We start from the raw sequence: 57,671 nt of genomic DNA on the forward strand, positions 1-57,671 counted from the left end.
CTTTGAACGCAAGGGTGCGCTCAAATGGGTGCTCAATTTTATCACTTCTATCTAAGCAATGTTTTAGCACTTGATATAAAAAATCGAGATCACTAATAACCCGATGCAATGCGGCGCAAATTTCCTTACTTGCGAGCATTTGTCGCCAATCTCCGCGACTGCCATCAAGGCCAAACTGCAAGCGTAAGTCAGCAACACTGGTTTCTAACTTATTTAAGGTTTTGCCCAATTGCAGCATATCGGGTATGTCAGCACGGTAAATGGCCCGCAGATCATTAATTAAATCCACCAGCTTTTTAGTACTGACACTTTCACCAAAATAATCGCTGGCAATTTCGCTCAGTTGATGTGCTTCATCAAAAATATAGGCGTCAGCGGTTGGAATAAGCTCTGCAAATCCGGTGTCCTTCACTGCCATATCAGCAAAAAATAAATGGTGATTAACCACCACTACATCGGCATCCATAGCTTTTAGGCGCGCTTTACGAATATAGCAATCTTGAAAATCGGGGCATTCTTTACCTAAACAATTATCAGCGGTAGAGCTTACGTAAGGTAGAACTTTGGCGTCTTCTTCAATACCAATACAATCAGCTAAATCACCCGTGTGCGTTTCACTGGCAAATTTAGCCACCATCGCTAGTTGATGCATCACGTCAGAATCATCAGTCGGTACATGGGCGACGTGCTGATTTAAGCGATAAGTACACAAATAATTACTGCGCCCTTTTAATAAGGCGGTTTTTTTACTGGCGCTGAGTGCTTTTACTAATTGTGGTAAATCTCTATGGTACAACTGCTCTTGCAGCGCTTTTGTACCGGTAGAAATAATGGTTTTACCTTTCGACTTTAATGCAGGAGCAAGGTAGGCATAGGTTTTACCCGTACCCGTGCCCGCCTCGACCACTAACTGGGTGCGGTTTTTCAATGCCTCACTGACCGCCACCGCCATATCAATTTGCGGCTGCCGCGGAGTGTAACCCTCCAATGACAACGCCAATGGCCCATCTGCACTAAAAAGCTGTTTGATAATAACGATCGCTTAACTAAAAATAATGGCAAGATTTTACGCAAGCACAGTAACTAGAGCAAGTGAATACGCAAAGCAAATAGCAAAGGAGCTTACCTTTGCTATTTAGCGCTTAACATTACTGCGCATTAATAGTCAAAGTGATCCCACTTGCGCCGCTGTAGCCATGTATATCAATATACCAAGTTCCTGCCTGAGGATTGGTAATGGCACAACTTTCATTATTGCCGTTTTTATAAGGCCGACATTGATATGTTGAGGTTGTAGACGGTGCTGCAAAATTCATATACAAATCTGCATCGCCATTACCACCAGCTATTGATACATCAAGTGCTGTATAACCACTGGGCAATTGCTGAGTAAAGCGCGTCCACTCCCCCGTAGCCACACTGACATTACTCTCGACCCTATTGATAGGCGGTGTTCCCGATGTTGCTGTGTAACTACCGGTTAATGATACACCAGCAATCTGATCCCATGCTTCAACCATCACATGGTATACCCCTGCTTGTAGATTATTGATAACGCATGTTTCATTACTCGTTGCGGTGGTACTTTTACAATCAAAGTCTTGCAAAGTCGGAGGGCTTGCATACTTCACATAAAGGTCTGCATCGCCACTGCCACCGGTTGTGGTGAAACTTAAGTTACTGCTTCCCACTGGTACCGACAAAGTATAAAAAACTTGTTGTTTGGCCAGCGCATTGATATCGGTAACTGTCACTCCGTTTTCTAATTCATTGTTAGCTGGAGGGTCAATATCCCCGGCATTTTTCGCCATTTCTGCAACATAGCTAACAGCTAGTTTTGCAAACTTAGTCGCATGATCAGCATCAAAATTACTGTCGTTTGCAGTATGGATCAGCGGATTAATATCAGCCATACGAGACTCAAAAGGCATAGAGGCCGCAAACCCCTGCTGATACCAAGACGCATGATCTGAGCAGCCATAGCCACATTGATCAAAACCGTATGTGAGTGTCGGTAGGTAAGTATCAATCAGTTGTCCTAAAAACTGATTTTGGGCTGCATTCGTATAATCTGTCATCATCACAATGTCATCGCTACTACCATGGTTACCGGTCATATCAAATTGCACCATGCCCAGTACATTTTTACCTTGCGATTTATACGCAGAGGCAATGGCTTTAGAACCACGCAGACCAACTTCCTCCGCAGCAAACCCCATTATTTTAATCGTGCGTTGTGGTTTATAGTCGTTGACCACAATGGCGCGTAGTACTTCAGATAACACGGCAATACCAGAGGCATTATCATCCGCACCGGGTGCTCGGCCATTACTCGGATCCGATTGGTTAATAGAGTCTAAATGCCCACCAACAACCACTATTTCGTCCGCTTTTTCACTGCCAGCAATAGTTACAATGACCGATGACTGCGCCCAACTATGGCTAAAATAATCAACACTAATATCCGTACGGCTACTGGCTAACTGCTGCCAGTAGTTTTTTAACCACTGCGATGCATCAACGCCACTTTGTACTGAGTAATAGCGATTATGGAAATTGCTCATAGAATTAACTGTATTGGTTAAATCATTGGCACTAATCGTATTAATAAGTTGTTGAACAGTTTGCCCATTATCGATGCTGTAAGTAGCTGCAACGGTATTCATAGCCAGGCTTTGCACTGTTGCTAATTGTTCAGTATAAAGCTCTGCTTCAGCCAATGAATCATGTGCTACAAAACCACCACAGCGATGATAATTATCATGCATAAACTCACTTAAACTGGCGACTTCAGCTTGATTGATACGCATAAAATTCACGGTTTCTAAACGAGAGTCTTGTACAGTAAGACGTTCTGCATTGTGATGATGAGCTGTTTGATTCAACTTATAATGCTTAGCGGCGATAGGGTCTATCGTGACCCAAATCTTCTCAACATCTTGTGCTACGCTCAGCGGACTTACCAACAGTGACACGATGCCAAGCAATGCACTGGGTGCAAAAATATTCATAAAGGTTTCCTTTTTAAGCTGTGTTCATTAAATTTATGTTTTAAAAAACAAACAGATAAATAAGGGAGCGGATGCTCCCTTTGATGAGGAATTGATTAGTTAGCCGATATAGTTAAGGTTACGCCGCTAGCCGCGCTGTAGCCTCTTAAATCAACATACCAAGTGCCTGCTTGCGGATTTGCAATGCTGCAGCTTTCATTGTTGCCATTTTTATATGGCCGACACTGGTAAGATGAAGTTGACGATGGTGAACCAAAGTTAACATACAAGTCTGCATCACCTGAGCCACCCGAAATAGTCACATCCAGCGACGAATAACCAGCACTTAGGTCTTGGGTAAATCGTGCCCATCCGCCACTTGCCACACTAATATTGCTTTCAGTGCGATTAATAGGCGTCGGACCACTGCTGTCACTATCAAAGCTACCGGTTAATGATACGCCTGATATTTGATTCCATGCTTCGACCATTACATAATAAGTACCCGCTTGAACATTGCTGATGGCGCAGCTTTCAGTGCTCGTTGAAGTTGTACTATTGCAATCATATGTAGTTAATGTTGGTTTAGCACCAAACCTAACATAGAGATCCGCATCACCAGTGCCACCGGCAGTATTAAACTGTAGGTTAGTCGCATTTGCTGGTACATCTAAAGTGAAAAACAATTGCTGTTTTTCGCTACCACTGATGCCAGTACGCGGCACGCCATTGCTAAGCTCTTCATCTGCTGGCGGTGGGGTGGTTCCGCAACTACTGCCTGAACTAAGGCTAGAAGTAACGCCAACCGCAGCAAGTGCGCTTTGCACATCATCTGGGCTGTAATCCAAATCACATGCCGCATCCATTACGCCATTACCTGCCAAGTCCCAATTGGTACTAGCTGTCCAATATAATTGGTTTGCACGCGCCATAACCTCAAAAGCTTTTCTAGTATCCCAACCAGCTGTGGTTGCTAAGTTATAAAACGCTTTATTAAAAACACCTGAGCTGTAATGAACATCCATGCCTGAATAATAATTTGCTTGGTTATCAATCGAGCTGCCATCTTGGGTCGGATTATTCATATAACGCAATGCGCCATTGCCTTTGAAGATCTCTTGCCCGACTAACCAATCATTACTGCCTTTCATGTAAAACTCAGCGGCTTCACCAGCCATATCAGAAAATGCTTCGTTCAAGCCACCTGATTTGCCACTGTATACCAGCCCTGAGTTTTGCTCTGTGAAGCCATGACTTACTTCATGGGCAGAGACATCTAAACTAACCAAAGGGTAAAATGTATTTTGGCCGTCACCGAATGTCATTGCACTGCCATCCCAAAATGCATTTTCATAATTATTGCCGTAATGAACACGCATTTTTAATTGAAACGAAAGTGGCGCAGTGCCAAGCCAATCGTTATACATGTTATAAATCACATTACCAAAATAGTGGGCATCGTTAAGTGGCGAATACGCCCCGTTAATTTCCTTAAAAGTGTTTTCTGGGCACGTAAATGAATACGCTGTTGAGCCACTAGTACCGCCATTTAAATTAATGGTTTTCACATTGCTGCTATTCATCGTGCAGTTATTGCCAGATTGCGTGACATCTAAGCTACCAAAGTCAGTACCATAAATGTATTTACCTGTTTTTAAATTACCGCCTGGGCCAGTTGCACTAGCATGTTGAAGATTATCAAAGCTATGTAGCAACTCACCTGAATGGGCATCGATGATCTGATATGGGCGAGCAGGCTCTGCGCCATAGGTCACATAAGTTACTTCGTAGACTAAATGGGCAATATTGTCTTCATCAATCCAAATTGCCAAACGAGATTGTTCGTTGTGTTTTTTAAGACCGACAGCTTTTGCCGCAGCAGGTGAATGTTGCTGAGCACGTGCGATTGCCGTTTTTTTAGCTAGTTTCGGCTTAACAGTATCAATGTCGCTGCTAATATCATAAACCGCAGCGCCATGGGCACGCTTTAATTGTCCGTTACTATTAAAAGTTAAACTCACGGTGTCACCAATGACTGGTAACCCTTTATATTGTTGTTGATAACGACGAGTGGTATCACCATTGTTACTTTTAACTTCTTTTAAAACGACCAAATCGCTGCCATCTTCTAAGCCAATTAACTGCTTTGGGCTTGCCATAAGTACAGCCGAGGCACTCGTTTGCAATGCTTTATTTAAGCCTACTTGTTCATTTAGGTATTGTTTATTTGCAGCCAGTACACTTGATGCTTGTGTTAAAGCCAGAACACCAATAGTTGCCAATGTGATTTTAGATAAATTCACGTTTACGCTCCGTTAGATTGTTATGTATTTAATATTTTTGTATTAAACCGGCACTACCTGTTCCCGATTCAAGTTCAGCCTATACGGCTTTACCTAAAAATGAAAATGAAACATAAAATTAACAATAAAAACCAAAAACTAAAATGGAAACATTTAAAAACAATAGGTTAATAATTAAATGTTAAATAATTAAGAGGATAGCACTGAAAATTGTAAATAAATATATACATAAAATTAACATTTGGTTGCATGTCATTTGTTTTTATTATTAGTAATGTATTAATTGAGAGGTAATTGCCATTTTTACTCAGAACTATGAAGAGGTGCATTACCGTGATTATGTTAATTGGCGGTCTATCGAGCTATCGATCTCTAACAAAAACGCCTATTAAAAGTGTGATTATCAGCATTATCGCGGTGACATTTCAAAGTCTCAGGAGTAACATACCCGCGCGAAAGTACATTCCTTTTTGCTCATTTCAATATTATTATTTAAGGTCAATCAATGAATGCTTGGTACCTCATTTGTTTTTTATCTGCATTAGCTATTTTTATTGCTTTTGCTAATCAATACATACTCAAGATGCAAACAACCATTGCCATAACAACAGGGTCAGTGGTGATATCATTATTATTAATTTTAGCGGTTAAATTACAAGGGGATTCGACCGCTCTTGAGATAACCCAAATCGTCTCAAGCATTGATTTTAATCAATTATTACTCAAAGGGATGTTAGGCTTTTTGCTGTTTGCGGGAGCACTAGAAATCAACCTTGCCGCGCTTAAAAAGCAGCGCTGGGAAATAACCGCCTTAGTATTGTTTTCAACCTTGGTCTCCACATTCATTATCGGTTACTTAAGCTTTTACTTATTTGCACTACTGGGCTGGCCAGTGCCTTTTATTTATTGTTTATTATTTGGTGCATTAATTAGCCCTACCGATCCTATTGCTGTACTTGCCATTATTAAACAAATGCGCGCACCTGAAGGGATCTCGGTTCAAGTAGAAGGTGAGTCACTCTTTAATGACGGTATTGGCTTAGTTATCTTTACAACTATCTTTGCAGTGGCATTTTATGGCACTGAAGCAACAGTGCTTGATATTGGTGAGTTGTTTTTAGTTGATGCTATCGGCGGTATTGTATTTGGTCTCGCCATTGCATTAGTGGGCCACTACTTGATCATCAACAGTCGTGATGTAAATATTCGCCTTTTGCTAACCTTAACGATCCCTACGGCCGGTTTTGCTGCCGCCAACATATGGGAAATATCAGGAGCCCTTGCCATGGTAACCAGTGGCATATTGCTGGGCAATATCACCCGTAGCAAAGCAACCGAACGCACAGGGCCTGAAGATACCCGCTATGTAAAAGACTTTTGGCATGCCACCGATAGCTTTTTAAACGCGTTGTTATTTTTGATCATTGGTATGTTAATTGTCACCATGCCAATCAGCCTAGCTGAAATCGGCTTAGGTCTACTGATGGTACCTGTGGTGTTATTTGCTCGTTTTATCAGTGTTGGCGCGCCGTTTGTGTTGTTTAAGAAGTTTAGAAAATACGACAAGCATACCGTTAAAATTTTAACTTGGGGTGGCCTGCGCGGTGGCCTTGCGCTGGCAATGGCGGCTGCAATCCCTCGCGATGAAGTATTTATAGGTGGCTCAGACTTACATAATCTCCTTGTTATCGTTACTTATGTGGTGGTGATATTTTCCATCATTGTACAAGGGCTTACTATTTCGCCACTCATCCATAGCAGTATTAACTCCGCTAAATAATATTGCTTGGGCTAAAAAGGTTAACTTGCCTTTTTAGCCGCTTTCTTTTTGTACATATCTGCATCTGCTATTTGTAACAACGCTTCAAGCTCTAACGGGTGTTGGGGGTCAAACTCGGCTACACCAAACGAAAAACTAAATGTTACTAAGTTAGGTAGCGACTCACTCAGTTTACTTGCACGTTCTTCTATGCGCGATATAAGAAGCTGGCATTCACGCAACGTTGCCTGTGTCAACATCAGTACAAACTCATCACCACCAAAACGACCGAACAGATCTGATTTACGACACGACGCGCTTATTACACTTGCAAATAAATGCAGCACTCTATCGCCTTCAGCATGTCCATATTCATCATTGATTGGCTTAAATGAGTCTAGATCAATAAAAGTTACGATGGCGTTTAATTGCTGTCGATTACATAGATCTAAATAACGTTCAGCCATTAAAGTAAAGCCACGGCGGTTAGGGATATTTGTTAACTCATCACGAGTTGCTAACTGCTGAATTGATAGCTCACGCTGGATTATCAGCGCCAGATCTTTTAAGGCCTGCGTATCTTCAGTGGAAAATTCGCGAGGTTTAATGTCAATAATACACAAGGTACCAATACACATACCATCGGCTAATTTAATTGGATAGCCTGCATAAAAACGTATTTTAGGTGTATTTAGTACCAATGGATTGTCTGCAAACCGAGGGTCAGTTAGTGCATCACAAATAACCAGCGGGTTATCATCTAATATCGCATGACCACAAAAAGAAATATCGCGGGGCGTCTCTTTAACATCGAGCCCAATACATGATTTAAACCATTGTCTATCTTCATCTATTAAGCTAATTAGCGAGATCGGTACAGCAAATAAATATTTAGCAAGGCGTGTCACGCGATCAAGTGACTCTTCACTTTGCGTGTCTAAAATATTTAGCGCTCTTAATGCTGCAAGCCTGGCCTCTTCATTGTCAGGGAATAACGGTTTATCCATTAAATACCTCAACATGCATATTTATTGACTTTTTGCGTTTATTTAATATAGCAGATTAAATAAATACTATGCATGTATTGAGTTCTTTAGGCCCATGTATCAAGGTGTTTTTCGCCATTTTCATCTTCAGATATGGCAGAACCATCAGATTTAGGCTCTTTATCCAACAGTAATTCTTTCTGAAGAAGCTCACGTTTTCTACGTTTTTCACGTTCAATTCGCGACGTGTTCGAGTCTTTTAGGCCCGCAATGTAAAAAGCGCCTTTCGATTCAAGTTGCAAACGGGTGATCTGCCCTAAATACGGGATCATCATATCCATACGTTCCTCCTTTGGTTACTCTTATCATCGGCCGTTATAGCTTATTCTTTAATTTATGCAAAAAAAACTTGCCAGCTTCCCCACAACTGTGTTTTTCTATATGTGAAATTTACTTAAACAGATTAAACACTTTTGTTTACATGAAGCAATGATAAAACGAAAGTTATTTAGGATATATTATAATGCGCTTAAACCTGACAACAGTACATCATCACCACCATTCATCGGAATAACCTGTCAGGTCTTTCGCTGAGAGGTTATTCCTAAAAGGAACCTCTGGCGAGTCAACATACAATGATTCATTTTTCGCCCTGAGGTTCCCTCGGGGTTTTTAGTTTTTAAATTAAAGGAAAAATGAATAATGAGTAATAGTAACCGTCTACGTATCGCCATCCAAAAAGGTGGCCGCCTTTCTAAAGATTGCCAAGACTTACTAAAGCAGCTAGGTGTTAAACTTAACTTACGTGAGCAACGTTTGATCGCCCACTCGACCAATATGCCGATTGACGTACTGCGTGTGCGCGATGACGATATCCCAGGTCTGGTAATGGATGGTGTGTGTGATTTAGGCATAGTAGGCGAAAACGTACTCGTTGAAGTACAAGCAGAGCGTCAGCGCCAAGGCGTACCAAGTGAAGTAACTAAATTGTCTAAACTTGATTTTGGCTACTGCCGCCTTGCACTCGCATGGCCACAAGAGCTAGGCAAACAAGATAAAAGCTGGTTTGAAGGCAAACGCATTGCTACCACCTACCCTGAAATCTTAACCCAATACTTAAAGCGTGAAGGCATAAACGCCAGCACAGTAATGCTGACTGGCTCGGTAGAAGTCGCGCCACGTGCCGGACTTGCTGACGCAATTTGTGATCTAGTATCTACCGGTGCCACGCTTGAAGCTAACGGCCTTATGCAAGGCGATACTATCTTAGAATCAAATGCCTGCCTTATCCAAAATAAAGACCTGCAAGATACCGACAAATTAGCGCTGATCAACAAACTTATGCCACGTTTACGCGGCGTGAGACAAGCCAAAGAAAGTAAATACATCATGCTCCATGCACCAAAAGATAAACTGGATGAGATTTGCGATATTTTACCAGGCTCGGGGCAACCAACGGTATTAGCACTAGCTGGCTCTGATGAGTACGTAGCCCTGCACATGGTAAGCAGCGAAACTTTATTCTGGGAAACCATGGAGCAATTAAAAGCACTTGGCGCAAATTCTATCTTGGTTATGCCAATTGAAAAGATGATGGAGTAACCAAATGCTGCGCTGGAATGAGGTATCCGCAGATGCACAAGCCGCGGCGCTAATGCGCCCTGCTGTAAGTGCAAGTGCTGAAGTTGAGGAAATTTGCCAAACCATTATGGCAAATGTAAAAGAGCAAGGCGATAGTGCCCTGCTCGCCATGGCAAAGCAATTTGATAACCGCACAACACCGCGGTTATTAGTGCCAAGCGAAGAAATAAATGATGCAGTGCAGCAGCTTAGCCCTGAGCTTAAGTATGCGATTGATACTGCTTATGCCAATGTTAAACGCTTTCACCAAGCGCAATTACCTAAAGATATTAAGTTGACCACCCAACCGGGTGTGTTATGCGAGCTAAAATATCAAGCCATTGAAGCGGTTGGTATTTATGTACCCGGTGGCAGTGCCCCATTACCTTCGTCGGTTATTATGCAAGGTGTACTGGCGCAGCTAAGTGGTGCGACAACCGTAGTGTTAGCAACACCGGTGCAAGGTGACTTACCGATTAACCCAGCAATTTTATATGCGGCTAAACTATGCGGTATCAAAACAATCGTAGAAAGTGGCGGCGCAGGTGCAATCGCCGCAATGGCCTATGGTACAGACTCAGTGCCCAAGGTGAATAAAATTTTTGGCCCGGGTAACAGCTTTGTAACTATGGCAAAACAACTAGTAGCTCAGACCATCCCAGGCATGGCGATTGATATGCCAGCGGGCCCATCTGAAGTATTAGTGATTGCCGATGAACGCGCAAACCCTGAATTTATTGCCGCTGATTTATTATCTCAAGCTGAGCACGGCGCGGACTCGCAAGTTATTTTACTTAGCAACAGTGAATTGACTATCACCCGCACTGAGCAAGCTATTGAGCGTCAGTTAGCTAACCTATCGCGTCAAGATATCGCCGCAAAAGCATTGGCTAATTCATCGCTTATTTTGGTTGATTCAATCGAACAAGCATTTGCTGTATCAGCGCAATACGGCCCTGAACACTTGATACTGCAACTAGCAGATGCTAACCCATATTTAAGCAAAGTTAAAAATGCCGGATCTGTGTTTGTCGGTGACTACACGCCAGAATCGGCTGGTGACTACGCCTCGGGTACTAATCACGTATTACCAACCTATGGTTACAGTGCCACTTATTCAAGCTTAAACTTGCTGGATTTTTTTCGCACTTATACCGTACAAACCATTACTCAAAATGGTTTAAAAAACTTATCAAAAGCAATTTTACCATTGGCTGATGCAGAAGGACTTGATGCCCACGCAAATGCCGTTAAGGTGCGTTTAGAGGCGATGAACAATGAGCAATAACCCTTTGTTACCCGCTAATATTGATGCATTAGCAGCATATAGTTCGGCAAAAAGTGAGAAACTAACCGGCACAACGTGGCTTAATGCCAATGAAAGCCCGTATGTTAAAAGTATCGATATCAGCATTAATGATTTAAACCGCTACCCTGATCCGCAACCGGCAAGCGTTATAAACCGTTATGCAAGTTACGCTCAGTTAACCCCTGAACAAGTATTGATGACCCGTGGTGCTGATGAAGGTATTGAGCTACTGGTACGCACCTATTGCCAACCAGCGCAAGATTCGGTTGCCTTATTTTTACCTACGTACGGCATGTACAAAGTAACGGCAGATACCCACAACGTAGCAATAAATGGCTTAAGCCAAGCATTATTACTCGATGGTACAGTTGATGAAATAGTCACCGCTGTTGGTAATAGCAAATTAGTGTTTATTTGTAATCCAAATAACCCAACAGGCAGCTTAACACCGCTTGAAAAAGTAAAGGCCATTGCCACAGCACTTGCCGATAAAGCACTGATCGTTGTGGATGAAGCCTATATTGAATTTTGCCCAGAGCAAAGTGCAAGCAAACTCATCAATGACTTTGCCAACATAGTTGTACTTAGAACGCTCTCTAAAGCATTTGCGTTAGCGGGCCTGCGTACGGGTTTTACCCTTGCCCAAGCGTCGGTACTAGCGCCAATACGTAAAGTAATTGCGCCGTATCCGGTATCAACCGTGGTTGCCAGTATTGCTGCAAGTGCTCTGAGCCCAGATGCCATTACCTCTATGCGTCGCCAAGTAAGCATTTTAAACGCACTGAGGGCAAAGCTTAAGCAGTGGCTCGAAGCCTCCCCTGCGGTATTACAAGTACTCAGTGGTGAAGGTAACTTTGTCACTCTAAAGCTAGCCGATAAAAACAGCTTTAATATCGCACTTGAGCAAGGCTTAGTGATGCGTGCTTTTACCTTATACGGTGAAAACGATTGGCTACGTATTTCAATCGGCAGTGAGCAAGAATTAGAACAAGTTAAAATATGGTTAGATGGCCTAAGCCAATCAGCCACTTTTGAAGAGCAGGAAGTATCATGAGCAACCCGTATTTATTTATCGACCGTGACGGCACTATTATCGAAGAGCCAATCACTGACAAACAAGTAGACAGTCTTGAAAAGCTGGCGTTTTTACCTAATGTGATCCCTGCTCTATTACAATTGCAAGGTGCGGGTTATCGTTTAGTGATGGTGTCAAACCAAGATGGTTTAGGCACAGATAGTTTCCCAACCGCGGATTTTGATATTGCCCAAGATAAGATGATGGCTATTTTATCAAGCCAAGGCATTAAATTTGATGAGGTGTTAATTTGCCCACATTTTAATGAGCAAAATTGTGATTGTCGTAAGCCAAAAACGGGTTTGCTTACCGAGTTAATGCGTTCAGGCAAAGTCGATTTAGCACGCTCATTTGTGATTGGCGATCGCCAAACAGATATTGGTCTTGCCCAAAACTTATGCTGCGAAGGCATTTTGTATGACGGTGACTGGAACGCGATTGTTACTAAGCTGACCACCGCCGACCGTCAAGGCCGCATTACTCGCAATACCAAAGAAACGCAAATTGATGTCAAACTCAATTTAGATCAAAGTAAAAATGGCGAGATCAGCACAGGCCTTGGTTTTTTTGATCACATGCTTGATCAAATTCGCACCCACGCCAACATTGGCCTTGATATTCAAGCCAGTGGCGATTTACACATTGACGAGCACCACCTTGTTGAAGATATCGGTATTGCCCTTGGTTTAGCCCTTAAGCAAGCCCTTGGTACTAAATCGCAAATTGCTCGCTACGGGTTTGCCCTGCCGATGGATGAATGCAAAGCAGAAGCGCAAATCGATTTATCGGGGCGTGCCTCATTTGTATTAAACGCCAACTTTAGCCGTGAAAAAGCCGGTGATTTAGACGTACAAATGGTTGAGCATTTTTTCAAAAGTTTAAGCGACAATGCAGCAGTGAGCTTAATACTGTCGGTTAGCGACGGTAACTGTCATCACCAAGTTGAAGGTTTATTTAAAGCGTTTTCTCGCGCTTTACGTATGGCCATTGCCGCTGATGCCAGCCAACAAACCGCCAGCTCTAAGGGGTGTTTATGATTGCCATCATTAATACCGGTTGCGCCAACATAAACTCAGTGCGCTTTGCTTTTGAACGCCTTGGCCAAACGCCTGAGGTTATTACCTCACCAGAGCAACTTAAAAACTTTGAACGCGCCATTTTACCCGGAGTTGGTCATGCATCAGTTGCCATGAAGCGCTTAGTTGATGGCGGCTGGCAACAAGCGATAAATGACTACCAACGCCCGCTGATGGGGATTTGTTTAGGTATGCAGCTTTTGTGCGACAGCACTGAAGAAGGTAATGTGCAATGTTTGGGTAAAATCCCAGGGCACGTTAAAGCGCTGGATGTGGGCAGTTTAACCTCGCCGCACATGGGCTGGAACAATCTTACCGTTAACCGTGAACATGCGCTCACCAAAGGCCTTGATGCAAACGACCAAGTGTATTTTGTACACAGTTTTGCCCATACAGTAAATGACGCAACACTTGTTAGCGGCGAATACGGGCAAACATTTTCGGCGATTGTTGCCAACGATAACTACGCGGGCATGCAATTTCACCCTGAGCGTAGCGCTAAAGTCGGCACTCGGTTATTACAGAACTTTTTAGACTGGCAAGTTTAATCAAATATTTATAAAGAGAATTCAAGTGATTATTCCAGCATTAGATGTATTACAAAATCAAATCGTGCGTTTATACCAAGGTAAGTACGATACTGCGCAATTTTACCCGTTTGAGCTTGGCGCGCGCTTACAAGAGTACGCACAAAGCGGCGCAGGTAAATTGCACCTTGTTGATTTAGAAGGTGCACGCGATCCAAGTAAAAAACAATGGCAACACATTCAAGCAGCCACTAAAGCACTTAACGTGCCGTATCAAGTCGGTGGCGGTATTCGTACCGAGCAAGACGTAAGTGACTGGCTTAAAGCCGGCGCCAACCAAGTGGTGATTGGCTCTATGGCAGTTGAAAAACGTGATGAAGTGAAAGGCTGGATTGAAAAATTCGCTGCCAAGCACTTTGTTATCGCCCTCGATGTTAATAAAACCGACAATGGCTGGGCACCTGCCACTCACGGTTGGTTAAGTGAATCTGAATTTGGCTTATTTGAATTAGTCGATTTTTATGTGGCATTGGGTGTGATTGATTTTCTATGCACGGACATCAGTAAAGACGGCACCATGACCGGCCCTTCGTTTGCACTGTACCAAGATTTAGCGAACCACAATAGCGATATTAAAGTGCAAGCATCTGGTGGCGTAAGCTCACTTGATGACATTAAAAAGCTCAAAGAACTAGGCGTAGGTGGCGTTATTTTAGGTAAGTCACTACTTGATGGCGCATTTAATGTTGAGGAGGCGCTGGTATGTTATCAAAACGCATAATCCCTTGTTTAGACGTAAAAGACGGCCAAGTAGTCAAAGGCGTTAAATTTAAAGGCCACGAGATTGTTGGTGATATTTTAACGCTTGCCCAAGCTTACAGTGAAGCGGGCGCAGACGAACTGGTATTTTATGAAATTAGCGCCAGTGTTGAAAAACGCCTACTCGATGTGAATTGGGTAGAAAGCATTGCCCGCCATATTGATATTCCATTTTGTGTTGCGGGTGGTATTAAATCAGTTGCCGATGCGGCGCGCGTACTTGAACGCGGCGCGGATAAAATCAGTATCAACAGCCCTGCTATTGCCCGTCCTGAGCTTATCAAAGAACTACACGATGAGTTTGGTAAGCAATGTGTAGTGGTCGGCATTGATAGCTTTTACGATGAAGTAACTGGCGAATATTTAGTGTATCAGCTTACTGGCGATCCTAATGCGTCAAGCCGCACCCGTTATAAAACGCAAGAGTGGGTAAAACGCGTGCAAGACTTAGGCGCAGGCGAAATCGTACTCAACTGCATGAATCAAGACGGTGTACGTAATGGTTACGATAACCAGCAGTTATCTAAAATGCGTGCTTTATGTGATATACCACTGATCGCCTCAGGCGGCGCTGGCAGCATGCAAGATTTTGTCGATGTATTTCAGCAAAGCCACGTTGATGGCGCACTCGCTGCGAGTGTTTTTCACAAAAATGTGATCAACATTGGCGAACTAAAACAATATTTAATCGATAACCAAGTGGCGGCGCGACTATGCAACTAACCAAACAAAACCTGACCCAAGTTGATTTTGCAAAAAGCGAATTGATCCCAGCTATAGTGCAAGATGCCCGTACGGGTGTGATTTTAATGCAAGGTTTTATGAATCAAGAGTCGCTGGCAGTGACCTTTGATAAGCAAAAAGTGACCTTTTACTCGCGTTCAAAAAACCGTTTATGGACCAAAGGCGAAACCTCTGAGAATTACCTAGAAGTGGTGTCTGTTCATACTGATTGCGACTATGACTCAATCTTAGTGCTGGCTAACCCACTTGGGCCAACTTGTCACTTAGGCACACAAAGTTGTTTTGGTGATGCTGCAAAACCAAGCCTAAGCTTTTTAGCCCAACTTGAGCAAGTGATTGTCGCGCGTAAAAATGACGACCCGGAAACAAGCTACACCGCCTCTTTGTTTGCTAAAGATTTAAGCCGCAGCTGCCAAAAAGTCGGCGAAGAAGGCGTTGAAGTTGCACTTGCTGCGATGAAACACGACAACGAAGAGCTCACTAATGAATCAGCTGATTTGTTATATCACCTAATCGTGTTACTACAACGCCAAGGCTTAGAGCTGAAAGACGTGGTTGCGTGTTTGCAAGGAAGGCATAAGTAAAATTGCTATTAAGCGCTGAGCGTTGCTCAGCGCCCTGTTTGCAAGATCTTTGAGTAAATCAGCTATCGCTCCTGTGGGACGTACTTTAGCGCATGAATTCCGACAACTTATACTGTCGTCATAAATGACGACCTTGTATGAATAAGGAAGCCGTTCTAACTGACCGTGCGGGTCGTAGATTGGCTCAAGGCATTTGTTGCTCTCTCCTCATTTACTTCTCATTCCCTTCTCTTTGTGCAAACGATCTTTAAGTGAATTACTCACAAAGAGGCGCTGCGCTTTAGAGGCACACATAAAAGCGAGTTAACAAAATAATCCACTTCTCTTTAAACCTTTCAATCACTGTGTGCGACTAAACTTAAAACACTACAAAATAAAAGGGAATAATAATGATTAACACATTCACACGACTGACTCTGATTAGCGCTGCACTGCTATCAGCTCAAGCTTTGGCTTGGAATAACGAGATGACACTACAAGACACAAAACAGCTTACCCTTGATGCTCAATCACTATCAGTATTAAATGTTGAGGCAGGTTCGGGCTTTTTACATATCGTAGGCAGTAATACCAACACCGTAACGGTAAAGGCTGAAATTTATCAAGATGAAGCGCACGACAACTACTGCCTTGCTTTAGATAAAAGTGGCAACTCAGCAAAATTAACTGCGAATAATTGTGACAGTAATAATGACCAACCAACGCGCATTGATTTAACGGTTTCAATACCGAAAACATTTACCCTTGATATTACTGATGGCTCTGGTGATATCTCGATTGAAAATGCAGCTACAACCAAAATCAATGATGGCTCTGGCGCGATTAAAATCAATAATATTACGGGTCAATTAACCATTGAAGATGGCTCTGGCGCAATCACTGCGAGCAATATTACTGACAACGTAAATATCCATGACGGCTCTGGCAGTATTGAACTGGCAAACACTCAAGGTGATGTAATTATTCATGACGGTTCGGGCAGTATCGATGTGCAAAACATTGGCGGCAACGTTACTGTGAGTGATGGCTCCGGTGGTATTTATGTCAACAAAGCTGCTAGCTTTACATTACTTGCTGATGGCTCAGGTAGCGTAACAATAAAAAATGTACCCGTTCAAAATCGATAAGTGGCTGCGTTTAATTAAAATAAGGGCTAGTCGTCAAAAAATAGCGCTGCGGACGTTTGATATAAGTCATGCAATGATTTTATTTTCACGTCTTTAATGGCATTTTTTCAAGCCCTTAGGTATCCTTTAAGCAACTTCGAAGGATTAGCTATCACATAAGGATAGTCCACTATGAAAAAGTATTTATCGGTATTATTAACAGGCCTTATTTTATCGGGTTGTAGCAGCTTCACGACTGAGCAAAAAGCAAGTATTGATAACCTCACGCCTTGTGAAAAAATCAATGGTTTATTAGCCGCCTACGACTCACGTTTTGAGGTGTTAAAGCGCACCCGCGTAAATACAAAGTACGCAGAAACCTGGACAGCTAAATACAATCTCGTTGGTGATGCATGCCAAATCAGTGCTCTGGATGCCGATACGGTGACTTATCGTTGTCAAGATAACTACCAAGAGCAAACGCAAGCAGTGGCCATTCATCAAAAGGCGGTTGACTTCACCCGCGCTTGTTTAGCGCAAAATAACTGGCATGAACAACAAAAAGAATCTGCTGATTCATTACGTACTACCTTTGTACTTGATGAAAAAAACCCAGCGATTTCAATTCATACTGGAAAAACATTATCACGCTCAACGCCATGGTCTACCTCATTTGAAGTAGGTAAATCAGTAGCAAATAAATAGCATTAAAACCATAAAACAGGTCAGCAAATGTTGGCCTGCTTGGCTAAGGATTTATGAATTCAACACCAAAAAAAAGTTCATCGCTATTAAAAACCGACTGCATTGGTAAATGCCACCGCCTCAAGGGCTATTGCAGAGGCTGCGGCCGAACTAGCGACGAAATATTTGACTGGATCATTTTATCAGACCAAGAGAAACAAACTATTTTAGATACTCCCAGAGAGGATGTTAATAATCCATAGCTTATTAAGGTGCATTACGTTGCGACGGGTCGCGTTTAAAGTCTTTAATTAATTGCTTAGGATCAAGTCGCTCGCGTTGCTTACTTGCTGCCTCAGCCCACCACAGTAACTGATTAAACGACCGCGAAAAATATTCGCGCCATGATGCTTGCTCTGCCTCATTGTTTGTTTCACCACTTTCAATAAATACATCCTGCGCTTTTGGCACATGGATCATAGCTGACACCGGCAAACAGCCAAGCTCACTTAAAAAGCTGCGCATGCCAACAGCAGCGCGCACCCCGCCCCACTGCCCTGCAGAGTACGTAACAATAGCGCTGGGTTTATAAGCAAATAAAGAACTACCAAAGTGGTTTAACAAATTAGCCAATGCCGGACTCATTGAATGATTGTACTCAGGGCTGACCATAATAAACCCATCGCTGGCTGTAATTTTTGCCGCTAGGTCATCGAGTTTTTTAGGTAACTCGGCTTGTGAATAAGCAAAGTGCGGTTTGAATATAGGGTCAAGGTCGTAATCTAGCGGATCTATCAGTTCAATATCATGGTCACTGTATTGCTCAAGCAAACAGCGTTGGCATGCCTTGGCGACTCTTTCACCGAGACGTGCCGGCTTAGGTGGCGAACTATTTCGAACTGAACCTAAAAAAATCAATAGTCTCATGTACTAGCACTCCATTTTATTTAAATCAATATACGAATATAAACGTAAATTTGTAAGGTAGGTCGTAAATAAAACCTACCTTACAAGCAAAACACAAAATGCATGGTTAAACATTAATGTGGATCACGCTTTAACCCAATAGCTAACGTTACTAAGCTTTATCGAGCGCTTGGCTTACATCAGCAATGATATCGTCGATGTTTTCTATCCCCACTGATAAACGAATTAAATCGCGACTAACTCCTGCATTGGCAAGCTCTTCATCGTTTAATTGGCGATGTGTAGTAGATGCTGGGTGACAAGCCAGTGACTTTGCATCGCCGATATTCACTAAACGTAAAATCATCTTTAGCGCATCAATAAAGCGAGTGCCAGCTTCAAGGCCACCGGCAATACCAAAACTTAAAATACCTGACGCCTTACCATTGGTAATTTTTTGGCTCATTTCGTTATACGGACTTGATTTTAATCCCGCGTAATTAACCCAAAGCACCTTAGGATGGCTCTCTAAATATTCAGCAATTTTTTGCGCATTTTCGCAGTGGCGATCCATTCTTAGCCCTAAAGTTTCAAGGCCAATTAAAATATCAGAGGCGTTTTTAGGCGCAAGTGCCGCACCGGTATTTCTCAGTGGTACAACGCGACAGCGACCAATAAACGCCGCTTCAGCAAAGGCATCGGTATACACCACATTATGATACGACGGATCAGGCTCATTCATCATCGCAAAACGAGTGGCATTGGCTTGCCAGTCAAACTTGCCCGAATCAACAATTATGCCGCCAATCGCCGTACCATGGCCGTTAATATATTTAGTAAGCGAATGCACCACAATATCGGCGCCTAGCTCAAATGGCCGGCATAAATACGGCGTTGCTACCGTGTTATCTACAATCAGCGGCACGCCTTTTATTTTAGCTAATCGAGTGATATCAACAATATTCCCTGCAGGGTTACCAATTGATTCACAAAATACTGCGCGGGTATTCTCATCAATCGCGTTTTCAAAACCGGCAAAGTCATCCGCTTTGATCATCCGCGCTTCAATACCTTGGCGCGGTAAACTATGGGCAAATAAGTTATAGGTACCGCCATATACTTGGCTGGTACTGACAATATTAGTGCCCACTTCACATAAACATTGAATCGCGTAAGTGATGGCCGCCATACCAGAGGCCACAGCAAGCGCACCAATGCCCCCTTCCATGGCCGCAATACGCTGTTCAAGCACAGCATTGGTCGGATTCATGATGCGGGTATAAATATTCCCAGGTACTTTTAAATCAAATAAATCAGCACCATGTTGAGTATTATCAAACGTATACGATGAAGTGTTGTAAATCGGCACCGCCGCCGATTTAGTTGTCGGTTCAGACTCGTAACCGTGATGCAGCGCTAAAGACTCAAGTTTCATAATTATTTCCTTCAATTAATTTGCCACTAAGCTAGCATTTATTGGTTATAAAGTGCACATGAAATAGATTAAAAGATGTTGAAGTAATTAGATTTAAGTTAAAGTCGGCTAAGAGCGATAACCTGACATTGACAAAATATAATAGCTAATTTAGTGGTCAAACTGTTGTATGCTCACATATTTAAGGAAATGAGCGAAGCGCGTAGATTGTTCCATTTAGCTTTGCTTAAAGATAATAGAAAACTTAGTGATAGTAATATCTTAGCTAATTTGTTAAAACTGTGTAAAGTATACATATGAGTGTGGTCGGAGCAGAAATATCCGTACTTCGCGCACTATAAAATATTATGTTTTTAAGGACATCATATAGAGTGAATTTAGGGCATTACACAATGTGGGTCAGAGTCCTAGCGTATTTATTAATCTAAACGAGCTTAACCATTTATTTAGAGGAGGATTCGCTATGGTAAAACAAGTGCTTTACAAAGTCGGTGTCACAACCGCCCTAGTCACGTTAGGGTGGCTATCGTTTTTTACTTCGTTCCTAATCGACGATTTAACATTAGTAGCATGTCTACAAACGGTTGCTAGGGTTCTGCCCTAAGTTCATTTTGCTAAAGTGGTGTAAAAAACAGTCGGCTTTTGCTCCCTCGTCGCTGATTTTAACCAACTCTATTTTGCCCCTTGAGTAGGCGTTGAGGCTGTAGAGTTATTCTACAGTCTTGCTATATGCAAATACTATATCTACATTGGAGAGTTTAATTTGTATCAAGATATACCAATTAATAAGTGGCCTGCCTTTGATGTATTGTGGGATGAAAGTTTAAATAACATCCACTTTTATGATGATGGTTTCAGCGCTGAGTCCGTAGTGAAACGTCATCCTAATGGTTTGAAAATTGCAGATATTGAGTTGAATGAGTTAGATGAAAACCTCTTCCATATGTATCGACAGAGAGTCGATGAATTCTGGGATGTAGGGTTTAAAAGTAAAAAATCTGAAGCGATAGAACATTGGGTATCTAAAGGAATAATGACTCCTTGTAAATTATGCGTCCATGATAATAAAATGCAAATAAATTTAGGAGGAGGGAATCACCGTTTAGCGGTAGCAAGAGCTAAGGGCTAAGGGCTAAGGGCTCAAAATTAATTCCAATTTTGTTTGACCCAAGAGACCAAGCTGATTTAAGCAATATTATCCACTTACACAATGTTAGATCTCCTGCCTGAAATTAAATTGCAACAAGTGAATAAGTTTCACACCGTCCGCTTTTTGGCACAAAGTAGACATAAGTAATCACAAGTTATACCTATTAAAAAGGCGCTTCCTGTTAAGGTAAGCGCCCTGCTATTTCACTCATTACTTATTTTACGATTTTCATTTCGTCTAATAAGTTTTGTGCGTTGTCTACTTTATCCATTACCCACAGCATGTAGCGTGAGTCAACGTGGATAGAGCGATTAAGTGCTGGGTTGTAATCCCAGTCACCAATAATGCTTTCGTACACACCATCAAACAGTAAGCCTACCAGTTCGGCTTTGCCATTAAGCGTAGGTGAACCTGAGTTACCACCGGTAGTATCCACATTCGATAAGAAGTTAACCGGTACGGTATTCATGCCACCGGTGTAGTCACCAAATATTTTAGCCTTGATTTGCTGTTGCAGTTTTTCAGGCGCGTTAAATGGATCAACATCGGTGTTTTTTGCAAGTAGCCCTTCAAGTGTTGTAAACGGTGTTGCTACCAAACCGTCTTGTGGTGAATAACCGCCAACGGTGCCATAGGTTACCCGTAACGTACTGTTAGCATCTGCATACACAGGTTTATTCTGCGCTTTATTGTAAGCAATAATTGCCGCCATTAATTGTGGACGCGCTGCTTGTAATTTACCTGTAAGTGCTTTGTTTTCGTCTTCTTCTGCTTTCATCACCGCAAAAATTGCTTTTGCATATTGAATGAATGGGTCTTGATTTTGTTCAAGCTCAGCAAATGATTGCTGAGACAATGCAATGCGCACGTCTTCATCATTAAGTGTTGAATTAGCATACATTTTCGATAGTAATGCACTGTGCTTGGCTTTATCAAAGCCATTTTCTAGCTTAAACACTTTATCAACCTCAGCAAAACGTTCTTGCTTTGGCAGCGCAGCGTATAACTCTAAAAAGTGCAGTAAGATTGCTTTATCAACGTTTGCATCAAAACGGCGGGTCATACGTTTTAAACCAGCTTCAAAGCGAGGTAAGTCACGCTCTTGATAACCTGATTCACGCTCGCTATCAGGTTTTTGTTGCTCATACGCTAAGCGATATAAGCTACGTGCGGTGCTGATCATTTGTGAGCGGTGCACATAGCCAAGCATACGATCACGTTCGTTATGCTGTTGTGATTGTGCCACCAGCGTTGATAAATCATTTAACACCGTACCGTATTGTTGTTTACGCTTACGATCGCTGTTTATCCAGGTTGTTAAATCTTGCTCAAACTGTTTTTTACGCTCATACATAGTGCCTTTATTAAAGCTTTCTATCATTGAACCATAGTTTTTAATGTAGTTATTATAGCCCGCAATGGTGCTTTCATAAGCAATGCGCGCTTTACTGCCATCTTCTGAGTTTTCTTCAATTAAAGACACATATTTTGAATTATGCTCGCGCGACTTTGGATAACTGGTATTAAATACATAATCAACTTCAGCAGCAATGCGGTAACGGTTAGTGCGCCCAGGGTAACCTGTGACCATCACAAAGTCGCCCTCTTGCACGCCTTTGGCACTGACACTGAGATATGACTCAGGCACATAGGGCACATTATCTTCGCTAAATTCAGCTGGCTTGCCATCTTTACCCACATAGGCACGATAGAAAGAAAAATCCCCAGTGTGGCGCGGCCACATCCAGTTATCAATATCGCCGCCATATTTACCTACGCCCATAGCGGGCGCGTAAGCTAAACGTACATCTTTTATTTCCAGTGATTTGATCAAGTAAAACTCTAAACCACCATGAAATGAATACACATTACAGCGGTAATTTTTATCTGCTTCACACTGTGCCACTAGCGCTTTTTCGTTTTTCTCTAGCGCGTCGTAGCGCGCTTTTGCGCTGAGTTTTTCAGTACCTTTTATTACTTTGTTAGTCACGTCGGTAACTGTTTCAGTTACATACACTCTGGAGCCGGGTGCCGCTGGTAAGTCTTCAGCCGGCGTTTTTGCTAAAAAGCCGTTTTCTAAAATATTGTTCTCTGGTGTTGAGTTATATTGAATCGAACCATAAGCACAGTGATGATTGGTAACCACAAGGCCTTTTGGCGATACAAATGATGCCGTACAGCCACCAAGGCTTATCACTGCATTCATTGGGAACTCGGTTAATTTAGAAATCGATTTAGCGTCAATTTCCAGCCCTTTGGCTTTTAGAATTGATTCTAGATCAGGAAGTTGGTGTGGTTGCCACATGCCTTCATCAGCAAATGAGGTGCCCGAGATTGCAATAGCAAGTGTGGCGATGAGTGGTTTTAAACGCATTTTTTAATCCTTTTTATTGTTTCTAAAGTAGGTTACGCGTGAACGCGTATTAGGGTCAATATTTCTGCGACTAAAGTAAGTGTTATAGTGTAACAAAATATATAGATTTACCACTCATGCTGCTGTGTTCAACTAAACCAATATATGACTGCAATCAAATTGTCATCATTAATGGCTAAGGTTTACTTACTATTAATAAAAGGTAGCCAGCTATGCCAACTATTTTTGTGATCAACCTCGCTCGCTCAACAGAGCGATTGGCAAACAGCCAGCGACAATTAGCCGCACATGGGCTAAGTTTTGAGCGTATAGATGCAATTGATGGGGCAACGCTTACGCCAGCACAAAGAGCAATTAATTACAGTCCTAGCCTCAATAAGCAAAAATACCACTACCCGCTCAGTGCTGGGCAAATCGGCTGTTATTTGAGTCATCGTAAAGCATGGCAAACTATCGTTGATAGGCAGCTTGATTACGCTATTGTGCTTGAAGATGACTTTATCTTAAAAAATGATCTCAACCATACAATCAAAAATATTGAACAAGCACCAATAGATTGGCAGATGATAAAATTATCGGCTTATCAAAACAGAACTCGCCCTATTGCCTACCAAGTTGCTTTACAGCATCACCAACACTTAGTGATCCATAAAAAGTTGATGACAGGCTGTTGTGCTACTGCAATCAGTTATCACGGTGCCAAACAATTATTAGCGGCCACGCAAACGTTTGGCCGTCCTGTTGATTGTGATCTACAGCATATATGGGAAACTCAAGTAGCTGGCTATTCGTTATTGCCTTATCCGTTTGGCCAAAATCATGAACAAGTCAGTGATATAAAATCTCGCAGCGCGGCCCGTGTTAAAAAATCATTTTTAGCACGAAAAGCTCAGCAATTAACCAGTGCGATTCACAATCACTATGCCACGGCGGCATTTATCAAAAAGACTAAACGCGCTTTAGCCGATGATCCTAAATACAAAAAAGGAGCCGCAGCTCCTTTTTACTCATAACCTAGAATCATTAAATAGTATTTATTTTTTAGCGAGGTTTGGGTGTTCTACACCCATCCATGCTTTAAATAACGCCATTTGCTCTGCTGTTGCATCTTTATTAGCAACTAGCTTTTTATCTTTATCAAAGTCTTCACTGAGTACTAATGTGGTGCTTTGCAGCGCATCACGGCGAATAAAATCAATGGTTACTTTATCCCCGGCTTTGAAGGTTTCTAAGCTTGCTGTTAAATCTTTGCCGACATGCTTTTTATTAATCGCGACAATTTTATCATCCGTCGTTAAACCTGCCTGCCAGGCAGCCCCCTCACGTCGCACATGAATTAAAGTAAGCAATTCACCGCTATTTTTTGCTAGAGCATCAACACTGGCAACAGCTTTAGCGCCTTTTGGACGCGCTAACTCTAAGCCTACTTTTTTAAATAAAGCGTCAAAATCGATTGCTGCGGGTGCATCAACATTAGTAGCCCACCACTGGCTGTAATCACGACCTGTTAACTGTTTTAAAATAGTTTTCACGTCAGTTGCAGTAAAGCCATGGGGCATCTTATATTGATTGTAAAGTGCGCGATGAACATCACGGTAGCTTTGCTTACCTTGGCTTTTATCAAGTAAATCGATATCTAAAGCCATTGAAATCAATGAGCCCTCTAAATAAATATTGGTGCTGTAGTTGCCTGCATGATCGCCACCTTGGTTGATCCACTTATCAAAGCTGGTTTCGCTGGCACTTTGCACTTCACGCCCTGGTGTTAATAAATGGCGATTAACCGTTTTAGTTAAGGTATTAAGAAATTCATCGGTGGTTGAAATACCTGAACGCACCATTAAGTGATCTTCAAAGTAACTGGTTGAGCCTTCAGCTATCCATAATAATTTATCGTAATTAATATGCGTGTAATCATAAGGCACTAAACCTTCTGGACGGTACGCTTTTACATTCCAAGTATGAATAAATTCATGGGCTGCTGTACTAATGAAAGCAAGGTAGTCTTCACGTGAGCCAAAGCGATCACGTGGACGTTGAATAATCGTCGAATTTAAATGCTCTGTAGCGCCACCGGCACCCGATGTTGCGTGTACCATAAATACGTAACGTTGGTATGGGTAATCATCCCAAATAACACTGCCCGTTGTTACTAATTTTTTAAGATCAGTAAGCATTTGCTCAACATCGTAGTTGCCCTCGCCCCAGATCACTAATTCGTAATCGCGGCCATCCACTGCAAACTTATGTAACTCGTTGATACCCGTTTCAATCGGTGAATCAACTAATACATCGTAATCAGCAGCTTTAAAACTATGTTTCGAACCGGCATTGTCCATCCCTGACACTGAACGCCATGCTTTTGGCACATCAAGCTTAACGGTAACCGGCTCTTGACGAAATGATTCACTGAACATAAAAAAGCCTGATGCATCAATAAATGCATGGCTGTCATCAATATGACGTGCACGCATGCCAAGCTCGTTAGCGTAAACTTGGTAATCAATATTTACTTCGGTTGGCTCATCAAGGTGAACACGCCATGTACTGGCATCCACTTTTTCCCATTTTAATGCTTTACCATTTTCGTCTTTAGCCTCAAAAAAACGCACCCCATTAGCCAGATTTAAAATTTCGTAACGGCCAGTACGCCACGCGGGTAATTTTACATCTAAATGTGCTTGCGCGGTTTGCGGAAATTCAACACTCACATCGCCTAAATGATGCTCAGGCTGAGTGACAGCAAGTGAATAATTAACATCGGCCCATGCCGAGTGAGATAATGCGGCTACTACCGACAAAGCTAAAAACGTTTTCATAAAGGCTCTTAATTCTTATATGCAGTGATTTTATTGTGTTTGAGCCTAACAACGATAATCGCAAATGTGAATTAAAAGCGATAAATTCACATGCGGATAGGTTCGATGAATAAAAATCACCAACAAATGCTAAGTTTTTGACTTAGTAACTACATTTGTGCAAATTTTGTTGTAAACTTACGCCATAAGAGATTTAATCAATGGCGGTAACTATTAGTGTCACAACAGCTCGAAGTTTTAAACAAAAAACTTAAACAAGCCATTGATACTCGCATGGTGATTGAACATGCACGAAAACATCAAGTAGACACGCTTAGCAACTTTGCTGCAAAGTTATCGCTAAGTTGTAAAGGCATGGATATTGAACTTGATAATCGCTTAGCCAAATTTCGTAGTGCCCTCACTAAAGGGGTGGATTTTGAATTATTCGCACCCCAGATTGATGAAATTCTCACACTGCTAAAAAACCAAGAGGCACAACAGGCCACACATCAGCGCGAACTGCACAATAGTGTCCTTGATGCTGGCAAGTTACTGCAAAAAACCAAAGGGCTACCTGATGATGCGCGCAGGACTTTGCGCCATTTGCTCGATCACGAACTCAATAACGTACAATCTACTCGGGATTTTATTCCGCTGCTTAATCGTTTGGTGACTATTTACCATCAGGCATTGCAAGTTAAACTCACGGTGCCTTCTACGCAACAAGCCGCAGTGCAACCTGCGCTTGCCAAAGAGCTGCTTAATTTAGCAAATGATTTGGTATTTGAAGATGAAGCCGCAGAGCAAGTAAAAACGATTAAAAATAATATTTCTGAAACCGATTCAGTCGACAATTTATTAACCGCTGCAATTGATATTATTAAAATTGTTGCGGGGAATATCAGTAAAGAACGTCAATCTGCGCAAAGCTTTTTAGTTTCGTTAAATCAAACCCTTGAAGAACTCCACCATTCAATAGTGGCGACGAGTAAACACTCTGAAGCTATGGGTGCAGAGTTTGCGGTACTGAATAAACGCATTGAAGGTAAAATTAATAATCTAACAATACAAACCCAAAATGCCACGTCAATTTCAGCATTAAAAGCACTCGTTGATAACGAATTAAAGTCGTTAAGCCAAGACTTAATTGAAAAAGAACGCCTTGAACAACAAGACCGCGAAATGTTATTAAACAATTTTCAAGGGATCAACCACCGTATCAATAACCTTGAAACTAAGTTATCAAAATATAAAAAAAGATTACACGAACAGCGCTTTAAAAGCTTACTTGATAGCTTAACAAAACTACCTAATCGGGCAGCGTTTGATGAGCGATTTAATCATGAGTTTCATTTATTTGCTGTACAAGAATCAGATGTTACATTAGTGGTGATTGATGTTGATCACTTTAAATCTATTAATGATCAATACGGCCACAGCGCAGGCGATAAAACCTTACAAGTGATTGCCAAAGCACTGCAAATGTCGATCCGTAAATCTGACTTTATCGCCCGCTATGGCGGTGAAGAATTTGTATTATTAATGCCTGGCATGCCTTTAGAATATGCCAGTCAAGCTATTGAGAAGTTAAGAAAAACGGTGAAAGGGATCCCGTTTAAGTTCAAAGATAAACAAGTAGAGATAACGATTTCTATCGGCGCGACTCAGTTTAAAAAAGGCGATACGCCATTGAGTGCTTTTGACCGCGCAGATGATGCTCTCTACAAAGCAAAAAATACCGGTCGTGACCGTATATGTATCAATAAATAATAGCGACCAACCACTGCTTCTAAAAGCAAGGAGAACGCCTATGTTAATACAGTTAAACCCGACAGGTGTGTTAGATTTACTGTCGCAACTCGAAGTTGATTTATTAGAACAATCGTCCACCAGCGAACGGTATAAGTTATTTAGAAATTGTGCGTTAGCTGTTCTCAATGTGGGCAGCCACACGGATTCAAGCTCAGAGATTTACAACAAATACGAAGATTTTGACATTCGTTTGATCAGTCGTGAACGCGGCATTAAAATAGAGCTACTCAACCCGCCAACAACCGCTTTTGTAGATGGTGAAATAATCACCGGTATTCACGAGCATATTTTTTCTGTTATTCGTGACATTTTGTTTATTTGTCAAAAATATGAAAAAGATTTAACCGAGCAAAAAGCCATTACGCATATGGTGTTTGATATGCTGCGTAATGCAGCTGCCCTGCGTGTTAATAGCGATCCAAGTATGATCGTCTGCTGGGGCGGCCATTCAATTAATGAAAACGAATATAAATACACTAAGCAAGTCGGCTACGAGCTTGGTTTACGTGGCTTAAATATTTGTACTGGTTGCGGCCCAGGTGCGATGAAAGGCCCAATGAAAGGCGCCACTATTGGCCATGCAAAGCAACGCAACACCAACAACCGTTATTTAGGCTTAACTGAGCCGAGTATTATTGCCGCCGAGCCACCGAATCCAATAGTAAATGAACTGGTTATCCTTCCTGATATTGAAAAACGCCTTGAAGCCTTTATACGCACCGCCCACGCCATAATTATTTTCCCTGGTGGCGCAGGTACTGCTGAAGAATTATTATATTTACTAGGTATTTTACTCCATCCAGATAACGCCAAGCAGTCATTACCCGTTATTTTAACTGGACCTAAAGAAAGTGAAAACTATTTTACTGAGCTATGCCAGTTTGTTGAAATGACGTTAGGCAAAGAAGCCCTCGATAAATTTGAAGTGATCATTGATAACCCTGAACTGGTTGCTATTAAACTAAAATCAGCGATGGCAAATGTTCGCGATTATCGTAAGAGCCAGGGGGATGCCTATTACTTTAACTGGACATTAAAAATCGTCAATGAATTTCAAAAGCCGTTCGCGCCAACGCATCAGAATATGGCCGCACTTGATCTACATTTAGGCCAAGAAAAGCAATTACTTGCAGCTAACCTGCGGCGCGCATTTTCCGGAATTGTTGCCGGTAATGTAAAAGATGAAGGTATCCAAGCAATTAAACAACATGGTCGGTTTGTTATTAGTGGGGAGCCAGCCTTAATGAAAGCAATGGACACACTACTACAAGCTTTTGTTGAGCAAGGAAGAATGAAGCTTCCTGGTAGTAATTATGTGCCGTGTTATGAAGTCAAAGCATAAGGGTTAATATATTCGTGTCAGGTCAGTTACTTTTAATCGATGCGCTTAATTTAATTAGGCGCATTTATGCAGTTGATAGTAATCAAAATAAAGGCAGTGATGAGCAAATGATAAATACGTGCTGCGCACGGGTTGCTCATGCGTGTGAAAAACTCATCAAGATCACCCAAGCAACCCATGCTATTGCAGTATTTGATGGCGATAAAAGCTGGCGTTATCATTATTACGCGCTGTATAAAAGTAGCCGTGCCCCCATGCCGACTACGCTAAAAAATTCATTAGATAAGTTTAAACACGCGATTGAACAAACCGGTATTGTGGTGTTTGCGCCAGTGAATGATGAAGCCGATGATATCATTGCAACCTTGGCCCATAAAATGGCTGAAAATCAGTTGTACTGCACGATTGTTTCCACCGATAAGGGATTTTTACCTAGTTTAAATAGCTATATCAATGTGTATGACTATTTTAAAAAAGAGTATGTAGATCACGCGTCAATCGAACAGCGTTTTGCTGTTAAGCAATCAAGGTTAATTGATTTTTGGGCTATGGCCGGTGATAAAACCAACGATATTCCAGGCATTAAAGGGATTGGCACAAAAACAGCCATTGCGATTATCAACAAGCATACGGATATAACACAAGCCGCTGAGGATGAAACGCTATCACCCGCAGTGCGCAAAAAGTTAGCCTCGGGGATGGCTGACTATATTACTTCTAAACATTTGGTTGGTTTACGTACAGATATTAATTTAGGCTTTAGTTTAAAGCAGTTAAGGCTCAATTAATCGCATTCTCATAGCACTGAATTTGAACTATGCGTATACTCAATTTAAGTCTCAGCGCAAGAGTGTAAAATGTTTAAGAAAGTTTTTCGCTATCTCATATTAGGTTTAGGCGTGTATGCCTTGATCGCCACGTTAGTCATCACTTTTTATAAAGATGATCCGCAGGCGATGTTGTGGCAAGACCGAGAAGCATTCAATAAACGTTATATCGCTAAGTTAAGTGTAGCAACACCGACGACCTTAAACACTGTTTTAGAGTATTTAGGCAGCCCCGATCTAACCTACGCTAAACGTGATAACGACCAAGTGTGGCAAATTATTTTTTACCGTACGCAACATGTCAAATCAGATGGGATCACGACAATGGACGAATGCACTGGTTTATTGTTTAAAAATGGTGAATTAATCTTGTGGGGACCAAGTGCATTTGATGTATTTGAGCAGCACGGTAGTTGATAAGCTATGGATAACCCCTGCGCGCAAGACCTAGTAAGCCTTTTTGAAAAAACTCATCAAGTGCTACGGTTTTATCATAATAAAAGTCAATGGCCACAGATTTATCCGCTGTTAAGCCAACTCGCTGAACAGTATTATACACTCTATAATTCACACCCAAATGCGATGCAAGCGCAGCTCGCTCTGTATCTAGATAGCCACGGCTACACAACAAACTTAGTAGTAAATCAATGTGTGATAATTAGTGCGTTGTGCCATTCTTTGAACTACGACAGTAAAATTACACAACTCCTAATTTGTGTGTGTTTAACGAATTATTTATGTGTGCAAACACAAACCAATAAATTGGCCCTGCGCCAACCATTGAACCTACAAGAAAAAAAACAGTGGCAATCTCGTCATCAGCTGGCAGTAAAATTACTGCAATCGGCTAATGTGCCAACAGAGCATATTGCGGGTATTTTAGCGCGCTTAAATAAATATAAGCAGGCGTTGTTAAGTACACCAAAAATCATGATTTACGATGGACCCACTACCTTAGTTGCGTTGGCAAATATTATGGCGATGAACATTACCTATCGCACGCAAAATGACCATATTGATATTTACAAAGCAGTGGCTGATATTTATATCCGTACCCCTAACCTTTTTGCTCAACAGGCATTAAAAGCGTTAATTGCTCATATAGGCCCCTACCTGCCAGGCTCTTTGATCCATTATCATGATCAGCAACTGACCTATATTGGCAAGGACTCCCGACAACGTCATTTGTTGATTGCGTTAAATGAACCACAAAAAACTAAATGGTATAGCGTAAAAGCCCGATTAGAATCGAATGCTAAACAACGTCCAAGTCAAGATAAACGATTGTTGTTCAGCGTGTGGTTCAATGAGCATATAGTGCTGCCTGTCGAAGTGGTTAACTTTGAAAAACAGCAGTTATTGATGTTGATAAGCCAAGTTAAAATACAAACAGAATATTCATACGGTGCACTTGCTAAATTGCTCAATAATCATTCTGCAACGATTGAATTACTCCGTGAAGCAGTGAAACCTTATAATAAAGAGTATCTACCGGGTAAAGACTTACGCCATTGTTTATCGATGGTAGGGTTATATAATGCGCCAGCGATCATTCAACAAGTGCTATTTGAGCAACTCGTAAATCACCAAGCGCATCCGCTGATGCAGCACGTACAGTTTCGCTTGCAGGCAATTATCCGCTTGTTAAATCTGCTCGTCAGTCATGATAAGCATAATCAGTTCGAGCATCTTGCGCTGCCGGTTTACGGCTATGTAAATTATTTAATTGAGTACTGTAGTACCACAATTAGTCGTAAAACCTTGTATGAAAAGCAGCTAAAAAGTGATGTAAGCATGCCATTTGCGTGGTTATTTGGGGTTACTATTGATGATAGTGAACAGCTAACTGCTTATTTGCTTGAGCTGTTAGGTGATAACCCATGGACGCACGCTTTATTAGATGCAGAGCAACAACAAAAACAACATTTATCTGCAGAGGCGCAATTATGGGTTGCGATAAAGCTCGTCGTTACTAAGGTATTTCAGCCAGACGCAATACAAAGTAGCTGGCAAACACATACTTTTGAACAGGTGCTAAAACGCCTTGATTGGCAATCAAGTGAACAGTTTTATACCCAGATACCGAGCTTAGGTTTAAGTAACAGTGTATGAATACTTATTAGACATTGTGACTAATTTAGCGCGTTTTCGCGGGTTTTACTGGCAAAAAGTTGAATAAATTGCTATAAAAGCCGCTTACATTTTCAAACTCATTCACGTAAATAATCTAACAAGTAATCGCTTAATACCAATCGTGTTAAGTTACTAGCCATTTATAGCGACAGATAAATAGAGTGATAACAAGGCATAAATTTCGACATGTAGTTGTTCTACTTGAGAAATTCATAACGCAGTTAGCGCTTTATTTAGCACGCTAGAATGGTTAAATATTTAAGCCGATTGGTATAATAATGCGACACATTTACGTGCATTTCTAACTCGTAATAGGAAAAGTTCATGGCCAAACAAACCATCACAGTGATCAAAGGCGACGGCATCGGTCCGAGTATTATTGATTCAGCCCTTGAGATCTTAACAGCCGCAGGGTGCGATTTTGATTATGAATTCGTTGATGCAGGTCTTGCAGCCCTAGAAAAAACCGGTGAATTATTACCACAAGATACCATTGATACTATTGCGCGTAATAAAATAACTCTTAAAGGCCCACTAACAACACCAGTTGGTGAAGGTTTTACTTCAATTAATGTAACCTTACGTAAGCAATTTGGTTTATATGCCAATGTTCGCCCAGTAAAATCATTTGTTGGTACTAAAGCACGTTATGAAGATATTGATATCATCACTGTACGTGAAAATACCCAAGGTATGTATTCTGGTTTAGGCCAAGTAACCTCTGAAGATGGCAACGAAGCACAAGCGATGTCTATGATCACCCGCGAAGGTGCTGAAAAAATCGTTACTTTTGCCTACGAGCTTGCAGTACGTGAAGGCCGTAAAAAAGTAACCGCGGTTCATAAAGCTAATATTTTAAAATCAACCTCTGGTTTATTCTTAAAAGTAGCCCGTGAAGTGGCAGAGCGTTACCCTGAAATTGAATCAACTGAAATGATTGTTGATGCAACCTGTATGAAACTGGTAATGAGCCCAGAAGAGTTTGACGTTATTGTTACTACAAACCTGTTTGGTGATATTTTATCAGATCTATGTGCTGGTTTAGTTGGCGGCTTAGGTATGGCACCAGGTGCTAATATTGGTGAAGATGCAGCTATCTTTGAAGCCGTTCACGGCAGCGCACCGGATATTGCAGGTAAAAACTTAGCTAATCCAACCTCTGTTATTTTAGCATCGATTCAAATGCTGGAGCATTTAGAAATGGGCGACACTGCAGAGCGTATCCGTAGTGCTGTAGCAGATGTGATCAAAACAGGCGATCGTACTACACGCGATTTAGGCGGCAGTCACGGTACAACTGATTTCACTCAAGCTGTTATCGACCGTTTATAAACTAAACCTAGATCATTAAGATTATAATAAAAAGCCAGTGTTTACTGGCTTTTTGTCACTTAATTATGCTTGGCTCTTCCTCAGTAAACTGAGCGGTAGCAGTAACAATAGCCAAAAGATAGTTCCGCCACTGGAGCCTGAACTAGTTACTTGTTTTTTTACTGCCACTTGAAGTTCAATTGCTGGCAGTGTTTCCTTTATACCGCTAACAGATGTATCGGATACCGTGAGCGTGACGATGTAATTGCCTTCTTGGCTGAATGTATGAGTAGGGTTTGCCAGTTCACTCACTATACTGCCATCTCCAAAATCCCAGCTATAAGTGTAATTATTAAACCCGCCTTTGGTATCACTGTTAAAATTAACCAGCAAATCTTTTGCGCTGTAACGGGCCTGTGCTGTAAGTAACACATTTGCCGACACTTGGGTTGCAAAAGACTGCATAGCACCATTTGCATCAGTTACAATAACGCTCAAGGTATAGTCACCACTGTATTGATAACTGTGGTTAATGCTCTGCCCTTTCGCAGTTACGCCATCCCCTAACTGCCATGCATAGTCATAAGGTGCTTGACCACCTGAAATAGTGACTTGTGCAGTTACATTACCTTTGTCTATCTTGGTATCAACACTGGAAATTAATAACGGCTTAGCAAACACTACAGTCATCGATTCTTGAAACTGCTGCCCTTGTTCATTAGTACGAGTAAAACCCACGGTGTAGCTGCCGTAATTAGCGAATGTATGCGTTGGGTTTAATTGTTCGCTGCTTTGGCCGTCGCCAAACTGCCAGTTAAAACTATCTGTTGGGGTTAACGCCATACCTTTAATTTCAAAACTCGCTTCGAGATCATTAATCACGGCACTGATCCCCGATTGCGGCGTATAGCCTAACTTTAACTCTATTGAGCTATTATCGACAGCTTGATCAACGATAGAAAAATTAAAACCAAACGGTGAAATTTTCACCCCGGAGGCTGGTTGTTCAGCAAAACTGTAATCATTATTATCATTAAATTCTGCTATACCTGCTAACTGCGTATCACCTAGCCCTTGGCGCTGATCATAAAGACTAAACGCGGCATCACGTAATTGGATTGCGGTACTGGCAGGTGCGCTGCTATGCCCTTTTGCTATAGCATTCTGATCAGCATCAACAACCAAGATAAACCCTTCACCAATATGCTCTGGGGTATTATTATCTGAATACTGTTCGTTTGCAGACCAAAGCAATAAACCCGGTGAATACTGCTCAACTTGTAAACCACTATCAATTCCTAAATGACTGCGTAATTGTAAATAGTAATGTTGTGGCTTGGCATAAGTGTACGCGCTAACACGGCTAAAACCATTTAGCTGCCCAGACGATACTTGCTCTGCATTATCTTGCCAAACGCGCGTGTCCCCCTGGGTGATCGCCATATCATCAACCACGAAGCCAAAATAATTAGTATAAATATCAGTCTGATAAGTAAGGCTCAGAGTAATACTCTGCCCTGCAAAATCTGATAAATCAAAACGATGGCGTAAATAGTTATTGGGTTGCTGACTACCAAGTACAGAGCTTGATGAACCTGTGATGTAATGACCTAGTTGCTCATAAAAAGGATTAGTTGCGTTCGTATACTGAGATGCCATTGCTTGGCCATTAACCAAGACTTGCACGTAATCATAATCTACCTCAATACTATAATACGCACTTAAATCAAGATAGGTTGGCGCCTCACTTGCTGGTATGTCAATTGTAAACGTCATACTGTGTGCAATATTGTCACCACTGTCCGAATAGTATTGAAAACGCCCTTCTACCGCGGGATAAAACGATTTTAACTTTGCTGGTAAAGTGATTTTTAGCTGATTAAGTTGCTGCGCTGTACCACTGCTGTGACGAAGTATCTGCTGTTGATTTTCTGCAATCTCGTTCAACGCAAGATTGTTTTGATTAAGCCAATTACCTTGATAACGATTTTGTAAATATTCAAGCGCATAAGGACTGAACATTACCGGCTGCGAGCCACTTGGTGATCCTGCCCAGCTACCCCCCGACATCACAGACCAAAGCGCGACAGGCTCACCAAGCGCACTGCCGGTTAAATCATATTCATCTGGTAGCCCTAAATCATGGCCAAATTCATGAACTACCACACCTATTCCGGCATCAATTGGGTTAATCGTATAACCAAATAAACGAATATTACTGCCATCCACCGCACTTGGCTGATTGTTTTGATCGTACACATAAAAACGATGTGACCAAATTGCATCAGTACCCAGTACACCACCGCCGGCTTCTTCACCAATACTAGAGTGAAAAATCATCACATGATCGATGATCCCATCAGGTTCATTTGTTATGCCATCACCATCACGATCATCTAAATCGGTTAAATCATAATCGGCTAAATTGATATTAAATTTGGCTACCGCTTTTTCTACCGCTTCATGCACTAAACTCGGCGCATCAATATCATTATTATCGCCTTGACGAGCACCATAAGTTTTAGCCTCATTATCTGCCCTTACCCAGCCATAGACTTTACCTGTAAAAGCTAAACTTTCCCCTGAAGCTTGCTGATAATATTGATACGCAGTTTGTAAAGTTTGCTGTTGCGGTCCTGTATACCCGTCAGTGGCAAACAACATTTGTTGATAGTGCTCAAGGTTGTAGTCTGCATAGTACATATCAGTATCAGCAGCCACTAAGCCATTATCATCATGTGGTAAATCAGCAAAATCAATTAAAATGGCGAGTACCTTAACGGTATTTTTTTGCTCATTAGGTAACTGACTAGACACACCAGCCATGCGCTTTGCCATTATCCGCTGTTGATTTAATATTGCCGGTGTGCGTTGTCGGTGAAAAAGCTGCGTCCCGCCCTGACCAATATAATCAGTTAACACTGCTTGCGGATCGGACTGGTCATTAAGTTGCCCGCGTTTATCTAACCAATAGAGGATCCGCTCTTTGTTGATTACACCAATGTCGGTTGGACTGCTTGATTGCGGTTTTGCCACAGTCGGTTGACTTAACGATGCCAAGATCAAGGCGAACAACAATGGGGCGTATTTCACTTTATCACCTACTTACAATTTTGTAGCTGCTATGATAGCGAACAATTTAAAAAGGTACATGTTATTTTATGACACCAGCAACAAAATAACTCGCTTACGATAAATCGCATAATTTCTTTTATTTTTGTCATTTTAATTACAAATTAAAGCAACTTTAAAATAAAAATACATTTAATTTGCAAATTTAATGCAAGTTTTCAAATTCTCGGTTGACATCGAATAGCAAAAGCTTTAAAAATAAGGGTATTAAAATTAGTGAATGAGTTGTGCTCTTTTAGTAGCGCAATGTCATGAGCCATTACAGAATTTATAACAACACAAATAGAAGCAAAATAGCGCTATGAATAATCAACGTCACCTTGTCAATGTACTCGTACTGGTCTTAGTCTTAAGCCCAGCGGGGATGTATTAGAAGGTGAACACGCTTTTTAAAAACCCCCGCTTTTAGCGGGGGTTTTTTTATGTATTTAAAATACAATACCATTGCGATTAGAGAGCGAAAGAGTGAACACACTTAATCGGTTATTTTAACAAAGGTATTAGGCACGCAGAGGAATGAGGATGAGTACACAACAATATAATGGCTCCGAACTAGTTGTTCAGGCATTAACAGCATTGAAGGTAAAATATATATTTGGCTACCCTGGTGGCTCGGTATTAGATTTGTATGATGCATTATTTCAACAAGATGATGTTGAACATATTCTAGTGCGCCATGAACAAGCTGCAACCCATATGGCTGATGGTTACGCCCGCGCCACCGGCGAAGTGGGCGTTGTTTTAGCAACTTCAGGCCCTGGTGCTACCAATTGTATTACTGGGATTGCAACCGCCTATATGGATTCAATTCCAATGGTAGTGCTATCGGGTCAAGTACCCACTAACTTAATTGGTGATGATGCGTTTCAAGAAACCGATATTGTTGGTTGCTCACGACCTATCGTTAAACACAGTTTTAACTGTCGTAGCGCAAAAGATATTCCAACCATTTTGGCTAAAGCTTTTTATATTGCCAGCACAGGCCGCCCTGGTCCTGTGGTTGTAGAATTACCAAAAGATATGTTGAACCCTGCCCTTAAATTTGATTTTCAGTTCCCTGCAACAACCGATCTTAGAACCTACAGCCCAAATACCAAAGGCCACCCAAAACAAATTCGCAAAGCAGTCACGGCTATCTTAGAGGCAAAAAAATTAGTCATCTATTCTGGTGGCGGGATTGTTATTTCAAATACCTCAGAGCAATTAACCCACTTGGTTGAGTCACTCAATGCCCCAATCACGAATACTTTAATGGGGTTAGGTGGCATTTCCGGTGTTCACCCTAATTTTGTCGGCATGCTTGGTATGCATGGTAGCCTTGAAGCAAACAAAGCGATGGCAAATGCGGATGTTATTTTAGCATTAGGTGCGCGCTTTGATGACAGGGTAACCAATAACGTTAAAAAATTCTGTCCGAACGCCACCATTGTACATGTTGATGTCGATCCAACCTCGATTTCTAAAACCATTAAAGCACACATACCAGTAGTCGGTTGTTTATCAACGGTACTTGAGCAATTACAAACGGCCATAGATAAGAGCCCGATTAAAATTGACCGTAGCGCTCAAGAAGATTGGTGGCGTCAAATCATCAGTTGGCGTGAGCAAAAATGCTTAAGCTACAATCATGAAGGTGACAAAATTAAGCCACAGGCGGTAATTGAGGCAATTTATAAAGCCACCAATGGCGATGCTTATATTAGCTCTGATGTTGGTCAACATCAGATGTTTGCAGCGCAGTACTACCCGTTTAAAAACCCGCGGCAATGGATAAACTCTGGCGGCCTTGGCACCATGGGCTTTGGCTTACCAGCTGCAATGGGGGTAAAACTCGCTTTTCCAGATAAAGAATCTGTATGTGTAACCGGCGATGGTTCAATTCAAATGAACATCCAAGAGCTATCAACCTGTTTGCAATATAACTTAGCTGTAAAAGTAGTATCACTGAATAACCGCTCTCTTGGTATGGTTCGTCAATGGCAAGACATGGTTTATGGTGGTCGTCATTCATCATCTTATATGGAATCCCTCCCTGACTTCGTAAAGCTTGCTGAGAGTTATGGTCATGTGGGCATTCGCGTAAACACGCTTGAAGAACTACAACCTGCTATCGATAAAGCAATGGCGATAACTGATCGTTTAGTATTCTTAGATATTCTGGTTGATGAAAATGAACATGTTTACCCAATGCAAATTAAGCTTGGGGCAGTTGATGACATGTGGTTACGTAAAGGAGTGAAAGCATAATGCGTCGTATCTTATCTATTTTACTTGAGAATGAACCAGGCTCGCTATCACGCATCGTTGGCCTGTTCTCACAACGCGCCTACAACATCGATAGCTTAACCGTAGGCACAACGGACGATCATTCATTGTCACGTATCACCATCACCACTATGGGCGATGACCGAGTCGTTGAGCAAATCACCAAACAGCTGAATAAGTTAGTCGATGTATTAAAAATTATTGATCTGACTGAAATGGCGCACATCGAGCGAGAACTGTTATTAGTTAAAGTATTTGCCCAAGATGAAGCTAAACGTGCAGCAGTAACCCGTGTCGTTAATGTGTTTCAAGGTACGATTTTAGACATGGGCCGTAACAGCTACACATTACAGCTGGTTAGTAGCACTGATAAAATTGAATCGTTTTTAGATACTCTACGACATGAAACCGATATAGTCGAAGTCGTTCGCTCTGGTGCAGTTGGCATTGGTCGCGGTGATAAAGCACTCAAAGCATAAATGGGTGATACAAAAAAAGGGCTAACTAGCCCTTTTTTATTTAACCAATTTAATTTATTAAGGATTAACTTGATCTTTAAGACCTTTACCCGCTTTAAAGCTTGGGATAGTTGCCGCTGAAATTTGAATTTCTGCACCAGTTTGTGGATTACGGCCAGTACGTGCAGCACGTTCTTTTACAGAGAAAGTACCAAAACCAACGAGTGCAACTGAATTACCCTCTTTTAAAGAAGAAGTAACAGCACCAGTGAATGCATCAAGTGCACGTGTTGCTGCTGCTTTAGAGATTTCTGCATCAGTAGCGATTTTTTCAACTAATTGAGCTTTATTCATTTGTTAAATTCCTATTCGTTATTATTTTGCCTTCGCAAAACCTATCTTTATGCATTTTTTAAGGATTGGCAACAGCAAATTGCCTTTTTTGCGTAAATTCTTAAAAAATGAGCAAATTTTAAATAATTGCCCAAGTAAATACTGATTTAAACATTAACCAACAGTGAATATAATCACTAATTAACACAATCAATATGACAATTTTTTTATCATTCCACTTTTTCGATAACTAAGGTCACTTCCCCGACCTCAATGCCAAACTTATCAATAGCTGTGCGGTTAATCAAGCGCGATTGTGTAACCAAGTACATCCAATCATCTAAATTAACTTCGATGGTGTCATCGCCATAGGGTAATTCGAGCGTATATTGCCAGTGAAACACACTGCCATTGCTTTTACCTTTGGCTAGGCCAATCACGTCTGAGGCGGTGCCGGTTAAACTATTGTCGGCATTAAGTGTTATATTCCACACGCGACGCTGAGTTTCACCATCATCGTAAACAAAGTCTTCTTCTATTACGCCCTGATTGCCATCCCAGCTAGCGTTCATATCAACCACCATCTTACGAGTTAATTCACCGCTATAATCCTGCACAACACCATAGGCTTTCAACTTGCCATTAAAAAATTGCTTAAAATTAAATTCTGGCTCACTGCCCTGATAATGTTCCACATCTGGAGCAACACAGCTGACTAATAAAATACAAAAAAGTAATATGAATGTTGAAGTTAGCTTGTTCATTTTTGCTCCCCGATTAATTGTTTACGCATTTTCGGCTCAGAGGTTTGCGGCGATAACCAAATGGCTAAAAAGTTATCAGCAAACTCACTGTCCTCAATGCCACCCAACTTTGTATCATTATGATAAAAAGTGCCAACCCCTTGCATATCCGTGATAAATGACAGTGTTTCTCCTTCTTTGATATCAGGCCATAACGCAAGCAGCTGTTGGTCAAATTTACCAAGCAACTGCGTTTTGCCTAAATGTTGCCACTGCTCATTAGTGGCTTTAACAATGTCTTTAGCAGCAAAGTCCCTTAAATAAGTTAACGATAACTTGCTCGGATGTTGGCCAAACTGATATTGCCCTGTAGGAGTGGCAAGTTTTGCATCGTAGACATCCCAAAAATAATATTCAAAACGGCTCTGTCCTACCTGTTTAAACTCAGCAGACAAACTATTCATTGATAACAGCAATAACGGGATACTTAGCAAAGAAACGATAGATTTACGCATAACTGATCCTTTTAATAATAGCCATTGATAGGTAATTAGTGCTCTGATTGATCGCCTAAATGAAGATATGTAGCAATTTTTTTATTCACAAAAATAATGCAATTAAACATCAGCGCCCAGCTAAGGCCATACACTAACCAAAAAAGCCACAATGGTTGGGTAATGGAGAGCACTTCAAATCGCGCCCCAGCCCAGTAACTTGCCGGTGCGAATATAGCGCACACAACAACTGATAAATACCAAGGTAGACGGGTTAAAAACTGCATTGACGTGTTTACGGTCAAAAGCAGTGCGCTCCACAGTAATATAAACCAAATGGGGTAAGGGCTTGATTTAAATCCTAGCAAACCAAGTTGAACCATGAGGTATTCAAAACCGAGCGCGATGATCAGGCCAACCAGCAAAATAAGCGAATCCTGCTTAAGTTGTTTAGATAACAGCAGCATCAGCACTAACACCGCCGCAATAGGAAAATTTGCATTGTTTTCAAGGAGTAAGGCCATAAACCAAACCCCTTGAAAAAGTGCAAAATTAATAACCGAGTGCAATATCATCCCCTGAGTGGCTAAAACGAGGTTTACGCGCCACTAAGTGTACGGTACTGGTTACTCGAGTACGAAATGCACCTTCACAGTACGCTAAATAGAACAACCATAAGCGATAAAAACGCTGATCAAACTTTACTTTGTCAATTTCTGGCCAGCTTGCGATAAACCGTGTTCGCCAATCCGCTAAGGTTCTTGCATAGTGAACACCAATGTCTTTAATACTGTGCACAACCATATCGGTTTGTTGTTTGATTTGCTTATTCATTTCGTCAATACACGGTAGGCAGCCGCCAGGAAAAATATATTGTTGAATAAAGTCTGAGTTCTTTAAATAATGCTGATAGCGTTGATCGCCGATAGTGATTGCTTGGATCAGCATAGCACCAGATTCTTTTAATAACTGATCGCACTTTTGGAAAAAGCTTGGCAAAAATTCATGGCCAACGGCTTCAATCATCTCAATTGAAACAAGCTTGTCATAACGCCCTTCGAGTAAGCGGTAATCTTGCTTCAGTAGAGTGATTTTATCTTCAAGCCCTAATTCAGCTATTTTATCAGCCACATAGGTATGCTGCTCATCAGAAATCGTGGTGGTGGTAACATGGCAACCGTAATGGGTTGCCGCATGGATCGCAAACGCCCCCCAGCCAGTGCCAATTTCAATCACTGTGTCGCCGTGCTGTAAATCAACTTGCTGACAAATTAAATCCAGTTTATGACTTTGTGCTTGCTCAAGGGTTGCGTCTTTTGATGGGTAAACAGCACTGGAATAAAGCATTTCAGTGCTTAAAAACGATGCATAGAGATCGTTGCCTAAATCATAATGAGCGACAATGTTCTTTTTCGAACCATGTTGCGAGTTTTTATTTTTAAAGTGATTAAGGCGAAAGTAGATATTGCTAAAAAATGCAAATTTCTTCTCAAAGGCATCTAGTTCAGCCTGATTGATTGCAAAAATCTCAATCAGTGCGGTTAAATTATCGCAGTCCCAATGGCCAAGAATATAGGACTCCCCCGCGCCGACACTGCCAGACAAAGCAAATGCTTTATACATTGCAGCATCATTCACGGTTAACTGCACTTTGAGCTGGCTGTGTTGATCACCAAAATGCACAACATCATTGCCATGAACTACAGTAATATGGCCAACTTTGAGGCTGCTAAACGCACCAAATACAAGCTTTTTATACACTTTTACTAGCCAATCGCGCGATTGCCCACTTTCTAAATTGGACACTTTTTCCATAACTTCACCTAAAATTTAATTGCAGTATCTCAACTGCCGTTACCTGAATGACCTATAAAAGGCACGCGCTTACAAAACAACTTAAAAGCATGGACGTAAATACCTTTAAAAATACTCCACGTCATTGCTGGAAACTGTTTTAACAAGCGACTGATCGTTGCCTTAGTTAACGTATGTCGTTCAAGCCTCAGTGTGGCGTCAAACAACAATTGGTCATCTTTTTTATTTTCAATATGTATCATGGTGTTATCTTTATTAAAGCGGATATGCCAATGATAGTTCATATCAAGATCCATAAAAGGTGATACGGAAAAAGCTTTTTTAAAGTTCACTTTTTTTTCAAGCGGTACTAAATAGTAATGCCGTTCATTCCACGGGGTATTACTCACCTCAGCAACCATGTAAGTAAAGTCGCCCGCTGCAGTTTGATAAAAGTAGAAATTTACTGGGCTAAAATACACGCCAAAGCAACGTAACTGCCCGAGCATATAAACACCAGTAAATGAGTCTGAGACGCCAAGCTGAGCGATTCTAGCAAGCGCACGTTGGCTTATTGTTTGTTGCGGTTGATCTGCGTATTCAAGGTAGTCTTGTTGACAAAATTTTAGTGCCTTCAATCCTTTAGTGCCAAGCCAAGGATGAACGCCGTCTAAACAATCCGGCGCCATTAAATCAACCCACATCATGTACATGGGGTATTTAAAATGATGTGCTTTAACAGCAAATCGGCGGTGCTTTACATCGCCAATATACACCGCGCTAGTCAAATTTAACTCCAAGTTGACGTGCTACATCGACCGCACTTTTCACACCATCTTCATGAAAACCGTTGTACCAATATGCACCGCAGAAAAAACTATTATTAACGCCATCAATCAACGGCTTTTGCTGCTGAGCTGCAATAGATACTTTGTTAAACACCGGATGATGGTAAGTAAATTCACGTAAAATTTTTGCTCTATCAATACCCTCACGATGATTCAAAGTCACGCAAAACTGAGTATCACTTTGTATACCTTGCAGAATATTCATTTGATAGGTAACCACTGCGGCTTTGTCAGTGTTGTCATTTAGCAAGTAATTCCAACTGGCCCATGCCGCTTTACGCTTTGGTAATAAACCCGTATCTGTGTGTAGGATCACCGAGTTTTCAGTGTATGGGATGGCACCGAGTACGCGTTGCTCGTCCGCTGTGGGGTTATCAATTAAGGCCAGCGCTTGATCTGAATGACAGGCAAAAATCACTTTATCAAACGCTTCACTGTGCCCATCAGCAAACTCGATAGCAATCATTTGCTCATCACGTTTTATCGTGCTGATATGACTATTGAGTTTTATTTTATCAGCAAAACCTTCGATTAATGGGGCTATGTATTCACGCGAACCGCCAGGGATCACATACCACTGCGGGCGGTTAGTAATATCAAGTAAGCCATGATTAAAAAAGAATTTAACAAAAAATTCCACTCCAACATAACTCATTTTTTTAATACTGGTAGACCAAATGGCCGCGCCCATCGGTAAAATATAGTGATAACGAAAGAAGTCGTTAAAACCGTGTTGGTCGAGCAATGCAGCTAACGTTTGCCCTTGCTGGTATTGATCCGCTGCGTGTAATGATTTACATAATTTATTAAAGCGCACAATATCACTGAGTAATTTCCAAAAGCGAGGGCGAAAAATGTTACGTTTTTGGGCAAATAAACTCGTAAAGGTATGGCCATTGTATTCAAAACCCGTTTGCTCATTATGAACACTGAAACTCATTTGCGTGGGTTGGCGCTGCACACCAATACGCTTAAGTAATTTCTCAAAATTAGGATAAGTACGATCATTAAAAACAATAAACCCAGTGTCTATTGCGTATTCACTGCCGTCTACTTGTACATCGACTGTCGCGGTGTGGCCACCAATGTAATTATTTTTTTCAAAGACTGTGACATCGTACTTTTTATGGAGTAATTGTGCACAACTTAAGCCGGCGATACCCGACCCTATAATGGCGATTTTTTTCAACGCGTTAATCCTTTTGCAAGCTTAAGCCATAACGGTAATGGCAGTATGCGTAAACATTTCAAAATGAGGGTAAACCGATACGGAAAATGCACTTCTTTACGTCTTTTTGCCACGCCTTTAATAATATAATCAGCCGCTTTTTCAGCACTGACGGCCATTGGCATAGGAAAGTCGTTTTTCTCTGTGAGTGGCGTTTTCACAAAGCCAGGGTGCACTAACGTAACATCAATATCTTCTAAATCAATGGCTAAGCATTTAGCTAAGTAACTGACTCCCGCCTTTGACGCGCCATAAGCTTCAGAGCGCGGCAGTGGTAAATAAGTGACGCTAGAGCTGACCAGCACCAGCTGACCACCGGCTTTAATTTTAGGTAGCAGTGCTTCAAGGCAATAACCGATACTGAGTAAATTAGTGGTCACTACACGGGCAAATAATTCGCTGTCGAAATTACGGGCATCGTCGATATACTCACAATTACCGGCATTTAAAATCACTCGGTCTAAATCTGGATAGGCAGCGGTAGCAAGGCGTATCTGCTGTATTTCGGTGGTATCGAATTGACATGCTTGGATATTCTCAAACTGTGCAAGTGCATTGAGTTTATCAATATTTCGACCACACGCGATCACAGTATCACCCGCACTTGCGTATTGTTTTGCTAATTGCTCACCGATCCCTGAGGTCGCACCGGTTATCAAAGTGATCATGATTGAACTGCCCTTTTGTCTATGTATTTAATAACAGAGCCAAGGAGTGGAATATGGCGATACAACAAAGCGCCAACGTCGAAATAATCTCGATGGCTAATAATTTTCTCATCCGCAAAGCGTAAGTAGCTGTGCCCTGCAACACTTATCTGCTGTGCCCCATTGAGCTTAGGGTGCGCGTATTGCATTGTCCAATACACAAATGCTTTATCATCAGTGCTAATAGCATCGCTGATGATAAATTTGCAGTAAGACAGGTTACTATAAAGGCCTGAAAAATAGTCAGTTAATTCAGTTAAGCCACTGATCTGATGCAACGGATCTTGAAACACAATATCTTGATGGTAAATATCATCCAATAAGAATAAATTGTCTTTATTGAGTGACTGATAAACTTCAATAAACTTTTCCGTTTTGTGGTTACCCATGTCATACCTTAAATGCGTCAAGTGCTCGTTGGCGAGCCGCTTTGTGATCTACAATTGCAGGCCAGTACTGGTTTTTATCACTTCCCTGTAGTGCTAAATAAGCATGCGGAAAGTGAATATGCTTGTCCGGTACCGACGTAAGCTCTGGTATATACTTACGAATGAACTTACCTTCTGGATCAAAACGTTCACTTTGGGTAATGGGGTTAAATATTCTGAAATAAGGCTGTGCATCACAACCAGTACTTGCCGCCCACTGCCAGCCACCATTGTTTGACGCTAAATCACCATCAATTAGGTGCTGCATAAAAAAGCGCTCTCCTTTGCGCCAATCAATTAGCAAATGTTTGCTCAAAAAGCTGGCGACCACCATGCGCAATCGATTATGCATCCAACCCGTTTGTAACAGTTGCCGCATCGCGGCATCAACTAACGGGTAACCTGTTTTACCTTGGCACCAAGCAGTAAACTCAACGTCATCACTGCGCCACTGTACGGGGTCATACTTTTCATTAAAGTTTTGATATTTGTTGAGTTTTGGATAAGCGACGATTAAATGGCGATAAAACTCACGCCACACTAATTCGTTCACCCAAGTAAATAAATTGCTTTTAGAGCTGCTTAACACATCGATATGCTGTTGCTGTACCAAGGCGATTAATTGATGAACGCTGACAATCCCCAAAGCTAAATACGGGCTTAAGCCCGATGTGCCTTTAATACTTGGTATATCTCGCTGCTCTTTATAGCTGAGTAACTTGTCGCTGATAAAACGACCACAAATTTGACTGAGAGACTCGTCATCAACAGGCCATTTATGGGAAGAATTATCTGTGCTAAGTAACGCTGAACCGTGCCAAGTAACTGCGCTGAACATAGTTGCGGGGCTCTGAAAATAAAAATGCGTGTCTTGATACTGCTTTAACCAAGCATTTTTAAATGGCGTAAATACTTTAAACATTTCACCACTTTGATTAACAACCGTGCCTGGCGGGGCAATCACATCGCCATCAAATAAGTTCACTGAAACGGCAAGTTCATCACACTGTTTTAAAAAAGCGCGATCACGCTCAACTTCATTAATTTCATACTCTTTATTCGCATAGATGCTTGATACAGAGTGTTGCTGGCAAAACTGCTTTAGCTGCTGCACACAACCGCTATAATCGCCACCATCAATAATATGTAATGTAATACCGTTATCAGCCAATAATTGGCCTAAGTAGGCTAGCCTACGTTTGAGTAAATCAATCTGGATCGGCGCAACACCATGGCGCTGCCATTGTTGCTCAGTAATAAAAAAAACAGCCTCTTTGCAGCCATTTTCGATTGCTTGATAAAGGGCGTGGTTATTAAAAAGGCGCAGATCGCGCCTAAACCAAAATACAGTGTTCATTAAATTCCGTAGCGTAATTTTAGTTCGTTGGGATAAGGGTTAAAGTACACTTGCTTTGCTAAATACTCATTTGGGTGCACCTTTAAATGGTGTTTTAACAGTGTCAGTGGTACGTACAAGGGCACTAAACCACCACGGTACTCATCAATTGCATCGCGTAGTTCTTGTTTTTCAATTTTAGACAACTGTTTTTTAAAGTAACCCTGTAAGTGCATCAAGGTATTACTGTTATTCTTACGTGATGCGGGCTTTTTTAACGCCGCCATTAAGCCACTTATATAACTATCTGCAAGGGCTTCAAAGTCACGACCTTCGTAGGTACCAAGTAAGTTACCTAACTCTCGATAAGCCTGATAATTATGGGCCATTAACAAGTATTTATATTGTGCGTGAAATTGTGTTAAACGATGAACCGTCACAGCTTGCTCGCGCAGTAATTGCCAATTTTTGTAGGTAAACACCCGCATTACAAAGTTTTCGCGTAGATGTATATCGTTTAGTCGGCCATTTTCTTCACACGGTAATAATGGATTGTGGGCCATTATTTGCTGAGCAAAAAAGCCGACCCCTTCGGAGGTATTACCGGTGCCAGCCTCATTGTATATTTTGATCCGTTCCATACCGCAACTAGGGCTTTTAGCACAAAAAACAAAACCGCTTAATTGTGCCGCCTGCTCTGTGGCAACTTTTTTACCGTACTCTGTCAATTGTGGGCCAACATCACCACTGCCGTCAGGACGGCACACTTTAATAGTTGTACCTACTTTAACTTGTCTAATTGTCGGTCTTGGGATCGGTAGACCTACCGCCACTTCAGGACAAAAACGTTTATATTCAACATGTTTTGCCAACTCATCCATACAAAAGTTAGATTTTTTATGGCCGCTGTCAAAGCGTACTTTTTCACCTGCGAGGCAGGCACTGATACCTATTTTAATACTCGATTGCGCCATGATATTCCTAGTAAATAGTCCTAGTAAATTAAACGACCAATTGGATTAAGTAACTTACTTAAACCTTTGTTAAAGTGTAGTGCACTGCTGACAACTGTGTAGCATAAACAACCCTCTTTCGTCGTTGGGGTATGTTGATGACGACCATCTAACCACATAAAATCACCAGCAACATAATCGCCGTCTTCATCACTAAATTCACCATCAAGTAATAGGGTCAACTCAAAGCCGGTGTGGGTGTGCTCTGGGATCTCGCCACCAGCATCGATATGCAATAAGCTCGAGCGCAGCGTGCCATCTTCAAGACTGATGCGAGAACGTGATAATTTTCCCATTTGCATAAATTTACTGTGCGGAATGCGTGCAAGCGCCCGTGGTAATTGGTAGCTATACTGCTTAGTGATCGCAATCGTTTGCGGCTTCACTTGATAAACTTCATCTACCTCATCATTGGCTGTGATTGCTGCCAATAATGACATCGCATCAACACTCAGCTCTTCATCATCAAACAAGTCAGGTTGAGCAAAGATTGCGTCTGCATTTTGTGCCTCTAGGCGCTTAACCTCGGCTTGGCAACATTCACACATTTCGACATGAATGGCCACGGCAACACTCAGGCTTGCTGGCAGTGACGCATTACAATACTGCGCTAATAACGCATCGCTTGGGTGATGTTTAATCATGGCGGTCTCCCATTTCATTGCGTAATTTTTGTAACGCTAAACGTAAACGTGATTTAACAGTGCCAACAGGAATATTTAACTGCTCTGCTAGTTGCTCCTGCGACATATCTTGAAAGTACACCCCTTTAACTACATCCCGTTGTGCTTGAGGTAGTTTATCCAAGTAATTTTTTATTTGTTGGCTTTCAAGGTGATCGCTAAACTCGTAGTCTGAGTTGGCGTGTTGTTCAAGCAACGGCCAAATATCTTCACTGATCTGCTCTTCTTTATTACTTTTCATTTTTCTAAGCATATCAAATGAGGCATTTCTCATTACGGTATAAACCCACGTGGTTGCGGCACCTTTATCGTTATTGTACAGATGCGCTTTACGCCATACCGAGGTCAGCGTTTCTTGCACAAGCTCCATCGCTTGCGCATCAGAATTAAATTGTTTAATACCAAAACGTTTAATTTTTGGCGAAAAATAAGCAAATAAATAAGCAAACGCTTGTTTATCACGCTTAACGGCGACGGCCGATAAAGCATCAGCGAGCTCTTTGCTCGGCGTTTCTGGCATGGCAGTATAGTTACCTGTGTTAGGTTCACAACGTGTTGCTGGTTGTTGACTTACCATCTTAATATTCCTCTTAGTTTTCTTACAGGTGCAATACGCTGCAACATTACCGAGGGATCATATTAATTAGGAAAATTCGTTATTGATCACAGTATGGAGGAAAGAGTGAATATTCGCAAAGTCAGATTTAAAGGCAAGTTGTTGTTTTTTATCAATTGAGATAGGCAAGAGCTCAAGCCACCGGGCAACAACCCAATTAAGCTCATCAAACTGAGTTTTACGGTATAAATCGTTTAATTGCGGATTACCAGCAAACAACTGCTGTAAAGCCGTTTGTAAGCATCTATCTTGATCTGCTAATTGGCGAGGCTGTTGAAACCAAAAAGTGCTTTGCGTTGCCGTTAACTGACCATAGCGTAGTTGTTGTTTATTTTGACTGACATCGCTAATTTCAACCACCGATTTAGCGACTACATCAATCAATAGTTGCCCATGCTCATCTTGTGAAAAGTCAATAATATCAACTAAACAGCCGTACTGAGGAACATTGAGATAACTATCAACATCGTATTGACACAGTACAAATCCTTGCTCGGTTTTTAATGATTCTTTGACCATCTCAAGATAGCGAGATTCAAAAATACGTAACCGCGTATACCCGCTAGGGAGAATAAACACCGGTAATGGAAAGATTGCACGTTTCATAAGGCTTACTACATCAGTTTAACTATGCATTACGTTACGTGCACCGCAGCGAATAAGATCAACGTGACTGATTATTACTTATCTATGCCCCAATTACCCTAAGTTTAACCACTGCCCCACATTACGCAGTAATTCAACTGACGCATAGGCACTTAACAGGCTCACTACTGGCGCTAACATTAAAGCTAATAATCCAAGTTCGCTGCTCATTGTCTTATCCCTCAACATTCGAAGCATTGCTAGTTGCAACCAGCTGTGGTGTGTTTACAACGACACTCGCTTCAACTAGTTGCTCGCTTTGCAGAGAAAGTAACTCGTTTAACATTTTTTGCGAATCGCTAAACACTGATTCTTTTAATTTACTTTGTAATTCATTACTCGTACTTTCAATGTAATCTGCAATGTTATTTGCAAGTGTTTGAGTAATGTCTAATTGACCGTCATTTGCACTTGCTTGTGTAGAACCAACAACCAAAAGTGCTGCAACAGATAGTTTGATAATGCTTTTCATAATGGTATTCCTTATTGTGTTAGTAAGTTAGTCGATATTACTTAATCAAAGGTTGTGCCAAGTGAAAAATAAATTTTAATACATTGAATTATAAAGATATTGTTAATTTAACTTTAAGTTCAGGTTCAGAATTGAATTTTTTGACCAATAAGTTTGGTCAAATTAGCTAATATTTAGGCTGTTTTTGGTGTTGATAATTTCAGCGTACACTTGTACACTGAAATCAATTTTTACTATCTATGAGTACACTATGAGTGTTGTACCTGCTTATTCTGCAAAAGAAGAGCAACTAAATGCGCTTTCACACGGGGCTGGAGTCATTTTTTCAATCTATGTGTTGTGGGAGCTGCTTACAAAATCGCAAAGTTCTGCGCATATGATCAGTGCTGTAATATATGGTGCCAGCTTATTTTTACTGTTTTTATCGTCCACGCTTTATCACAGCAGTATTAATCTACGCGCACGGGCTATTTATAAAAAATGTGACCACTGTGCTATTTATATATTAATTGCAGGTACTTACACCCCATTTTTAGTACTGTCACTGACTGGGCTATGGTCAATTTTACCCTTAATATTTATATGGTCTCTTGCGCTCGGTGGTGTGTGCTACAAACTATGTGTAAAAAATCAAAACAAAAAAGTGTCGCTAGCGACGTATTTATTAATGGGCTGGTTTGCGGTGGCGATTATTTACCCACTGTATTTAAATGTACCGGTAAGTGCACTGTGGTGGTTACTCGCAGGCGGTATTTTATATAGCCTAGGAACACTGTTTTACAGTGCTAAACAACGCCAGTTTAGCCATGCTATCTGGCATGTTTTTGTTATTGCTGGCTGTATTTGTCATTATGTAGCGATTAGTAATTATATTTATTAAGTTACTGCCAACTATAAATGCGCATATTAACTCGGCCATTTTTAAAGATGATCCCCTCGCTTTGCAGTAATTGATATTGTTTAAGGTATTGAGGGGAACCTTCAGGAAACGATATTTTACCTTGGCTATTGATCACTCTATGCCAGGGAATAACTGAATCTTTAGGCATCAATTTTAGCAATCGCCCCACCAAACGCGCATTACTTGCAAGACCTGCCATCGCAGCAACTTGACCATAACTGGCAACGCAGCCAAGGGGAATATTCGCCATCACAGTATAAATTTTATCTTCTTTGCTTACTTCGTTATCATTCATTTAAAAATTGTTCACTTGCTTGCTTAAAACCCTGCCAGATCGCACGTGCAACTGGCCCGTGATGTACAGAATACTGTCTAAACACTCTAATTTGAGCACTAAATGTATGCTCTCTATCAAGTATTTCAACACGTTGTAATAGCCCTGAGTCAATCTCAGTTTGGCAATGAGCTAAGCTTATCATCGCCCAACCGGCGCCTGAAACTAAAAATGATTTTAACGTGGCTATATCGTCTATTTTCATTATTGCGGAGCCTTTTGCATACGATAGCCGCTCTGAGTCAAAACTCATCTCGCTTTCAAACATAGCTAAACATGGGTAATGCTGCAGCTGCTGATAATTAAGTTGTTTTGGCATTAAGTTGTTCGCACATACCAGACCAATATCGAGCTTACCAATTGGCATGCTCTCTAAGTCACCTGTGGCATGAAATAAATCAAACCACGGACCTATCCCTAAATCGGCTTGTGCTTTATTGACTTGCTCAAGCGCAGCAAAGCGCTTTCCACTGCTTACGCTAAACTCTGTGCTTTGATACTGGGTAAAAGCATCACAAATAATATCGTTATACTTTGGCGCATGGCACAGTTGTTCGTAACAAATTTTAAAGTTAGCTTCATTACCAAGTGCTAATTCATTGGCTAACTGCGTTAAATGAGATTGCGCGCTGAGCAACAGTTGTGCTTCACGATGAAATAGCCGACCTTTTTCAGTAAGGGCTAACCGATATTGATTGCGATCGAGCAATGCAAAACCAATTTCTGTTTCAAGTTTTTTGATTGCTAACGTCAACGCAGGTTGCGATTTATGTAATTCGCTTGCCGCTTTTGAAAGGCTTTGGGTACGCACAATAGCATCAAGCATTTTTAATTGGACAAGGTTCATATCGTACTCTCGCGCATCTTCATAACTTTTATTTATGATCTTTTTAAGATTTAATAATTTTTATTTTATATGTTTGCGGCGTATGCTGCACTCAATTTATGTGTTCATAACCACGGAGAAGACCATGAAACTGTCGCCAGTTTTAATCATAACAACATTAATGCTGAGTTTAGTCGCCTGCAAGGAAGCAAATACTGACGCAGAGGTAGCAGAACCTACCCGCCCAGTAAAATTATTTGCCATAGATACCAATTCAGACGAGACAATTCGTAGCTTCCCTGCGGAAGTGGTAGCAAATCAAGGCTCTTATTTGGCCTTTAGGGTCAATGGTGAGTTATTAAAGTTCCCTGCCCTGTCAGGTCAACATGTTGAAAAAGATCAATTGCTTGCTAAGCTCGACCCGGAAGATTTTCAACTACAATATGAAGAGCGCAAAGCACGTTTTGAATTAGCACAATCACAACTTGAACGCGTTGCAACCCTATTTGATAAAGCTATCACTAGCCAATCAGAGCTTGATCAAGCACTCGCTAATAAACAGGTGGCAGAATCAGCCTTAAAAATAGCTAAAACTAACTTAGATAACAGTGAATTACGCGCACCTTTTAGTGGCACAGTAGCGAAAGTATTTGTTAAAAACTATGAAAATATTCAAGCCAAGCAAAATATACTGCGCCTTGAAACACGTGATTTAATGGATGTTATTATCCAAGTGCCAGAAAAGCTCATTGCTCGTATAGACAAAGATGCAAACTATCAGCCAAGCGTTGTGTTTGACGGTTTTCCAAACAAATCGTACACATTAACAATCAAAGAATTCGATACTCAAGCAGATCCTGCCACGCTCACTTACAAGGTGGTTTTTTCATTACCAGTACCTGAGGATTTTAATTTACTCGCGGGTATGACGGGGCGTGTCGATATTGATTTGAGCAAAATAACCCATTCCCAATCGCGGTATATTTTGCTGCCTGTGGAAGCGGTGTTTTCTGAACTAACTGAGTCTGCAAATAACAGCTATGTTTGGGTATATGATCCACAAACTGGCAAAGTGCATAAACAAGCCGTTACAGTAGGTCAATTGCACCGTAGTGGTATTGAAGTACTCTCCGGTATTCAACAAGGGCAAACAGTGGTTGCCGCTGGCGTGCACTATTTAGCAGAAGGGATGCAAGTTCGTCCGTGGCAAAAAGAGCGAGGCTTATAACAATGAGTTTTGCAGAAATTGCCATAAAACAAAAAGTGGTTAGCTGGATGTTTGCACTGCTGTTGTTAGTAGGTGGCGCAGTGTCTTATTTTGGCCTTGGACAACTTGAAGATCCTGAGTTCACACTAAAAAAAGCCATGGTGATCACCTTGTACCCTGGTGCATCACCTCAGCAAGTGGAAGAAGAAGTTACCTTCCCGATAGAAAATGCAATTCAACAATTACCCTATGTAGATTACGTAACCAGTATTTCATCCCCTGGTAAATCCCAGATCACCGTTGAAATGAAAAGCACTTATCGCAAACAAGACTTGCGGCAAATTTGGGATGAATTACGTCGCAAAATTAACGATAACGCTGCGGCACTACCAAGCGGCGTTTACCCAAGTACCATTATGGATGACTTTGCTGATGTGTATGGGGTTATGTATGCCGTCACTGGCGATGGTTACTCATATGATGAATTAAAAGATTACGTGGATTACTTAAAACGTGAGCTCGTGCTTGTCGACGGTGTCAGTAAAGTGATGGTCAGTGGCGAGCAACAAGCTCAAGTAATGGTGGAAATATCAACCCGTAAACTTGCCCAGCTGGGCATTGCCCCAGATAGAATTTATCAATTATTACAATCACAAAACACGGTGTCGAATGCGGGTAAAGTGCGTGTAGGCGATGAATCAATCAGGCTGCACCCAACCGGGGAGTTTAAAGACGTAAAAGAGCTGGAAAACCTATTGATCTCAAAACCCGCTGCCAGTGAGCTGATTTATTTAGGTGATGTGGCAACGGTATACCGTGAATACGCAGAAGTGCCAAATAATGTAATGCGCTTTAATCAACAGCAAGCATTAATGGTGGGGGTATCTTTTAGCACTGGCGTTAATGTTGTTGATGTTGGCGACAACATACACGCGCATTTAGCATCCCTTGAATACCAGCGCCCCCATGGTATGGAAATAAACACTGTTTATAATCAGCCTATTGAAGTCGAAAAATCAGTCAATGGGTTTATTGTTAGCCTGCTTGAAGCCGTAGCGATTGTGATCATTGTGCTGCTCGTATTTATGGGCTTTAAAAGCGGTGTACTGATCGGCGCAATTTTATTACTTACGGTGCTCGGTACCTTCATATTCATGAAGTTGTTTGCCATAGATTTGCAGCGGATCTCGTTAGGTGCACTGATCATCGCCTTAGGTATGCTGGTTGATAACGCCATCGTAGTCACTGAAGGCATATTAATAAACTTAAAACGTGGGCAAACAAAAGTCCAAGCCGCAACAAATATTGTTCAGCAAACAAAGTGGCCTTTGCTTGGCGCAACCGTAATAGCTATCACCGCATTTGCGCCAATTGGTTTGAGCTCTGATGCCAGCGGGGAGTTTGCGGGGAGTTTATTTTGGGTGTTATTTATCTCGTTATTACTGAGCTGGATCACGGCAATTACCCTCACCCCATTTTTTGCTGATTTAATGTTTAAAGAAGCAGAGCTCAAACAGCAAAGTCACGATGAAGATCCATATCAAGGCGTGATATTTAACTGCTATAAAAGCTTGTTAAGCACCGCAATGCACTTTCGCAAAACCACGCTATTGCTGATGGTAGTGCTACTTGTCAGCTCAGTGTTTGGTTTTAAGTTTATTAAACAAGCATTTTTTCCAGCTTCTAACACGCCCATGTTTTATGTCGATTATTGGCACACGCAAGGCGCTGATATTCATGCCACTTTAGATGGCGTTGCCAAACTCGAAGCCTTTTTGCAAAAAGATGAATTAGTAGAAGAAGTTACCTCAACAATAGGGCAAGGCGCGCCACGCTTTATGTTGACCTATGCGCCAGAAAAATCATACCCAGCGTACGGCCAATTAATTATAAGGGTAAAAGACCGTGAAGCCGTTGCGACCATGATTGCCAAAGTACGAGACTATGAACATAGCCACGTGTTTGATGCCAAGCTTAAAATAAAGCGTATGGAAATTGGCCCCTCTACCGATGCAAAAATAGAAGCCCGTTTTTCGGGAGCGGATCCAGTGGTGCTTCGCCAATTAGCAAAACAAGCCAAACAAGTCTTTAGCCAAGATGCTGGAGCGTATAATATTCGTGATGATTGGCGCGAACGCTCAAAGCTGATCCGCCCACAATTGAATGAGCAAAAAGCGAGACGCTTAGGCATCGCTAAGACAGACTTAGATCAACTGTTACTAACCAGTTTATCGGGGAAAAAAGTGGGTGTTTATAAAGATGGCACCCAACAATTACCGATCATTGCCCGCTCCCCTGCTGAAGAACGCTTAAACGTCGAAAGTCTGCGCGACTTACAGATATACAGCCCAGTATTAGGTGTATTTGTGCCAGTCACACAAGTGGTTGATGATTTTGTGGTGGAGTGGGAAGACAGCTTAATTATGCGCCGCGACCGTAAACGTACAATTACTGTTATGGCTGACCACGATGTGATCGGTGATGAAACACCGGCAAAACTATTTGCCCGAGTCAGAGCAGGAGTTGAAGCGATCAAACTTCCTCATGGTTACGAGCTACAATGGGGTGGCGAATTTGAATCATCAACTAAAGCGCAAAAAGCTATTTTTGGTTCTTTACCGCTAGGCTATTTAGCCATGTTTGCTATTACTGTGCTGTTATTTAACTCTGTTAAAAAGCCATTAGTGATTTGGGCCACCGTACCACTTGCCATTATTGGTGTAAGTGCTGGTCTACTGTTAATGAATGCAGCATTTAGCTTTATGGCACTGCTCGGCTTGCTGAGTTTAAGTGGCATGCTTATTAAGAATGGTATTGTCTTAGTGGACCAAATAAACCTCGAACTCAGTGAAGGTAAAGCCCCCTACCAAGCGGTATTTGACTCTGGGGTCAGCCGTGTACGCCCTGTTGCCATGGCGGCAATCACCACTATTTTAGGGATGATCCCCTTACTATTTGATGTGTTCTTCCAATCTATGGCGGTAACCATCATGTTTGGTTTAGGTTTTGCCACTATACTAACGCTGATTGTTGTGCCAGTGCTTTATACCGTACTGTTTAAAATTAAGGTGCCGAAAAAGGCCTAGAGTAACAAACACCTCAAGTAACAGCCGTTACTTGAGGTCAACACACGCTGGTTATTTTGTTATCGAAAATAGGTTGATAGACCCCCAATTAGCAACAAATATTGCGCTTATATAAAAAACCGCTATTACTGTAGTAACGAAATATAAAAAGTAAGCCTAACTTAAAAATGCAACAGAGCTTAAACATCGCACGAGTTGAAAAACATTTTACTCGCTACATTGCCGACATACCCTACTTGTACTTCAACAAGCACGGGGATGGATTAATTGGCATTGCTTTTCATATCGCCAATAAAACCGAATTTGCAAAATTAAACTTACGGAATAAACATACCAAACAACTTGCTGGCAGGGATGAAAAAACAGCAGAATTTATCCGTAGCAGTCGTTTACCTAAAGGCTATGCAGTGAACTTTTATGAACCCTTTGGTGAGCTCTATTTACCTCAT

The 57,671-nt window shown here is 41.5% G+C and carries 53 protein-coding genes (2 of these 53 cut by a window edge); 26 read left to right on the forward strand and 27 right to left on the reverse strand.

Going from position 1 to position 57,671, the window contains the following annotated elements; genetic code table 11:
* From ACMVDV_RS19875 to ACMVDV_RS19885, 3 genes are all read right to left on the reverse strand, one after another.
* Window positions 1-952 carry the 5' portion of an ATP-dependent DNA helicase gene (locus ACMVDV_RS19875; RefSeq protein ID WP_416159769.1) on the reverse strand. The gene continues 875 nt to the left of window position 1, outside the view, so 952 of the gene's 1,827 nt are visible here — the first part of the coding sequence; its start codon is at window positions 950-952; its stop codon lies off the left edge, out of view.
* Between the two features lie 196 nt (window positions 953-1,148).
* Window positions 1,149-3,011: a M28 family metallopeptidase gene (locus tag ACMVDV_RS19880; RefSeq protein ID WP_416159365.1), complete on the reverse strand. Its 1,863-nt coding sequence runs from the start codon at window positions 3,009-3,011 to the stop codon at window positions 1,149-1,151.
* Window positions 3,012-3,106: 95 nt separating this feature from the next.
* Entirely contained in the window at window positions 3,107-5,293 is a 2,187-nt protein-coding gene (locus tag ACMVDV_RS19885) for a M4 family metallopeptidase (protein ID WP_416159366.1), read from the reverse strand.
* 505 nt (window positions 5,294-5,798) lie between these two features.
* Between ACMVDV_RS19885 and ACMVDV_RS19890 the strand changes: the two genes are divergently transcribed.
* Window positions 5,799-7,073, forward strand: coding sequence for a cation:proton antiporter (locus ACMVDV_RS19890; RefSeq protein WP_416159367.1), 1,275 nt, complete (start codon window positions 5,799-5,801; stop codon window positions 7,071-7,073).
* A 20-nt stretch (window positions 7,074-7,093) separates the two neighbouring features.
* On the opposite strand, the gene ACMVDV_RS19895 is transcribed toward ACMVDV_RS19890, so the two are convergent.
* Both ACMVDV_RS19895 and ACMVDV_RS19900 read right to left on the reverse strand, forming a co-directional pair.
* Entirely contained in the window at window positions 7,094-8,059 is a 966-nt protein-coding gene (locus tag ACMVDV_RS19895) for a sensor domain-containing diguanylate cyclase (protein WP_416159368.1), read from the reverse strand.
* An 86-nt stretch (window positions 8,060-8,145) separates the two neighbouring features.
* Complete coding sequence (locus ACMVDV_RS19900; RefSeq protein ID WP_304183665.1) at window positions 8,146-8,379, reverse strand: hypothetical protein; 234 nt, start codon at window positions 8,377-8,379, stop codon at window positions 8,146-8,148.
* 361 nt (window positions 8,380-8,740) lie between these two features.
* On the opposite strand from ACMVDV_RS19900, the gene hisG reads away from it, so the two are divergent.
* The 11 genes from hisG (at window position 8,741) to ACMVDV_RS19955 (ending at window position 17,845) form a co-directional block, all read left to right on the forward strand.
* Window positions 8,741-9,640, forward strand: a complete 900-nt coding sequence (gene hisG, locus ACMVDV_RS19905; RefSeq protein WP_304183667.1) for an ATP phosphoribosyltransferase — start codon at window positions 8,741-8,743, stop codon at window positions 9,638-9,640.
* A gap of 4 nt (window positions 9,641-9,644) precedes the next feature.
* Window positions 9,645-10,946: a histidinol dehydrogenase gene (gene hisD, locus ACMVDV_RS19910; protein ID WP_416159369.1), complete on the forward strand. Its 1,302-nt coding sequence runs from the start codon at window positions 9,645-9,647 to the stop codon at window positions 10,944-10,946.
* Window positions 10,936-12,021: a histidinol-phosphate transaminase gene (hisC, locus tag ACMVDV_RS19915; RefSeq protein WP_416159370.1), complete on the forward strand. Its 1,086-nt coding sequence runs from the start codon at window positions 10,936-10,938 to the stop codon at window positions 12,019-12,021. Before hisD ends, hisC begins: the two co-directional genes overlap by 11 nt.
* Window positions 12,018-13,079 carry a bifunctional histidinol-phosphatase/imidazoleglycerol-phosphate dehydratase HisB gene (gene hisB / locus ACMVDV_RS19920; protein WP_416159371.1) on the forward strand — a complete coding sequence of 354 codons (1,062 nt, stop codon included), beginning with the start codon at window positions 12,018-12,020 and terminating at the stop codon, window positions 13,077-13,079. The genes hisC and hisB overlap by 4 nt, the downstream gene beginning before the upstream one ends.
* Window positions 13,076-13,666, forward strand: coding sequence for an imidazole glycerol phosphate synthase subunit HisH (gene hisH / locus ACMVDV_RS19925; RefSeq protein WP_416159372.1), 591 nt, complete (start codon window positions 13,076-13,078; stop codon window positions 13,664-13,666). Before hisB ends, hisH begins: the two co-directional genes overlap by 4 nt.
* 25 nt (window positions 13,667-13,691) lie before the next feature.
* Window positions 13,692-14,426 carry a 1-(5-phosphoribosyl)-5-[(5-phosphoribosylamino)methylideneamino] imidazole-4-carboxamide isomerase gene (locus ACMVDV_RS19930; protein WP_416159373.1) on the forward strand — a complete coding sequence of 245 codons (735 nt, stop codon included), beginning with the start codon at window positions 13,692-13,694 and terminating at the stop codon, window positions 14,424-14,426.
* A complete protein-coding gene (gene hisF, locus ACMVDV_RS19935; protein ID WP_416159374.1) occupies window positions 14,408-15,187 on the forward strand; it encodes an imidazole glycerol phosphate synthase subunit HisF in 780 nt (259 codons plus the stop codon). The genes ACMVDV_RS19930 and hisF overlap by 19 nt, the downstream gene beginning before the upstream one ends.
* Window positions 15,178-15,792, forward strand: a complete 615-nt coding sequence (gene hisIE / locus ACMVDV_RS19940; protein ID WP_416159375.1) for a bifunctional phosphoribosyl-AMP cyclohydrolase/phosphoribosyl-ATP diphosphatase HisIE — start codon at window positions 15,178-15,180, stop codon at window positions 15,790-15,792. The genes hisF and hisIE overlap by 10 nt, the downstream gene beginning before the upstream one ends.
* 389 nt (window positions 15,793-16,181) lie before the next feature.
* Window positions 16,182-16,919 carry a hypothetical protein gene (locus tag ACMVDV_RS19945; RefSeq protein ID WP_416159376.1) on the forward strand — a complete coding sequence of 246 codons (738 nt, stop codon included), beginning with the start codon at window positions 16,182-16,184 and terminating at the stop codon, window positions 16,917-16,919.
* Window positions 16,920-17,090: 171 nt separating this feature from the next.
* Window positions 17,091-17,603, forward strand: a complete 513-nt coding sequence (locus ACMVDV_RS19950; protein WP_283709233.1) for a hypothetical protein — start codon at window positions 17,091-17,093, stop codon at window positions 17,601-17,603.
* Window positions 17,604-17,656: 53 nt separating this feature from the next.
* The gene (locus ACMVDV_RS19955; RefSeq protein WP_416159377.1) at window positions 17,657-17,845 is read left to right on the forward strand and encodes a DUF1289 domain-containing protein; all 189 of its coding nucleotides are present in this window, start codon (window positions 17,657-17,659) and stop codon (window positions 17,843-17,845) included.
* Window positions 17,846-17,849: 4 nt separating this feature from the next.
* Here ACMVDV_RS19955 and ACMVDV_RS19960 read toward each other — a convergent pair whose 3' ends face one another.
* Window positions 17,850-18,509, reverse strand: a complete 660-nt coding sequence (locus ACMVDV_RS19960; RefSeq protein ID WP_283709231.1) for an NADPH-dependent FMN reductase — start codon at window positions 18,507-18,509, stop codon at window positions 17,850-17,852.
* A gap of 151 nt (window positions 18,510-18,660) precedes the next feature.
* Window positions 18,661-19,923 (reverse strand): O-acetylhomoserine aminocarboxypropyltransferase/cysteine synthase family protein, encoded by a 1,263-nt coding sequence (locus ACMVDV_RS19965; protein WP_416159378.1) that lies wholly within the window; start codon window positions 19,921-19,923, stop codon window positions 18,661-18,663.
* 763 nt (window positions 19,924-20,686) lie between these two features.
* Between ACMVDV_RS19965 and ACMVDV_RS19970 the strand changes: the two genes are divergently transcribed.
* Window positions 20,687-21,052 carry a hypothetical protein gene (locus tag ACMVDV_RS19970; protein WP_416159379.1) on the forward strand — a complete coding sequence of 122 codons (366 nt, stop codon included), beginning with the start codon at window positions 20,687-20,689 and terminating at the stop codon, window positions 21,050-21,052.
* 235 nt (window positions 21,053-21,287) lie between these two features.
* Here ACMVDV_RS19970 and ACMVDV_RS19975 read toward each other — a convergent pair whose 3' ends face one another.
* Window positions 21,288-23,447, reverse strand: a complete 2,160-nt coding sequence (locus tag ACMVDV_RS19975; RefSeq protein WP_416159380.1) for a S46 family peptidase — start codon at window positions 23,445-23,447, stop codon at window positions 21,288-21,290.
* 212 nt (window positions 23,448-23,659) lie between these two features.
* Between ACMVDV_RS19975 and ACMVDV_RS19980 the strand changes: the two genes are divergently transcribed.
* The gene (locus tag ACMVDV_RS19980; protein WP_416159381.1) at window positions 23,660-24,460 is read left to right on the forward strand and encodes a glycosyltransferase family 25 protein; all 801 of its coding nucleotides are present in this window, start codon (window positions 23,660-23,662) and stop codon (window positions 24,458-24,460) included.
* A 21-nt stretch (window positions 24,461-24,481) separates the two neighbouring features.
* Here the strand turns inward: ACMVDV_RS19980 and ACMVDV_RS19985 are convergent, their stop codons facing one another.
* The gene (locus ACMVDV_RS19985) at window positions 24,482-26,266 is read right to left on the reverse strand and encodes a M61 family metallopeptidase (RefSeq protein WP_416159382.1); all 1,785 of its coding nucleotides are present in this window, start codon (window positions 26,264-26,266) and stop codon (window positions 24,482-24,484) included.
* A 216-nt stretch (window positions 26,267-26,482) separates the two neighbouring features.
* On the opposite strand from ACMVDV_RS19985, the gene ACMVDV_RS19990 reads away from it, so the two are divergent.
* The 6 genes from ACMVDV_RS19990 to ACMVDV_RS20015 all read left to right on the forward strand — a co-directional run bounded on the left by ACMVDV_RS19990 (window position 26,483) and on the right by ACMVDV_RS20015 (window position 33,694).
* Window positions 26,483-28,018 (forward strand): GGDEF domain-containing protein, encoded by a 1,536-nt coding sequence (locus ACMVDV_RS19990; RefSeq protein ID WP_416159383.1) that lies wholly within the window; start codon window positions 26,483-26,485, stop codon window positions 28,016-28,018.
* A 40-nt stretch (window positions 28,019-28,058) separates the two neighbouring features.
* Window positions 28,059-29,402 (forward strand): nucleotide 5'-monophosphate nucleosidase PpnN, encoded by a 1,344-nt coding sequence (gene ppnN / locus ACMVDV_RS19995; RefSeq protein ID WP_304183699.1) that lies wholly within the window; start codon window positions 28,059-28,061, stop codon window positions 29,400-29,402.
* A 14-nt stretch (window positions 29,403-29,416) separates the two neighbouring features.
* A complete protein-coding gene (gene xni / locus ACMVDV_RS20000) occupies window positions 29,417-30,190 on the forward strand; it encodes a flap endonuclease Xni (RefSeq protein ID WP_416159384.1) in 774 nt (257 codons plus the stop codon).
* Window positions 30,191-30,259: 69 nt separating this feature from the next.
* Entirely contained in the window at window positions 30,260-30,646 is a 387-nt protein-coding gene (locus tag ACMVDV_RS20005; protein WP_304183702.1) for a DUF3192 domain-containing protein, read from the forward strand.
* A 6-nt stretch (window positions 30,647-30,652) separates the two neighbouring features.
* Window positions 30,653-32,341, forward strand: a complete 1,689-nt coding sequence (locus tag ACMVDV_RS20010) for a hypothetical protein (protein WP_416159385.1) — start codon at window positions 30,653-30,655, stop codon at window positions 32,339-32,341.
* A 345-nt stretch (window positions 32,342-32,686) separates the two neighbouring features.
* Window positions 32,687-33,694 carry an isocitrate dehydrogenase gene (locus tag ACMVDV_RS20015; protein WP_416159386.1) on the forward strand — a complete coding sequence of 336 codons (1,008 nt, stop codon included), beginning with the start codon at window positions 32,687-32,689 and terminating at the stop codon, window positions 33,692-33,694.
* A 63-nt stretch (window positions 33,695-33,757) separates the two neighbouring features.
* Here ACMVDV_RS20015 and ACMVDV_RS20020 read toward each other — a convergent pair whose 3' ends face one another.
* Window positions 33,758-36,766, reverse strand: coding sequence for an immune inhibitor A domain-containing protein (locus ACMVDV_RS20020; protein ID WP_416159387.1), 3,009 nt, complete (start codon window positions 36,764-36,766; stop codon window positions 33,758-33,760).
* Window positions 36,767-37,327: 561 nt separating this feature from the next.
* On the opposite strand from ACMVDV_RS20020, the gene ACMVDV_RS20025 reads away from it, so the two are divergent.
* Both ACMVDV_RS20025 and ilvN read left to right on the forward strand, forming a co-directional pair.
* Window positions 37,328-39,052 carry an acetolactate synthase 3 large subunit gene (locus tag ACMVDV_RS20025; protein WP_416159388.1) on the forward strand — a complete coding sequence of 575 codons (1,725 nt, stop codon included), beginning with the start codon at window positions 37,328-37,330 and terminating at the stop codon, window positions 39,050-39,052.
* Window positions 39,052-39,549, forward strand: a complete 498-nt coding sequence (gene ilvN, locus ACMVDV_RS20030; RefSeq protein WP_304183713.1) for an acetolactate synthase small subunit — start codon at window positions 39,052-39,054, stop codon at window positions 39,547-39,549. Before ACMVDV_RS20025 ends, ilvN begins: the two co-directional genes overlap by 1 nt.
* 57 nt (window positions 39,550-39,606) lie before the next feature.
* On the opposite strand, the gene ACMVDV_RS20035 is transcribed toward ilvN, so the two are convergent.
* From ACMVDV_RS20035 to ACMVDV_RS20105, 15 genes are all read right to left on the reverse strand, one after another.
* Window positions 39,607-39,882, reverse strand: coding sequence for an HU family DNA-binding protein (locus tag ACMVDV_RS20035; protein ID WP_145235830.1), 276 nt, complete (start codon window positions 39,880-39,882; stop codon window positions 39,607-39,609).
* A gap of 209 nt (window positions 39,883-40,091) precedes the next feature.
* The gene (locus ACMVDV_RS20040) at window positions 40,092-40,625 is read right to left on the reverse strand and encodes a DUF3833 domain-containing protein (protein WP_416159389.1); all 534 of its coding nucleotides are present in this window, start codon (window positions 40,623-40,625) and stop codon (window positions 40,092-40,094) included.
* A complete protein-coding gene (locus ACMVDV_RS20045) occupies window positions 40,622-41,119 on the reverse strand; it encodes a chalcone isomerase family protein (protein ID WP_414704848.1) in 498 nt (165 codons plus the stop codon). The genes ACMVDV_RS20040 and ACMVDV_RS20045 overlap by 4 nt, the downstream gene beginning before the upstream one ends.
* Window positions 41,120-41,154: 35 nt before the next feature.
* Window positions 41,155-41,673: a DUF2878 domain-containing protein gene (locus tag ACMVDV_RS20050; protein WP_416159390.1), complete on the reverse strand. Its 519-nt coding sequence runs from the start codon at window positions 41,671-41,673 to the stop codon at window positions 41,155-41,157.
* A complete protein-coding gene (locus ACMVDV_RS20055; protein WP_416159391.1) occupies window positions 41,651-42,913 on the reverse strand; it encodes a class I SAM-dependent methyltransferase in 1,263 nt (420 codons plus the stop codon). The genes ACMVDV_RS20050 and ACMVDV_RS20055 overlap by 23 nt, the downstream gene beginning before the upstream one ends.
* Before the next feature lie 29 nt (window positions 42,914-42,942).
* Complete coding sequence (locus tag ACMVDV_RS20060) at window positions 42,943-43,680, reverse strand: DUF1365 domain-containing protein (protein WP_416159392.1); 738 nt, start codon at window positions 43,678-43,680, stop codon at window positions 42,943-42,945.
* Complete coding sequence (locus ACMVDV_RS20065) at window positions 43,673-44,929, reverse strand: NAD(P)/FAD-dependent oxidoreductase (RefSeq protein ID WP_416159393.1); 1,257 nt, start codon at window positions 44,927-44,929, stop codon at window positions 43,673-43,675. Before ACMVDV_RS20065 ends, ACMVDV_RS20060 begins: the two co-directional genes overlap by 8 nt.
* The gene (locus ACMVDV_RS20070) at window positions 44,926-45,636 is read right to left on the reverse strand and encodes an SDR family NAD(P)-dependent oxidoreductase (RefSeq protein WP_304183725.1); all 711 of its coding nucleotides are present in this window, start codon (window positions 45,634-45,636) and stop codon (window positions 44,926-44,928) included. Before ACMVDV_RS20070 ends, ACMVDV_RS20065 begins: the two co-directional genes overlap by 4 nt.
* The gene (locus tag ACMVDV_RS20075) at window positions 45,633-46,064 is read right to left on the reverse strand and encodes a nuclear transport factor 2 family protein (RefSeq protein WP_416159394.1); all 432 of its coding nucleotides are present in this window, start codon (window positions 46,062-46,064) and stop codon (window positions 45,633-45,635) included. The genes ACMVDV_RS20070 and ACMVDV_RS20075 overlap by 4 nt, the downstream gene beginning before the upstream one ends.
* A gap of 1 nt (window position 46,065) precedes the next feature.
* Window positions 46,066-47,460 (reverse strand): deoxyribodipyrimidine photo-lyase, encoded by a 1,395-nt coding sequence (phrB, locus tag ACMVDV_RS20080; RefSeq protein ID WP_416159395.1) that lies wholly within the window; start codon window positions 47,458-47,460, stop codon window positions 46,066-46,068.
* On the reverse strand, window positions 47,460-48,413 hold the full coding sequence (locus ACMVDV_RS20085) for a YbgA family protein (RefSeq protein ID WP_416159396.1): 954 nt from the start codon (window positions 48,411-48,413) through the stop codon (window positions 47,460-47,462). Before ACMVDV_RS20085 ends, phrB begins: the two co-directional genes overlap by 1 nt.
* Window positions 48,414-48,433: 20 nt before the next feature.
* Window positions 48,434-49,096, reverse strand: coding sequence for a ChrR family anti-sigma-E factor (locus ACMVDV_RS20090; RefSeq protein ID WP_416159397.1), 663 nt, complete (start codon window positions 49,094-49,096; stop codon window positions 48,434-48,436).
* Window positions 49,089-49,712, reverse strand: a complete 624-nt coding sequence (locus ACMVDV_RS20095; RefSeq protein WP_416159398.1) for a sigma-70 family RNA polymerase sigma factor — start codon at window positions 49,710-49,712, stop codon at window positions 49,089-49,091. The genes ACMVDV_RS20090 and ACMVDV_RS20095 overlap by 8 nt, the downstream gene beginning before the upstream one ends.
* Window positions 49,713-49,778: 66 nt before the next feature.
* A complete protein-coding gene (locus ACMVDV_RS20100; protein WP_304183736.1) occupies window positions 49,779-50,357 on the reverse strand; it encodes an LON peptidase substrate-binding domain-containing protein in 579 nt (192 codons plus the stop codon).
* A 214-nt stretch (window positions 50,358-50,571) separates the two neighbouring features.
* Window positions 50,572-50,868 carry a hypothetical protein gene (locus ACMVDV_RS20105; protein ID WP_416159399.1) on the reverse strand — a complete coding sequence of 99 codons (297 nt, stop codon included), beginning with the start codon at window positions 50,866-50,868 and terminating at the stop codon, window positions 50,572-50,574.
* 250 nt (window positions 50,869-51,118) lie between these two features.
* Here ACMVDV_RS20105 and trhA point away from each other — a divergent pair, with 250 nt between their 5' ends.
* On the forward strand, window positions 51,119-51,748 hold the full coding sequence (gene trhA / locus ACMVDV_RS20110) for a PAQR family membrane homeostasis protein TrhA (RefSeq protein WP_304183739.1): 630 nt from the start codon (window positions 51,119-51,121) through the stop codon (window positions 51,746-51,748).
* A 1-nt stretch (window position 51,749) separates the two neighbouring features.
* Here the strand turns inward: trhA and ACMVDV_RS20115 are convergent, their stop codons facing one another.
* Both ACMVDV_RS20115 and ACMVDV_RS20120 read right to left on the reverse strand, forming a co-directional pair.
* On the reverse strand, window positions 51,750-52,064 hold the full coding sequence (locus tag ACMVDV_RS20115) for an MGMT family protein (RefSeq protein WP_416159400.1): 315 nt from the start codon (window positions 52,062-52,064) through the stop codon (window positions 51,750-51,752).
* A complete protein-coding gene (locus ACMVDV_RS20120; RefSeq protein ID WP_416159401.1) occupies window positions 52,057-52,950 on the reverse strand; it encodes a LysR family transcriptional regulator in 894 nt (297 codons plus the stop codon). The genes ACMVDV_RS20115 and ACMVDV_RS20120 overlap by 8 nt, the downstream gene beginning before the upstream one ends.
* Before the next feature lie 124 nt (window positions 52,951-53,074).
* Between ACMVDV_RS20120 and ACMVDV_RS20125 the strand changes: the two genes are divergently transcribed.
* From ACMVDV_RS20125 to ACMVDV_RS20135, 3 genes are all read left to right on the forward strand, one after another.
* Window positions 53,075-54,157, forward strand: a complete 1,083-nt coding sequence (locus tag ACMVDV_RS20125) for an efflux RND transporter periplasmic adaptor subunit (RefSeq protein ID WP_416159402.1) — start codon at window positions 53,075-53,077, stop codon at window positions 54,155-54,157.
* A gap of 2 nt (window positions 54,158-54,159) precedes the next feature.
* Window positions 54,160-57,222, forward strand: coding sequence for an efflux RND transporter permease subunit (locus tag ACMVDV_RS20130; RefSeq protein WP_416159403.1), 3,063 nt, complete (start codon window positions 54,160-54,162; stop codon window positions 57,220-57,222).
* 167 nt (window positions 57,223-57,389) lie between these two features.
* Window positions 57,390-57,671 carry the start of a hypothetical protein gene (locus tag ACMVDV_RS20135; protein ID WP_416159404.1) on the forward strand. Its footprint extends 339 nt past the window's final position, so 282 of the gene's 621 nt are visible here — the first part of the coding sequence; its start codon is at window positions 57,390-57,392; the stop codon falls past the right edge of the window.

Origin of the sequence: Pseudoalteromonas sp. ASV78 (assembly GCF_047806705.1) — a bacterium.
Taxonomy (GTDB): Bacteria; Pseudomonadota; Gammaproteobacteria; order Enterobacterales; family Alteromonadaceae; genus Pseudoalteromonas; species Pseudoalteromonas prydzensis_A.

What these genes read in the sequence shown, in the direction of transcription:
- ACMVDV_RS19880 (WP_416159365.1), bottom strand. Translation starts at nt 3,011, where the DNA reads ATGAATATTTTTGCACCCAGTGCATTGCTTGGCATCGTGTCACTGTTG.
- ACMVDV_RS19890 (WP_416159367.1), top strand. Translation starts at nt 5,799, where the DNA reads ATGAATGCTTGGTACCTCATTTGTTTTTTATCTGCATTAGCTATTTTT.
- ACMVDV_RS19895 (WP_416159368.1), bottom strand. Translation starts at nt 8,059, where the DNA reads ATGGATAAACCGTTATTCCCTGACAATGAAGAGGCCAGGCTTGCAGCA.
- ACMVDV_RS19900 (WP_304183665.1), bottom strand. Translation starts at nt 8,379, where the DNA reads ATGGATATGATGATCCCGTATTTAGGGCAGATCACCCGTTTGCAACTT.
- hisG (WP_304183667.1), top strand. Translation starts at nt 8,741, where the DNA reads ATGAGTAATAGTAACCGTCTACGTATCGCCATCCAAAAAGGTGGCCGC.
- hisD (WP_416159369.1), top strand. Translation starts at nt 9,645, where the DNA reads ATGCTGCGCTGGAATGAGGTATCCGCAGATGCACAAGCCGCGGCGCTA.
- hisC (WP_416159370.1), top strand. Translation starts at nt 10,936, where the DNA reads ATGAGCAATAACCCTTTGTTACCCGCTAATATTGATGCATTAGCAGCA.
- hisB (WP_416159371.1), top strand. Translation starts at nt 12,018, where the DNA reads ATGAGCAACCCGTATTTATTTATCGACCGTGACGGCACTATTATCGAA.
- hisH (WP_416159372.1), top strand. Translation starts at nt 13,076, where the DNA reads ATGATTGCCATCATTAATACCGGTTGCGCCAACATAAACTCAGTGCGC.
- hisF (WP_416159374.1), top strand. Translation starts at nt 14,408, where the DNA reads ATGTTATCAAAACGCATAATCCCTTGTTTAGACGTAAAAGACGGCCAA.
- hisIE (WP_416159375.1), top strand. Translation starts at nt 15,178, where the DNA reads ATGCAACTAACCAAACAAAACCTGACCCAAGTTGATTTTGCAAAAAGC.
- ACMVDV_RS19945 (WP_416159376.1), top strand. Translation starts at nt 16,182, where the DNA reads ATGATTAACACATTCACACGACTGACTCTGATTAGCGCTGCACTGCTA.
- ACMVDV_RS19950 (WP_283709233.1), top strand. Translation starts at nt 17,091, where the DNA reads ATGAAAAAGTATTTATCGGTATTATTAACAGGCCTTATTTTATCGGGT.
- ACMVDV_RS19955 (WP_416159377.1), top strand. Translation starts at nt 17,657, where the DNA reads ATGAATTCAACACCAAAAAAAAGTTCATCGCTATTAAAAACCGACTGC.
- ACMVDV_RS19960 (WP_283709231.1), bottom strand. Translation starts at nt 18,509, where the DNA reads ATGAGACTATTGATTTTTTTAGGTTCAGTTCGAAATAGTTCGCCACCT.
- ACMVDV_RS19965 (WP_416159378.1), bottom strand. Translation starts at nt 19,923, where the DNA reads ATGAAACTTGAGTCTTTAGCGCTGCATCACGGTTACGAGTCTGAACCG.
- ACMVDV_RS19975 (WP_416159380.1), bottom strand. Translation starts at nt 23,447, where the DNA reads ATGCGTTTAAAACCACTCATCGCCACACTTGCTATTGCAATCTCGGGC.
- ACMVDV_RS19980 (WP_416159381.1), top strand. Translation starts at nt 23,660, where the DNA reads ATGCCAACTATTTTTGTGATCAACCTCGCTCGCTCAACAGAGCGATTG.
- ACMVDV_RS19985 (WP_416159382.1), bottom strand. Translation starts at nt 26,266, where the DNA reads ATGAAAACGTTTTTAGCTTTGTCGGTAGTAGCCGCATTATCTCACTCG.
- ppnN (WP_304183699.1), top strand. Translation starts at nt 28,059, where the DNA reads ATGTTAATACAGTTAAACCCGACAGGTGTGTTAGATTTACTGTCGCAA.
- ACMVDV_RS20005 (WP_304183702.1), top strand. Translation starts at nt 30,260, where the DNA reads ATGTTTAAGAAAGTTTTTCGCTATCTCATATTAGGTTTAGGCGTGTAT.
- ACMVDV_RS20010 (WP_416159385.1), top strand. Translation starts at nt 30,653, where the DNA reads ATGGATAACCCCTGCGCGCAAGACCTAGTAAGCCTTTTTGAAAAAACT.
- ACMVDV_RS20015 (WP_416159386.1), top strand. Translation starts at nt 32,687, where the DNA reads ATGGCCAAACAAACCATCACAGTGATCAAAGGCGACGGCATCGGTCCG.
- ACMVDV_RS20025 (WP_416159388.1), top strand. Translation starts at nt 37,328, where the DNA reads ATGAGTACACAACAATATAATGGCTCCGAACTAGTTGTTCAGGCATTA.
- ilvN (WP_304183713.1), top strand. Translation starts at nt 39,052, where the DNA reads ATGCGTCGTATCTTATCTATTTTACTTGAGAATGAACCAGGCTCGCTA.
- ACMVDV_RS20035 (WP_145235830.1), bottom strand. Translation starts at nt 39,882, where the DNA reads ATGAATAAAGCTCAATTAGTTGAAAAAATCGCTACTGATGCAGAAATC.
- ACMVDV_RS20040 (WP_416159389.1), bottom strand. Translation starts at nt 40,625, where the DNA reads ATGAACAAGCTAACTTCAACATTCATATTACTTTTTTGTATTTTATTA.
- ACMVDV_RS20045 (WP_414704848.1), bottom strand. Translation starts at nt 41,119, where the DNA reads ATGCGTAAATCTATCGTTTCTTTGCTAAGTATCCCGTTATTGCTGTTA.
- ACMVDV_RS20050 (WP_416159390.1), bottom strand. Translation starts at nt 41,673, where the DNA reads ATGATATTGCACTCGGTTATTAATTTTGCACTTTTTCAAGGGGTTTGG.
- ACMVDV_RS20055 (WP_416159391.1), bottom strand. Translation starts at nt 42,913, where the DNA reads ATGGAAAAAGTGTCCAATTTAGAAAGTGGGCAATCGCGCGATTGGCTA.
- ACMVDV_RS20070 (WP_304183725.1), bottom strand. Translation starts at nt 45,636, where the DNA reads ATGATCACTTTGATAACCGGTGCGACCTCAGGGATCGGTGAGCAATTA.
- ACMVDV_RS20075 (WP_416159394.1), bottom strand. Translation starts at nt 46,064, where the DNA reads ATGGGTAACCACAAAACGGAAAAGTTTATTGAAGTTTATCAGTCACTC.
- phrB (WP_416159395.1), bottom strand. Translation starts at nt 47,460, where the DNA reads ATGAACACTGTATTTTGGTTTAGGCGCGATCTGCGCCTTTTTAATAAC.
- ACMVDV_RS20085 (WP_416159396.1), bottom strand. Translation starts at nt 48,413, where the DNA reads ATGGCGCAATCGAGTATTAAAATAGGTATCAGTGCCTGCCTCGCAGGT.
- ACMVDV_RS20090 (WP_416159397.1), bottom strand. Translation starts at nt 49,096, where the DNA reads ATGATTAAACATCACCCAAGCGATGCGTTATTAGCGCAGTATTGTAAT.
- ACMVDV_RS20095 (WP_416159398.1), bottom strand. Translation starts at nt 49,712, where the DNA reads ATGGTAAGTCAACAACCAGCAACACGTTGTGAACCTAACACAGGTAAC.
- ACMVDV_RS20100 (WP_304183736.1), bottom strand. Translation starts at nt 50,357, where the DNA reads ATGAAACGTGCAATCTTTCCATTACCGGTGTTTATTCTCCCTAGCGGG.
- ACMVDV_RS20105 (WP_416159399.1), bottom strand. Translation starts at nt 50,868, where the DNA reads ATGAAAAGCATTATCAAACTATCTGTTGCAGCACTTTTGGTTGTTGGT.
- trhA (WP_304183739.1), top strand. Translation starts at nt 51,119, where the DNA reads ATGAGTGTTGTACCTGCTTATTCTGCAAAAGAAGAGCAACTAAATGCG.
- ACMVDV_RS20115 (WP_416159400.1), bottom strand. Translation starts at nt 52,064, where the DNA reads ATGAATGATAACGAAGTAAGCAAAGAAGATAAAATTTATACTGTGATG.
- ACMVDV_RS20120 (WP_416159401.1), bottom strand. Translation starts at nt 52,950, where the DNA reads ATGAACCTTGTCCAATTAAAAATGCTTGATGCTATTGTGCGTACCCAA.
- ACMVDV_RS20125 (WP_416159402.1), top strand. Translation starts at nt 53,075, where the DNA reads ATGAAACTGTCGCCAGTTTTAATCATAACAACATTAATGCTGAGTTTA.
- ACMVDV_RS20130 (WP_416159403.1), top strand. Translation starts at nt 54,160, where the DNA reads ATGAGTTTTGCAGAAATTGCCATAAAACAAAAAGTGGTTAGCTGGATG.